At 61.8% G+C, this 42114-nt stretch carries 36 protein-coding genes, 1 tRNA gene and 1 pseudogene; 22 read left to right on the top strand and 16 right to left on the bottom strand.

Annotated features, from left to right (window positions below):
• Positions 1–307: 307 nt before the first annotated feature.
• Positions 308–1360 carry a CBASS cGAMP-activated phospholipase gene (locus BMI87_RS19695; protein WP_078523212.1) on the top strand — a complete coding sequence of 351 codons (1053 nt, stop codon included), beginning with the start codon at positions 308–310 and terminating at the stop codon, positions 1358–1360.
• A gap of 280 nt (positions 1361–1640) precedes the next feature.
• Here the strand turns inward: BMI87_RS19695 and BMI87_RS19690 are convergent, their stop codons facing one another.
• The 4 genes from BMI87_RS19690 to BMI87_RS19675 all read right to left on the bottom strand — a co-directional run bounded on the left by BMI87_RS19690 (position 1641) and on the right by BMI87_RS19675 (position 7328).
• Positions 1641–3317 (bottom strand): hypothetical protein, encoded by a 1677-nt coding sequence (locus tag BMI87_RS19690; RefSeq protein ID WP_078523211.1) that lies wholly within the window; start codon positions 3315–3317, stop codon positions 1641–1643.
• A gap of 585 nt (positions 3318–3902) precedes the next feature.
• Positions 3903–4373: a Mov34/MPN/PAD-1 family protein gene (locus BMI87_RS19685; protein ID WP_078523210.1), complete on the bottom strand. Its 471-nt coding sequence runs from the start codon at positions 4371–4373 to the stop codon at positions 3903–3905.
• The gene (locus BMI87_RS19680; RefSeq protein ID WP_246832750.1) at positions 4351–6060 is read right to left on the bottom strand and encodes a ThiF family adenylyltransferase; all 1710 of its coding nucleotides are present in this window, start codon (positions 6058–6060) and stop codon (positions 4351–4353) included. Before BMI87_RS19680 ends, BMI87_RS19685 begins: the two co-directional genes overlap by 23 nt.
• 32 nt (positions 6061–6092) lie before the next feature.
• On the bottom strand, positions 6093–7328 hold the full coding sequence (locus BMI87_RS19675) for a nucleotidyltransferase (protein WP_078523208.1): 1236 nt from the start codon (positions 7326–7328) through the stop codon (positions 6093–6095).
• A 303-nt stretch (positions 7329–7631) separates the two neighbouring features.
• Here BMI87_RS19675 and BMI87_RS22300 point away from each other — a divergent pair.
• The 3 genes and pseudogenes from BMI87_RS22300 to BMI87_RS19660 form a co-directional block, all read left to right on the top strand.
• Positions 7632–7802 (top strand): annotated as a pseudogene (locus BMI87_RS22300) (IS3 family transposase); the annotation flags it as partial.
• Positions 7803–8566: 764 nt separating this feature from the next.
• Entirely contained in the window at positions 8567–8944 is a 378-nt protein-coding gene (locus BMI87_RS22295; protein WP_146681689.1) for a hypothetical protein, read from the top strand.
• Between the two features lie 320 nt (positions 8945–9264).
• Positions 9265–9786, top strand: coding sequence for an RNA 2'-phosphotransferase (locus tag BMI87_RS19660; RefSeq protein WP_078523206.1), 522 nt, complete (start codon positions 9265–9267; stop codon positions 9784–9786).
• Positions 9787–10012: 226 nt separating this feature from the next.
• Here the strand turns inward: BMI87_RS19660 and guaB are convergent, their stop codons facing one another.
• Positions 10013–11461, bottom strand: coding sequence for an IMP dehydrogenase (gene guaB / locus BMI87_RS19655; RefSeq protein ID WP_078523205.1), 1449 nt, complete (start codon positions 11459–11461; stop codon positions 10013–10015).
• Positions 11462–11761: 300 nt separating this feature from the next.
• The gene (locus BMI87_RS19650; RefSeq protein ID WP_078523204.1) at positions 11762–12742 is read right to left on the bottom strand and encodes a hypothetical protein; all 981 of its coding nucleotides are present in this window, start codon (positions 12740–12742) and stop codon (positions 11762–11764) included.
• 89 nt (positions 12743–12831) lie between these two features.
• Between BMI87_RS19650 and speB the strand changes: the two genes are divergently transcribed.
• Positions 12832–13821 (top strand): agmatinase, encoded by a 990-nt coding sequence (gene speB / locus BMI87_RS19645; protein ID WP_078523203.1) that lies wholly within the window; start codon positions 12832–12834, stop codon positions 13819–13821.
• 39 nt (positions 13822–13860) lie between these two features.
• Here speB and BMI87_RS19640 read toward each other — a convergent pair whose 3' ends face one another.
• Complete coding sequence (locus BMI87_RS19640) at positions 13861–14763, bottom strand: GNAT family N-acetyltransferase (protein ID WP_078523202.1); 903 nt, start codon at positions 14761–14763, stop codon at positions 13861–13863.
• A gap of 469 nt (positions 14764–15232) precedes the next feature.
• Between BMI87_RS19640 and BMI87_RS19635 the strand changes: the two genes are divergently transcribed.
• From BMI87_RS19635 to BMI87_RS19605, 7 genes are all read left to right on the top strand, one after another.
• On the top strand, positions 15233–16351 hold the full coding sequence (locus BMI87_RS19635; RefSeq protein ID WP_078523201.1) for an outer membrane protein transport protein: 1119 nt from the start codon (positions 15233–15235) through the stop codon (positions 16349–16351).
• A gap of 118 nt (positions 16352–16469) precedes the next feature.
• Positions 16470–17375 carry a DMT family transporter gene (locus BMI87_RS19630; protein WP_078523200.1) on the top strand — a complete coding sequence of 302 codons (906 nt, stop codon included), beginning with the start codon at positions 16470–16472 and terminating at the stop codon, positions 17373–17375.
• Positions 17376–17425: 50 nt separating this feature from the next.
• Positions 17426–18280 (top strand): ATPase, encoded by an 855-nt coding sequence (locus BMI87_RS19625; RefSeq protein ID WP_078523199.1) that lies wholly within the window; start codon positions 17426–17428, stop codon positions 18278–18280.
• A 54-nt stretch (positions 18281–18334) separates the two neighbouring features.
• Entirely contained in the window at positions 18335–19255 is a 921-nt protein-coding gene (gene metA, locus BMI87_RS19620; RefSeq protein ID WP_078523198.1) for a homoserine O-succinyltransferase, read from the top strand.
• Positions 19230–20213, top strand: a complete 984-nt coding sequence (locus tag BMI87_RS19615; RefSeq protein ID WP_078523197.1) for an alpha/beta fold hydrolase — start codon at positions 19230–19232, stop codon at positions 20211–20213. The genes metA and BMI87_RS19615 overlap by 26 nt, the downstream gene beginning before the upstream one ends.
• Before the next feature lie 136 nt (positions 20214–20349).
• Entirely contained in the window at positions 20350–21246 is an 897-nt protein-coding gene (gene ppk2, locus BMI87_RS19610; RefSeq protein ID WP_078523196.1) for a polyphosphate kinase 2, read from the top strand.
• Positions 21239–21847: a TetR/AcrR family transcriptional regulator gene (locus BMI87_RS19605; RefSeq protein ID WP_078523195.1), complete on the top strand. Its 609-nt coding sequence runs from the start codon at positions 21239–21241 to the stop codon at positions 21845–21847. Before ppk2 ends, BMI87_RS19605 begins: the two co-directional genes overlap by 8 nt.
• A gap of 100 nt (positions 21848–21947) precedes the next feature.
• Here the strand turns inward: BMI87_RS19605 and BMI87_RS19600 are convergent, their stop codons facing one another.
• Positions 21948–22541 (bottom strand): outer membrane protein, encoded by a 594-nt coding sequence (locus BMI87_RS19600; RefSeq protein WP_158522152.1) that lies wholly within the window; start codon positions 22539–22541, stop codon positions 21948–21950.
• 251 nt (positions 22542–22792) lie between these two features.
• On the opposite strand from BMI87_RS19600, the gene BMI87_RS19595 reads away from it, so the two are divergent.
• Together BMI87_RS19595 and BMI87_RS19590 are read left to right on the top strand one after the other, a co-directional pair.
• On the top strand, positions 22793–23539 hold the full coding sequence (locus BMI87_RS19595) for an SDR family oxidoreductase (RefSeq protein ID WP_078523193.1): 747 nt from the start codon (positions 22793–22795) through the stop codon (positions 23537–23539).
• Positions 23540–23648: 109 nt separating this feature from the next.
• Positions 23649–23738 (top strand) — tRNA-Ser (locus BMI87_RS19590).
• 160 nt (positions 23739–23898) lie between these two features.
• Here the strand turns inward: BMI87_RS19590 and BMI87_RS19585 are convergent.
• The 8 genes from BMI87_RS19585 to dctP form a co-directional block, all read right to left on the bottom strand.
• The gene (locus BMI87_RS19585) at positions 23899–25035 is read right to left on the bottom strand and encodes an ATP-binding protein (RefSeq protein WP_078523192.1); all 1137 of its coding nucleotides are present in this window, start codon (positions 25033–25035) and stop codon (positions 23899–23901) included.
• The gene (locus BMI87_RS19580; RefSeq protein ID WP_078523191.1) at positions 25032–26042 is read right to left on the bottom strand and encodes an ATP-binding SpoIIE family protein phosphatase; all 1011 of its coding nucleotides are present in this window, start codon (positions 26040–26042) and stop codon (positions 25032–25034) included. The genes BMI87_RS19585 and BMI87_RS19580 overlap by 4 nt, the downstream gene beginning before the upstream one ends.
• Entirely contained in the window at positions 26039–26458 is a 420-nt protein-coding gene (locus BMI87_RS19575; protein ID WP_246832749.1) for an ATP-binding protein, read from the bottom strand. The genes BMI87_RS19580 and BMI87_RS19575 overlap by 4 nt, the downstream gene beginning before the upstream one ends.
• Positions 26451–26795, bottom strand: coding sequence for an STAS domain-containing protein (locus BMI87_RS19570; RefSeq protein ID WP_232621759.1), 345 nt, complete (start codon positions 26793–26795; stop codon positions 26451–26453). Before BMI87_RS19570 ends, BMI87_RS19575 begins: the two co-directional genes overlap by 8 nt.
• Positions 26796–26805: 10 nt before the next feature.
• Positions 26806–27681, bottom strand: coding sequence for an STAS domain-containing protein (locus tag BMI87_RS19565; RefSeq protein WP_078523189.1), 876 nt, complete (start codon positions 27679–27681; stop codon positions 26806–26808).
• A 280-nt stretch (positions 27682–27961) separates the two neighbouring features.
• Positions 27962–29317, bottom strand: a complete 1356-nt coding sequence (locus BMI87_RS19560; RefSeq protein WP_078523188.1) for a TRAP transporter large permease subunit — start codon at positions 29315–29317, stop codon at positions 27962–27964.
• Positions 29318–29320: 3 nt separating this feature from the next.
• The gene (locus tag BMI87_RS19555) at positions 29321–30643 is read right to left on the bottom strand and encodes a TRAP transporter small permease subunit (protein ID WP_078523187.1); all 1323 of its coding nucleotides are present in this window, start codon (positions 30641–30643) and stop codon (positions 29321–29323) included.
• A 92-nt stretch (positions 30644–30735) separates the two neighbouring features.
• Complete coding sequence (gene dctP / locus BMI87_RS19550; protein WP_078523186.1) at positions 30736–31833, bottom strand: TRAP transporter substrate-binding protein DctP; 1098 nt, start codon at positions 31831–31833, stop codon at positions 30736–30738.
• A gap of 643 nt (positions 31834–32476) precedes the next feature.
• Here dctP and BMI87_RS19545 point away from each other — a divergent pair.
• From BMI87_RS19545 to BMI87_RS19510, 8 genes are all read left to right on the top strand, one after another.
• The gene (locus tag BMI87_RS19545) at positions 32477–33580 is read left to right on the top strand and encodes a transporter substrate-binding protein (RefSeq protein ID WP_078523185.1); all 1104 of its coding nucleotides are present in this window, start codon (positions 32477–32479) and stop codon (positions 33578–33580) included.
• Entirely contained in the window at positions 33577–34185 is a 609-nt protein-coding gene (locus BMI87_RS19540) for an ANTAR domain-containing response regulator (protein WP_078523184.1), read from the top strand. The genes BMI87_RS19545 and BMI87_RS19540 overlap by 4 nt, the downstream gene beginning before the upstream one ends.
• On the top strand, positions 34163–35050 hold the full coding sequence (locus BMI87_RS19535) for an ABC transporter permease (RefSeq protein ID WP_078523183.1): 888 nt from the start codon (positions 34163–34165) through the stop codon (positions 35048–35050). Before BMI87_RS19540 ends, BMI87_RS19535 begins: the two co-directional genes overlap by 23 nt.
• Complete coding sequence (locus BMI87_RS19530; RefSeq protein ID WP_078523182.1) at positions 35050–35970, top strand: ABC transporter permease; 921 nt, start codon at positions 35050–35052, stop codon at positions 35968–35970. The genes BMI87_RS19535 and BMI87_RS19530 overlap by 1 nt, the downstream gene beginning before the upstream one ends.
• Before the next feature lie 81 nt (positions 35971–36051).
• A complete protein-coding gene (locus BMI87_RS19525) occupies positions 36052–37683 on the top strand; it encodes an ABC transporter substrate-binding protein (protein WP_078523214.1) in 1632 nt (543 codons plus the stop codon).
• A 6-nt stretch (positions 37684–37689) separates the two neighbouring features.
• Positions 37690–38649 carry an acetamidase/formamidase family protein gene (locus BMI87_RS19520; protein WP_078523181.1) on the top strand — a complete coding sequence of 320 codons (960 nt, stop codon included), beginning with the start codon at positions 37690–37692 and terminating at the stop codon, positions 38647–38649.
• Positions 38650–38654: 5 nt separating this feature from the next.
• Positions 38655–40469 (top strand): ABC transporter ATP-binding protein, encoded by a 1815-nt coding sequence (locus BMI87_RS19515; protein ID WP_078523213.1) that lies wholly within the window; start codon positions 38655–38657, stop codon positions 40467–40469.
• A 356-nt stretch (positions 40470–40825) separates the two neighbouring features.
• A partial coding sequence (locus BMI87_RS19510; protein WP_146681687.1) for a choice-of-anchor F family protein occupies positions 40826–42114 on the top strand: 1289 nt, incomplete at its 3' end.

Here is a 42114-nt window from a genome sequence, read left to right as displayed (position 1 = left end):
TTCGGAATTGGCACTGACGCTCACGTCTGGGGAAAATTCAAACGGCGGTTTCGGGGAGATTACGTCCGGCGGTTACAGTCACATCCGCGAACAGAGCGTACGGGGCCTTTCCTCTGCCTCTTCGACGACGAAGCGGATTAGTGGTCGCCAGATGACCTTGTCAGCAATACAACCATTCCCTGGGCGTCCAACTGGCTGAGCTGCTACGAAAGCTGGCTCGCTTCGGGAAAATGGTTTGGGACCGGCAAACACATCAGAAGTCAGTCAGGCGGGCGATCCAGGTTGGCGGTACTTATGGAGAGATTTCATGGCACAACCTCAATCCCGTCGCTCACAGGGCACCATCTTTCACCGTCGAGATCAACTCGAATGGCCCGCAGATGACCTTCGCATAATGTCCATTGATGGCGGCGGCATAAAAGGCATTCTGCCTGCGGCGGTCCTGGCGGAATGCGAGCGTCGTTTCTTGAAGGGCGGTTCGGCAGCCAGCTACTTCGACATGATCGCAGGCACTTCAACCGGAGGAATAATCGCGCTCGGCATGGCAGCAGGGATGCGCGCCGAGGAAGTTCTGGAAATCTATATGCGCCACGGGTCGGAAATATTTCCCCGGCCTTGGACTCCCCCAACTCGATTTGGTCGCGCGATGCGATCCACTTACCAGTTTGCCCGCGATCTTGCCGTTTATCGATACAACCGCGACCCCTTGGAACGAGCGCTTCGAGATCGCTTTGGCAACAGGACACTGGGCTCGGTCAATGTGCGTTTGAACATTCCCGCCTTCGATGGGTTCAACGAGGTCAACGTCCTCAAGACCCCACACCACCCTGACTTCCGCCTCGACTGGCAGGAAGAACTGGTCACGGTAGCATTGGCGACGTCAGCCGCGCCGACATTCTTCTCGACCTACCGGAGCGGCACCCGGCACTTTGCCGATGGCGGTGTTTGGGCGAACAACCCCGTCATGGTGGCGCTGGTAGATGCCATGAGTTGTTTTAACATCGACAGACACAAAATCGAAATCCTGAGCCTTGGCTGTGGCGATCAAGACCTTCGTATGACTGACGGTCAGATTAGGCGCGGCGGCATGTTCCACTGGCGAACAATCATCGAGAGCGCGATGCACCTGCAAAGCCAGAACGCCCTCGGACAGGCCGGACTTTTGATCGGGCGAGACCGCATGCTTCGTCTGACATCCGCTCCAACTCTCGAACCAATCGGCTTAGATGATTTTGTGCGGGCGAGTAGTGAGCTGCCAGCGCAAGCGAAGAGGTTAGTTGAAGAAAACGCTGAACGCCTTGAAGCGTTTTTCGATGCTAAGCGGCTTCAAGCGACTTTCTATCATGGCGAGCGGAAATAGTAGTACTCGCGGCGTAGATTTTGGCATCATTTTACTGCCTATAGCTGCGTGAGGCGAAGGGGAGCCGGTGCCACCCCCCTCGCGGTCTACCAATTGCTACTTTTGGCCTGGAAGCCAGGCCATTCATCGCTATCACAGAGAAACCACCTTTCCGCCCTTCCGGCAAGACATCTCACACCTGGGGCACAGATCGAGCAGCCGCAGCGAACAGCAGGAAGGTCCGCTTAGCGGATCAACACGATTTGCGCCCAACGCCGAATTTCTCCCTACATGATTTCATTCAGCGTTGTCGCACTGGGCTGTGAGGCGCATTAACGCGCACTCTTTTCGTTGCCTTGCGACTGTCTTCGAGAGAATATCCGAGCTGGTCAATTGACGGATCGAACGGCATGTCTTCGAACGCTTCGAACATGAGACCAAGCCCTGTCGCGATTCCGCGCAGTGTTTCTGTCTCCTGCTTCGTCGCTTCATCAAGAAAGCCACGCTTTGTAGCGAACCTCCTGATCGCCTTCCAGAGATCATTCATGTCGCGTTCGCGCTTGTCGATACGAGCTTTCGCACGGCGGAATTCGGCGCGCTCTGCTTCGAATTCTTCGCGCTCGATGTCGAGATCGTCACGCTCCTTCTTGACTGCCTGACGCTCTCCAGCAAGCTTCTCTGCATGCTCTTTCTCAGCGCGCATGAAGAACTCGCGCGTGCGCTCTTTCTTCTTAGACAGAGCAGCATTAAAGTTCTCTTTCTCAGAGCGAATTTTGTCTCGTGTCGCCCGCTCTTGCTCGCTCGCCGCACGTGCCTTCCCGACGGCCGACTCGATGTATTTCTCAGCGTTCTGGAGGATGTCATGAACAGTTCCATGCTGCTCTTCAAACGTATTGAGAAGTACAGCCCTGGCGCGCCGCGTTGTCGCTTCATGACGCTTGCCTGGCTCGAGCAAACCTGCATGCTCGAGCAGCTCGAGCGCAAGCAACTGCGCCGGGTCGAGGCGTATCCGATTGATGCCACCTTTCTCATCTGCAGCGGCTGCGATACGACGCTTCAACTCACGCATAGCCAGTCCGATTTTCGAGCCAGAAATGCCGTCATCGCGTCCGTCTTCTGATACTTCTTTGAAGACTTCGTCGAGCTCTTTCGCATACTCGCGACGCTTCGCTGCACGACGCTCGCCGCGAACGATGTTCAGCTCAGCGAACCGCTCTTGCTCGAACCATTCTCCTACAGCGTCTTGCGCGAGTTCGTAACCCTTTGCCTTTCCGTCGCCGCCGATGAACGTGTGATGCGATGTGCGCAAAAGTGTCCGTCCATCAGCGAAGCGGACGGAGGGTTTCTCGTCCACATAGTCGAGAAGCAAGAAGTGAAAATGCACGCTCTGTTCGTCGAGGTCGACGCGCATGTATTGCATCATGTCGCCGAAATTTTTCTCGAGAAACTCGCGGCCAGCCGCAATGAATTTGTCTGCTTTCCGCATATCCCATATCATGACTTCTCCGGCGTCATCGATGAACTCGAGGCGGCGCTCTGACGGACAATCTTCATCAGCTCTGAAAGCGTCGCGATGCACAGTGAGGATTCCTTCGCGAAGCGGCCCGCGACTTTTTTTCTGAGCTGACCACGGCTCCTGCTCGCCGGCCAATTTCGCTGTGCGATAGTCTTTCGGACGCGACTTTTTGAGACCCGCGAGATTCGACGCGAGGTTCTTCTTTCTTGCCGCTCGATAGAACGACATGACTTCTTCTGCGATTGTTCTCGGATTGCCGCGGAGCTTGCGATTGAGATGTGATCTGGCTTTGTCGACATGCTCTTCTTCCCCAGCTTCGCGCTCTGCATGTGCGATCATTTTGGATACGTCGCTGGGATGCATGCTCGCGAAGCGAAGAACAACCGGGTACTTCCCGTCCGCCCGCAGTTTCTCTGCGTGCGTGAGTGTCTTGAGACGCGCTTTGTAGTCGAAATCCGACATGCTGAAATTCCTTCTTTTGGTAAGAGGGAAGTCCGGTTCGCTCGTGAGTCTCGCTACACTTTTTCTGACTGTTTCTGACAGTCACATACTTACTATGTCTCTGTCAGAGCTCTACGCGCCCGCGCTCCGCTCTTCTGACAGTCTCATGCAAGCAAGGGGAGTTATGTGCTGCACACCTTCCCCCTTGACCCCCAACACCGAAAAATCTGGCTAAAAAACTGAGCGAAGCAAGGCTCTGGGACCCGTTTCCAGGTCAGACGCTTACAAGGAATTCTTCAAATGACCTAACGCGGGTCTTTCATCCAGTCACGACCGACGTCCCACACGGTGCTCCCCGGTGACCTCGGTGCAGCATCCGCGTCAGTGTAAATGGGGGCATTTTTGGATGCCGATTACCCCGCAACAGGGTCAAATTTTCATGCCTGTTCACAGATCAGAGGCAAGCCGCCAAAGATCGCGATCTACAAACCTACGCCTGTTCCGATCAGATACCGTTCGATCCTTGCGACCCGGAGCCACCAGTCGATGAGCTTTGTGAGAAAGTTGTCGAAGTGTCGTTTTAGCATTCTCGAGCGGGTCTTTCGTCTAAGAGACGCTTTCCACACGTGTGACGCTGACCATGTGAGGAGGATGGCCGCGAACGAAGAGATGGGCGCTGCACTCGAAGCGCCAAATCCATCTCAGCCGGCTGATGAAAAGTACGGCAAAGTCCACCCCTCCAGAGCCGTCCACGAGGTCCTGCATGGCGTGCACGTCTTGAAGACTGGGGCTCACACTGAAGCTCGGGTGGCTGTGCCATTCGCCCAGATAGTTAAAACGACCGTATTCGGCACCCGTTCTTTCAAAGAAAGCCGAAAGGGCCTCATCGTGATGATCGGCGTCGCGCAAAAACTGCGCGCGCGTTCCGCGGGATGTGTCTACGCTGAAGTCGACGATCTGAAACATTTGGTCGCCGATCTCTTCGCCCATCAAGATACCGCCGATCTCACGTGACCCTGACCTGAACAGATGGCGACGCATGCGCCGCAGAACATCAGTCGGCAACTGCAACTGCATCCGCGTCCTCCTTTGGAGGCAAATGGGCCTTGAGGATCTCAACCAAGGCGTCCGCGTCAAGCGGTTCAACTGTTTCACCCCATTCCCCAGCAGGGATCAAATCGATTGGCCGCGTATCAAAGGGTTGGTCAAAAAGCCATTCCGATGAAAGGCCGATCAAGTAAGCAGAGAAAGGAAAGATGCTGCCGTCCGGGCGGGCCAGGAGATCGATCACGAAGCGGCTGACATGCGAGGCAATGACACCGACATCTGCATCGTCTGCAAGCATTGGTGTCCCATCAGCGCTCTGACCGGCATAGCGCTGCGGATCGTCCGGCTTGATCCATTCGACGCCTTGATCCTCACACCAAGTGTCGATTTGCACCCGTGCCATGAGAGGGATTGGATCAATATTGGGCCGCGCTCTGGCTATAAGGCCACCAATTCCTCCGGCAAACACTTGGGCCCAGACCATTGGCTTACTCTTGCGCGTTGCCATTGACGCGATCATGTTGAAAGCGGTCGGATCCCCTGTGGCGTCGATCAGCACATCGCACTCGCCAAGCGCCTCAAGCGCGCCAGCCATAGAGGCCGCGCTTTCTTGGCCGCCAAGCGTCATGCGCAACGCACTGACACTCACACCAGGATTTAGATTTTCCAGCCGTTCGCGCAGGCTGAACGCTTTGTGCGCACCCGTGACGCTCAAGTCCAACTCGTTGCGCACTGCATTTCCGGGAAAAAAAATGTCGTCATCAATTAAGAGAAACTTGCCCACGCCCGTCCTGCAAAGACTGGCTGCAACCTTCGATCCAACGGAGCCACACCCGACGATCCCGATAGCTTTGTCAGCCAACACTTTGAATTCATCCGGCACACGCTTTTGCCCGGCCGGAACGATGACTGTAGTGTAAGGGAAGACCTTCCGCTCGTCTTGCTTACCAAAGATCGAAAAAAGCTCCCATTTTTCTCCGTAGCCCAATAGAAGATGTGTGAATGCATCGGTTTCGAACACCCGGCCGCGCAGTTCACGAAGGCCTACGCGGTCAAGAAAAGCACCCAGTGCTTCGGCGGTAACAAAGCCAAAGCTCCCTGCCCCCGGCACGCGAACAACCGTTCCCGTTTCTTTCCCAAACCCATCGGGCAAGACCAGATCGCTCACCCAAGACGGATCATCCTTTGGCCCTATGCGTGTTAGTGAAGCAAGATAGGTGGTTGCCGCCTTCCGCTCTGACAGAGCGAACTCTCTGTCCTCAAGCTCCGGCAGCCCGTTGACTGCTGCAAGATCATTCTCGCTCAATAAGAAACGATAAGACTCTGATCGAAGGTCTCGTCCGAGCGATGCAGTGTGCGCGGATCGCGCATGTACGTTTTCACCAGTCTCGGGCTGCTCTTCGGCGATTAGACGCTGGCAGCTCGCCACCATATCCGCGCCTGTGATCGCGGGACTCCAGTTATCTGGTCGGTGTTCGAGGCAGAGTTCCCCGCTGGCCCCATATTGATGGTTTGAAATCCGCGAGCCGTCTTCGGTGAAAATCATTGGCGGCGCATCCGGAAAAACACTTGGATAACGCATTCGAAACACAAAACGTTTTTCGCCATGCGTGATGGTGAAGGCGACGCACATCTCAAGTTCGCTGTTGGCCTGCCATTTTTCGACAGAGAGCCAATCCACGCTGCCCTCAAGTTCCGCAAGGGCTGCCTTTTCCATGCCCAGTCTTGAATTCTGCAGGAGCCACCAAGTCATGCGAAACCGTCAGGTTTTTTTGGCGTACGAGGTGCGTCTCCGAAGGAAACACTGGGGACTGAGGTCGCCGAGGCTACCCCTGCAGCTTTCACGAGACTGGACGAGCTTGGCCGCGATGCATGCAATACTCCATCGTCAACCCGATCGGTAAGATCACGCCCCATACGGTTCGCCAGAATAGTTGCTATGCGCCGGTGTTCGACCAGACGGCCGGCGGCGGAAAAATCCTCTCGCGCTTGCTTCAGCCATTCAAAAAACGCATCGGCACGCTCCGGATTGTCCTCCCATTTATCAGCGAAGTTCTCGAGCGCGTCAGTCGGGTTCTTGATGATGTACTTTGTACCGTCATGCTCGATTGCGTCCTCCATCCGGCTCAGAATCGACAGCAGTGCATAGCCAATCGTTTCCTCGCCCTGATAAGCGTGCGCAGCAAGCGAGGAAATTATGATCGAAATCGGTTTGTCCGTGGGGTCATCCGCGAACATTGAGTCACGGTGCCGTTTCAAAATCATGATGGCGGACTGCAGCGGTGTGCGCACCCGATATGTCGGGATGTCTTCGACACTCGCGGTCACACCCTCCGCGCGCATTTCGTTCAAGATCTGCTGACGTCTTCGGACGAAGACATCGCCCATGCGCGATTTGAACCACTCAGCGTATCCCCGCGGATTGGAGCGTGGCCAATCGTCCGTGATGGCGTCGTAGGCCAGTTCCTCATTGTCCGTGATGGCGATGGCCGTGTCGGCAAACTGTGCATCGAGTTCGCGCGCCTCAAGCAGCAGACGCTGATCTTCGGCGTTTGGAATACAGGGTACGATGTCCATATGGAACTGGGCGCCATCGGCGTATTCAAGGCGCCAACACCGTCGGCCTTCGTGTACCGGTTTCTTGATGCCCTTGCTTTCACGGTAGAGCTTGATCTCTTGACCCAGCATGTTCTTCAGATCGTGCTGCGACAGATCCGACTTGCTCAGACGTGTGAGCGAGCAGGCACAGTCCACATCATACTCTTCATCGTCAGACATCGGCCTGATGACCGTGCCGAGCCGGAAGGAACCCTGCACAAAGATGTCCGGATCATGATCCCGCACAATGGACGCATCTCGCTGCAGCCATTCGCCGAGTGATTTATAGCTCTTTTCAGCCTGTTCGTAGCGCGACGACGGAATCTCGAGCCCCGCTGCCAAAGCCTCAAGATACGCTTCGGCCTGCTTTGTGATCGTGACAGCCATGCTCAACTTTCCCCCTTCGATCTCCCGCAATATGAATGGCTGGTAGGCAGATTACAACGCTCTGGACGTCCGTTGCTGCTAATCCGACGATGTTCCATCGCATTCGCAGAGAACGACCACTTGCCGGTCGGCATGCCAATTCTCTCGCGCCTGCGGCGAACTTCCGGCAACCGTCTTTCCTGCTATGGCGCAGTGAACGGCCCAGTGTCGTTCTTGGGCCTCAGCCAGGAGGCCGCATCGCCCCATCACCGTAGCCGCCATTCCAGCAGACCATAGAATTATCGAAGATCAGAGGTAGGTAAAGTACTGAAACGTGAGCGGATCAGTCGACGAACCTACCGAACACGCGAAGAAGCCGGGGAGGATGTGTTCGACTACATCGAGATTTTCTACAACCCTAAGCACAAGTACGCCCGACACGGAATACTGTCGCCCGTCGACTTCAAGCGGCGGCAGCAAATGAGACACGAAGGCGCCAAAGAAGCGCGGGGCTATTTAGAGCCGCCGCGAACCCCGTCGCCCTCTACGATGTGGACACCGCGCCGGTCCGGATCCTGGAAACAGATCGCTATCTATACATCCAGACATTGACCCGGCTCTACGTACTCGAGGGCGACCGCCTTGTGGGGTCGCAGGACTGCACGACCAAATGCTACCTGATGGTCGACGAGGACTTGGTATTGTTGGTCGAGAACAAGGGCGTGCGGCTTCTCACGGAGGCGGGTCGACCACTGGGCGTCGCCCTGACCAAGGCGCCGATCCGTCGAGCCGGAATCGAGGACGGCGTCCTCGTCGTCGAAACGCGAACTCATCGCGGACTATTCAGTGGCCTTAGGACGTAGCACGCTCCCTCCCTGGCCCAGAGAGAGTAGCCGCAAACTCCGACCTCAAACGGCCCAGTTTTTCAGAGAACAGAGCAGTCCCTTTTTGGTAGGATGCAGAGGTGTTTTCTCACATACTCCGCAGGATCGCAGCCCAATGCATGGACCCAGGTACAAAATTCGATAATGTCGAGACGACGTTCACAGATTTCGACTTTTGCAACGTAAGAGCGGTTACGTTCCAGTAGATTTGCCAAGTCTGTCTGCGACAATCCTCGCTCAGCGCGTAACTCAACTAAAGCTTTCACGACCGCCCGATACTCTTTTGTGTGCAGTGTGCCCGCCATGTTGTTCCTCTGGCTATAGACACACCCGCGTACCCCATGCTAACGCCTGCTCCCAAAATAGGAGCAGATCATGCATGATGGAGATTTCGTTTATCTTGATGTTCGCTGGGCTGAGCCCGGCTGGCACGAAGCCATGAGGTTTCGTTTGGCAGGCCGGCTACCAGAACAGCTCGTAGCCACAGGCGTCGAAAAAGGCGTCCTTGAGGCGCATCAACAAACTAACGGACAGCTCGTTGCTTTGACCACTCAAGGTATTTCTCTGACTGAGCCCGGGCCACATAGCCTCACCCAAGAGAACTGCCAGCAGCTGGCTGAAGTACTACGGATGGAAAGCGGCAATGACGAATGGTTTCAGGATCTTAGCGAAGAATCTACTTCATTCCCTGATGGTTTGGGCACCAACTACAGAAGGCTTCTGATCGAAACTCTCCATCGCAAGAAAACATAGGCAAATGTCATACGATACGCGTCGTACGGCAGCCGTAGCGTACGCGCCCGATTGATGCCGCCTCGCTGATGGAGGCGGAGCGAGATGAGGCACGTGAATAACGACGTTGTTGCCGACGTGTCGTATCGGGAAGCGCCATGTTGGGAGAAGTTCCGGATGTCGAACGGCGCCGTCGGTGGAGCGACGAGGAGAAACTCAAAGTCTTCCTGGAGGTGGGTATTGGCGGCGCTTTGGTTACGCGAGTTATCCAGCGACACGAGCTCACGCGGCGGTCAGTCTTAGTTCATTGAGAGATACATCGCTCGCAGGACACTTGGGGCATGAGCAAGCAGAGCAAATTCTTGTCGAAGGTACTGCGACACGATCCCGCACTGATCGGGGTCGAGCTCGATCGCGAAGGCTGGGTTCGCGTTGATATTCTCCTGCGCTCTATGATGCGGCACGGGCGCAGGATGACGCACGACGAACTGACGTCGATCGCGGGCTCAGATGACAAGAAGCGCTTCACTCTGAGAAACGGCCGGATTCGAGCTGCGTATGGTCACTCTGTAGAAGTTGACCTCGGTCTGCCGCCTGTTGCACCGCCGGCACTGTTATTTCACGGAACCGCATCGCAGCATCTCGATCAGATTTTCGATCACGGAATTTTGCCTGGGCGCCGCCGCTTCGTCCATCTCACCGAAGATATGGAAACTGCAGCTCGCGTCGGCAGGCGACACGGAAAACCGGTCGTGCTTCATGTCGACGCCGCCGGCCTGCATGCATACGGGCATGACTTCTTTCAGTCTGACAACGGAGTATGGCTCGTCGATGAAGTGCAGACGGGGTACTTCTCTCTGTAACTGTCACCTTGGCCCGCGCTTTCATGCACGCGGGCCCAGGCGCCAGCTTTCGAGAGAAGCTCTGGATGGGCTTTTGTCGTGAGTTGGTGGCTACATCTATCGCCCCTGCACTGCATCTATTTTGCATCTACACTGAGCGATACTTGCCGAAAATCAGCGATAATTCACGACACTTTCATGATATTGAACGCAGCCCTCAATCCTTTAAGTCATTGTTTTTACTTTATTATCCGATCCGGTAATTCGGGCTCTCGCGGGTGATCGCGACGTCGTGGACGTGGCTTTCCTTGAGGCCCGCGCCGGTGATGCGGACGAAATTGCAGTTCGTGCGCATCTCAGCGACCGTGGCGGAGCCGGTATAGCCCATCGCCGCGCGCAGACCGCCCACGAGCTGGTGGATCACCGCGCCTGCGGGACCTTTGTAGGGCACCTGCCCCTCGATGCCTTCCGGCACGAGCTTGTCGTTCGCCGCATCCTTCTGGAAGTAGCGATCGGCCGAGCCGCGCGCCATGGCGCCGAGCGAGCCCATGCCGCGATAGGATTTGAACGAGCGGCCCTGATAGAGGATCACTTCGCCGGGGCTTTCATCGGTGCCCGCGATCATCGAGCCGACCATGGCGCAGCTTGCGCCTGCCGCGATGGCTTTCGCGAAATCGCCCGAGAACTTGATGCCGCCATCGGCGATGATCGGCACGTCGCCCGCCGCGCTTACGCAATCCATGATCGCGGTCAGCTGCGGCACGCCCACGCCCGCGACCATCCGCGTCGTGCAGATCGAGCCCGGGCCGATGCCGCATTTCACCGCGTCGGCGCCCACGTCGATCAGCGCTTTGGTGGCGTCGGCCGTGGCCACGTTGCCCGCGATCACCTGTACGTGGCTCGACAGTTGCTTGATGCGTTTCACCGCGTCGATCACGCCTTGGCTGTGACCGTGTGCCGTGTCGACCACCACGATATCGCAGCCCGCGTCGATCAGCGCCTCGGAACGCTCGAAGCCCGCGTCGCCCACGGAGGTCGCGGCGGCCACGCGCAGGCGGCCCAGATCGTCCTTGCAGGCGGTCGGGTTGAGGACGGCCTGCTCGGTGTCGCGCAGCGTCAGGAGGCCCGTCAACTTGCCTTCGTCATCGGTCACCAGCAGCTTCTCGATCCGGCGCTCGCGCATCATCGCGATGGCTTGGGCGCGGTCGGCAGGCTCTTGCAGGATCGCGAGACGGTCGGTGGTCATCATCACCGAGACCGGGGTCTCGTCCTTCTGGGCAAACCGCATGTCGCGGTTGGTCACGATGCCAACGACGCGGCGGTTTTCATCGACGACCGGGAAGCCGGAGAAACCGTAGCGCTCGGTCAGCGCCTTCGCGTCTGCGAGCGTCTGATCGGGGCGCAGCGTGATCGGGTTGTAGACGATGCCGCTCTCGAAGCGCTTCACGCGGCGGACCTCGTCGGCCTGCTGCTCGACGGTGAGGTTCTTGTGGATCACGCCCACGCCGCCCGCCTGCGCCATCGCGATCGCCATGCGCGCCTCGGTGACGGTGTCCATTGCGGAGGACAGAAGCGGGATGTTGAGCCGGATTTTCTTCGTCACCTGGGTCGAGACATCTGCGGTTGCAGGAAGCACCGAAGAGGCTGCGGGAAGAAGAAGAACGTCGTCGAAGGTGAGCGCCTCGCGAATCTGCATGGGGGGTCTCCAGTGTCCAGATGCGTTTGGCAGTTTGCTGTTTCACGCAATGGACGCGAAGGCAACCCCTCACGGACGCGGTGCGCAGCGGGTGTGCGGAAGCGAGGGATATAGCGCCATCGTCTCAGCCTCCTACGGTGGCGCGGGGCGACCAGCCCCGGGCCGCGCCCGACCCTCCCCACGGGAGGGCGCATTGGCGATGTCAGCGCAGGCACATCCGACATGCGGGCTAGAAAGATAAAGCGCCCGGCCCCCTTGCCTGAAAGCGCCCACCCGAAGCTCGGGCGCCGCCCTCCGCGCTCAGGCAATCGCGGCGTTGGTCTTCATCGCAAGCTGGCCCTTCGCCCAAAGCTGCAGCACCTTCAGCGCAATCGGCACCACGATCAGCGTCGCCGCCGTCAGCATCAGCGCGCCGGGCAACTCCCAGACTCCGCCAAGCGCGAGCCAGCACCCCGCCGTCGCCGCTGCCGGGAATGTGAACGCCCCCCAGAGCGGCGAGAAGCCTCCTGCGAGCAGCCAGCGTATCGACACGACCAGCGCCAGAAGGAAGGCCGCCGCCAGGATCGCCATCGCCTGCGCGATCCCCATCGCGCCGAACGCGCTCGCCACCGTGCCGATCAGCGCGGCCGGCGCGAGGTGAATGGCCAAGAGCGGGCGCAGCGGTGCAGGCACGCGCTCGCGGGAGAATTGCTGCAGCGAGATCATCCAGATCACGACCGCCGACAGCATCGCGACCCAGAACATCACCAGCGCCACCGTATCGAGCCCGAGGATCACCCCTGCCACCGCGCCGACGATCCAGCCCGAGAAGGTCAGCTGCCATGTCGGATTGACGCGGCGCTGCTCGGCCGGGCCGGTGGCGAGCGTGTAGATAACCGCCGCGATCAGCCCCAGATGCACCGCGACGCCCAGCCAGAAGATGACGGTGGCGAGCCCCCCATAGGGCGCAAGCGAGGCCGCGATCAGATAGATCGTCAGCGTTCCCGCGGCGAGCCCCGCACGCCCCGGCAGCACGCGCAGATCCTCGAACACCACGCCCGGGCGCCGCACGACCTTCGCGCCGTATGCCACCAGCGTGAACAGCGCGAGCAGCGTCACCGCGCCCAGAAACAGCTCCGCCAGATCGGGCGGCAGCGCGAATTGCCCGACACCGCGCCGCCATGCGATCCCGAGGCCCATCAACCCCAGCACGGGCGGGAACATCGCGGGCGGGGTGCGGCGAAACAGGCCCTTGGGCGTCATCTTGGGCGGGGCGAAGGACATGTTCTTACCTCGGGCCATCGGCAAATCATTTCGGTCGCGCGGAAGCTTGCAATATTTCGCGCGCGGCGAAAAGCTGTCCGAGGTGCGACAGGGTGTCAGGAGGCAAGATGGCGGGACATGGGTATGAATCGGGGCGGCTGAACCTGCCCTTCGTGGGGATTTCCACTTTCGGCAAGCGCGCATACGTAGCCGATTGGGACGCGATCGAGGCGGATGTGGCCGTGATGGGCGCGCCCTTCGATTTCGGCACGCAATTCCGCCCCGGCGCACGGTTCGGGCCGCGGGCGGTGCGCGAGGCCTCGACCCTGTTCTCCTTCGGTCATGCCGGGGCTTACGATCACGAGGACGACGCGACCTATCTCGGACCGGAGGTCACCATCGTGGATATCGGCGATGCCGACATCGTCCATACCGACACGGTGAAGAGCCATGCCAATATCGAGACCGGCGTGCGCGCGATGCTGAAGGCGGGCGCGCTGCCGGTGGTGATCGGCGGCGATCACTCGATCAATATCCCCTGCATTCGCGCCTTCGAGGCCGATTGCGCCGAGAAGGGCCCGATCCATATCCTGCAAATCGACGCCCATCTCGATTTCGTGGACGAACGGCACGGCGTGACCGAGGGCCACGGCAACCCGATGCGCCGCGCCGCCGAGAAGGGGTACGTCTCGGGGATCACCGCGCTCGGCATTCGCAACGTGTCCTCGACCTCGAAAGAGGGCTATGACGCCGCCCGTGCGATGGGCGACGATTTCCTGAGTGTGCGGCAGGTGCGCAAGCTGGGGGCCGAGGGCGTGCTGGCCCGCATCCCGGAGGGCGCGCGGATCTATGTCACGATCGATATCGACGGGTTCGACCCCTCGATCGCGCCCGGCACCGGGACGCCGAGCCATGGCGGGTTTCTCTATTACGAGGTGCTGGAGATCCTGCAGGGCGTGGCGAAGCGGCACGAGGTGGTGGGCATCGATCTGGTCGAGGTCGCCCCCGATTACGACCCCACCGGCTCCACCCCGATCCTCGCCGCGCAAGTGCTTCTGAATTTCCTCGGCTTCATCTTTCATGCGCGACAGTCCGGCGGTGCGCCTGCGGCAGGTTGAGGGAGCCTCCGGCGGGGATATTTTCCTCAAGGAGAAGGGTTAACCGGGCAGCACCCAAAGGGTCGCTCCGAGGCTATGCGGCTGCGCGCCGGTGCCCAGCTTGAAGCGCATCCGCCCTGCCCCGTCCTCGCTATCCACCGCGCCGAGATCGAGCTGCCGGATCCCACGCGCCTTCAGCCGCAGCGCCGCGTGCCAGAGCATCAGGTTGTGCGCGCCCGACCCGCGCCCCTCCGGCCCGGTCCAGCCGACATGATAGCTCGCCCCCTCGCCATGGAGTAGGAAGATGCCGCCCGCGAGGCGCTGTCCCTTGGAATCCTCGATGCGCAGCGCGAGAAGACCCGCCGGGTTGTGATCCGCCCAGGCGCGCGTGAAGCCGGGCGGCAATGCGCGGTAGCCACGCGCCCGTTGCTGCGCGGCATCGGCGGCGAGAAGCCAGTCGATCTCGGGCTCCAACCTCACCCGCAGCCCCACGCGCTCCGCCGCCGCCAAGCGATTGCGCCATTTTCCGGCCAGCCCGGCGCGCAGCGCCTCGGTCTCGGGCTGCAAGGACCAAAGCGCATGGTGGCGGGGCGTGATCAGCGGGACCAACCCAACCCCGGCCATCGGCGCGTCCGGCGTCGCGAGGATGATCCCCCATCGGCGCGCGATCCGGCGCAGCACCGCGATTTGGAGAGAGCGATCAAGGCCCGGAGCGAAGACCGGCCCGCGCGACAGAAGCCACAGCCCGCCGCGCCCGATCATCTGGGCCAGTGCGATCCGCCTGCCCTCATGTGTGATCTCGAGCCGCAGGACGCGCCGCCCCCGCGCGGCAGCAAGCGTCCCATAGAGCGCCGCTTGCTGAAAGGCTGGCGGGCGCCCCGGCGCAAGCGCGCGCAACGCCCGATCCCAGCCCGCATCGGGGCCTGACAATTGCGTGAGACGGACAGGTTTCATCGCCGCCATTAAGGCTTGCTTTACCTAAGCTGGGGTTAATGACGGCGTGAAACATGACAACCCTGAGGCGAAATGGCCCGCGCTCCTGAAAATCAATCGCGCGCAAAGCGCAGACAGCCCCCGCCTGCCGGAACGTCGTTGCAGGCGCGCAAGACCGACGGGCCGCCACATCTGCCAGCTCCACGTGCCACGCTTTGGAGTGCGGTTTTGGTCGCGCTCTTCGGCGCGGCTCTCTGGCTCGGCCTTCTTGCGATTCTCAAGTTTTCCAACGGCTTCTAAACGCTTCAGTTCAGAACTTGACGTGAACGTCACCTTCGAGTGGCCGCAAAGACACATTTTTCCGTGCATGCGGGCAACAGAACGTGACGTCATCGTGAAGCGCAGATTGATTTACACCTTCCGGCTGGTAGCGTCACCGAAAGGAATTCCTTCGAGACGTTAGGATCTCCTTCGGGACACGTTAGGGAAGAGGAACATTATGAAACGTGTGATGACTTCGATGGCCGCACTCGCGATTGGCGCAGGCGCGGCCCATGCGGGCGGGGTGGAGCGCTCGACGCAATCGGTCGGCATCCTGTTCGAACAGGGCAATTACGGCGAAGTGAGCTTCGGCGCGTTCAATCCGGACGTGTCGGGTTCGGTGAGCTACGGACCCTTTGGCAACCCCTCTTCGGGCGACATGGCGCCCGGCTATGGCACGGTGAGCCTTGGTTACAAGCAGCATCTGAGCGATCAATGGGACCTCGCGGTTATCTTCGATCAGCCGATCGGTGCAAAAGTGAACTATCCCGCTCAGCCCGCTCCGCCGGCAGGCTATCCGCTCGGTGGTTCTCAGGCATCGATCAAGTCCGCGGCTATTACGGCACTGCTGCGCTACAAGATGCCGAACAACGTATCGTTCTACGGCGGTGTTCGTAGCGAGAGCGCGTCGGGCAAGGTTTCGCTTCCGTTCCTGAACTACAAGATGAAGACTTCGGACGAGACCGATTTCGGTTATGTCGTCGGGGTGGCTTGGGAAAAGCCGGAAATCGCGGCCCGCGTGGCTCTGACCTACAACTCCAAGATCACGCATGATTTCAGCGCAACCGAAGAAACCGTCGCCGGTACCTTCAATTCGAACTTCGAAACCACCGTACCGGAATCGGTCAACCTCGAATTCCAGACCGGGATCATGAAGGATACTCTGCTGATGGGCTCGGTTCGCTGGGTGCACTGGACCCAGTTCGATATCTCGCCCAACGCATACACGCAGAGCCCTCTGAATGGCGGCGTCTATGGTCAAGGTGCGCTCGTCGAATACACGGACAACACGATCACCTACAATCTCGGCGTTGGCCGTCGCTTCAACGACCAGTGGTCGGGTGCGATCATGTTCGGCTATGAGAAGCACACCGGCAAACCGACCGGGAACCTCGGTCCGACCGATGGCTTCAAGTCGGTCTCGCTGGCGGCAAGCTATCAGGCGACCCAGAACATCAAGGTGACCGGCGGCGTTCGCTATGTCGATATCGGCGACGCGACCACCAATGGCATCAACGGCGACTTCACCGGCAATGACGGTTGGGGCGCGGGTCTGCGCGTCGGGATCAACTTCTGATCGCAAGTCACTGAAAAATTAGGAATAGCCCCGCCTCGTGCGGGGCTTTTTCTTTGGACATCGGCAATGCCGCAAGTTCCGGGTGGTGCGTGTCGCTGCCGCCCGCTAGATCGAAGCGATGAAACACGCACCCGCCCCTTTATCCCTCACCCCGCTCGCCTGGGCGCTGCTCGCGGCGCTGGCGCTGATCTGGGGCTCGTCCTTCCTGTCGAACCGCGCGGCCCTAGAGGGTGCGGGCGTCTTTACCGTGGTCTTCCTGCGCGTGGCCTCGGGCGCGGTGCTGATCTGGGCCTATGTCGCGCTGCGCCGCCTGCCGGTACCGCGCCACCCGATCTATCTCGGGCATTTCCTGATCATGGGGCTGCTGAACAACGCCATTCCCTTCTCGCTCATCGTCTGGGGGCAGAAGCATATCGATAGCGGGCTGGCCTCGATCCTGAACGCCTCGACCGCGATCTTCGGGGCGCTGATTGCGGCCGTTGTCTTCACCGACGAGCGGCTGAGCGCGCGCAAGGCCACCGGCATCGCGGTCGGCTTCGCGGGCGTCGTGGTGGCGATCGGACCGGATGCCCTGAAAGGGTTCGATCTGACCTCTGCGGGCCAAGTTGCCGTGCTCGGCGCGGCGCTGAGCTACGGCTTCGCCGGAGCCTATGCGCGCTTTGCAATCAGGGGGTTACGACCCGAAGTTGCAGCGGCTGGGATGCTCACAGGTGGCGCGATCTGGACGCTGCCGATCCTGCTTGTCACCGAAGGCGTGCCGAGCTTCGACTACGCGCCCTCGGTCTGGATCGCGATGCTCTGGCTCGGCTTCGGCTGTTCGGCGCTGGCCTACCTTCTCTATTACCGCATTCTCGCAATCGCAGGCGCTGCCAACCTCGCCCTCGTCACCCTCCTGATCCCGCCCGTCGCGATCCTCGCGGGTTGGGCGGTCTATGACGAACGTCTGGGTTGGGCGGAGGCCTTGGGCTTCGCGATCCTCGCCCTTGGCCTGCTGATCCTGAACCGCCGTCCCAAAACCCCGTGACGCGCGCGCCTTGCCGGGCTACACCGGGGCGAAAGACCAATGGGGACGACATGATCTATTCCAATCGCGCCGAATGGCTGGCCGCCAAATCGAGGAAGGTTGCTCTGTTCGGCATGTCCGGCCTCGGCAAGACCTGGGCTGCGAGCCTGCTGCGCGACGAGGGCTGGTTTCACTACTCCGTCGATTACCGGATCGGCACGCGCTACATGGGCGAATATATCGCCGACAACTTCAAGCGCGAGGCGATGAAGAACCCGTTTCTGGCGGAGCTTCTGCTGTCGGACTCGGTCTATATCGCGTCGAACATCACCTTCGAGAACCTTGCGCCGCTCTCGACCTACCTCGGCAAGCCTGGCGATCCTGCCAAGGGCGGGCTGCCCTTCGAGGAATATCTGGAACGGCAGAGCCAGCACCGCACGGCGGAGATGGCGGCGCTTCTGGATACGGCGCATTTCATCGACCGCGCGAAGCAGATCTACGGGATCGAGAATTTCCTGTGCGATTCCGGCGGCTCGATCTGCGAGGTCGTGGACCCCGACGATCCCGAGGATCCGATCCTGACCTCGCTGTCGCAGAACCTGCTGATGGTCTGGATCGAAGGCTCCGAGGCCCATACCGAAGAGCTGATCAAACGCTTCTCGCGTGCGCCGAAGCCGATGTATTACCAGCCCGAGTTTCTGGCCGCGAAATGGGCCGAATATCGCGCGCTGAAAGGCGTGGCGGAGACGGAGGTCGACCCCGACGATTTCGTCCGCTGGACCTATGCGCAGGCGCTGGCGCATCGTCAGCCGCGCTATGCGGCGATGGCGAAAAACTGGGGCGTGACGATCCGCGCCGAAGATCTCTACCTTGTCCGCGATGCAAAAGATTTTACATCGCTGATCGCTGATGCTTTGCCCGCGTGAGCCAAGACGCTTCACGCATTACTTTAACTTCACCCTGTAAGAGACTGAAAACCAATGCCGATCAAGTTGCCTGAAAACCTCCCCGCCTTCGACATCCTGTCGCGGGAAGGCGTGATGGTGATGTCGCCCGAACGGGCATCCCGGCAGGAAATCCGCCCCATTCGGATTGGCCTTCTCAATCTCATGCCGAAGAAAATCCAGACCGAGAACCAGTTCGCCCGGCTGATCGGTGCGACGCCGCTGCAGATCGACTTCCAGCTGATCCGCATGAGCGAGCACCAGACGAAGAACACCGCCGCCGCGCATATGGAGGAGTTCTACCGTCCGTTCGAGGAGGTAGAAGCCACCGGCGAGAAGTTCGACGGGCTGATCATCACCGGCGCCCCGATCGAACATTTGCCTTTCGAGGAAGTGACTTACTGGGAAGAGCTCAAGCGGATCTTCGACTGGACCCAGACCCATGTCTTCTCGACCTTCGGCGTGTGCTGGGGCGGCATGGCGATGGCCTATTACTTCCACGGCGTGAACAAGCATATGCTCGATCACAAAGCGTTCGGCTGCTTCCGGCATCGCAATTGCGCGCCCGCCTCGCCCTATCTGCGGGGCTTCTCGGACGATCTGCTGATCCCGGTCAGCCGCTGGACCGAGATGCGGCGCGACGAGCTGGAAGCGGCGGGTATGACCACGCTGATCCATTCCGATGAAACCGGGCCCTGTCTGGTCGAAGATCGCGCCCATCGCGCGCTCTATATCTTCAATCATCTCGAATATGACAGCGGCACGTTGAAGGAAGAATACGATCGTGACGTCGCGTCGGGGAAACCAATCAACGTCCCCGCGAATTATTATCCTGAGGACGACCCGAGCCGGGTGCCGACCAACAGGTGGAAAAGCCACGCCCACCTGCTTTACGGCAACTGGATAAACGAGATTTATCAGGAAACGCCGTATGATCTGGCCGAGATTGGTAACTAGCCTTGTCGTGCTGCTGCTCATCCTGAGCGGCGCGACATGGGGGCTGGAGAGTTGGCGGGCCCGCATGGCGGAGCAGCGCTACCCGCCCAACGGCACATTCGTCGATGTCGGCGATCAGCGCGTTCATATGGTCATCAAGGGTGATCACGGCCCGGCGGTGGTGTTGATCCATGGCGCGTCGGGTTCGGCCCGCGATCTGACCTTCGATCTCGCCCCGGAACTGGCGAAACGCTATCGCGTCTTCGTGCCCGACCGTCCGGGCTTCGGCTATTCCGACCCGTTGCCCGCGGATCAGGACACGATCGAGAACCAGGCCAAGCTGCTGCAGAAAGCGACCAAGATGGCGGGCGCGGAAGATCCTATCGTGCTCGGCCATTCCTATGGGGGGGCGGTGGCGATTGCCTGGGCGGTATATCAGCCCGGCACGCTCTCGGGTCTGGTGCCGGTCTCCGCGCCTTCGCATAGCTGGGATACCGGGCTGCCGCTGCTCTATGAGATCACCTCGCCGCCGCTGGGTCAGGCGGTTGTCGTGCCGCTGATCTCGGCCTGGACCCCGCCTGCGATCATCCGCTCCGAGGTGGAGAGCGTTTTCACGCCGCAGGAAATGCCCATTGGCTATCTGCACTGGTTCGGCCCCGGCATGACGCTGCGGGTACAGACGATGCGGGTGAATGCCCGCCAGCGCGCCAGCCTGAAGTCGCAGATTCAGCAGATGATCCCGCATTACCCCGATCTCGACCTGCCTGTGGTCTCGGTCCATGGCACGGCCGACACCATCGTGGGCGAGCAGATTCACGCGGTGCCGTTCACGAACGAGGTGCCGGGAGCGGAACTGATCTCGCTCGACGGGATCGGCCATATGGTTCCACATGTCGCGTTGCAGCAGACGGTCGCCGCGGTGGATCGTGTGGCCGAGCGCGCGGGCTATTCGATCCCGATGCGCCCGGCGGCGGAATGAGGGCCGCCTGAGCGCCCGCCCCTCCGGCTTTGCACCCAGATCACAGACGCGCTGTCGCCACCCCTTGCGGATGCGGCGCCGCTTGCACCGCCCCGGCCCGCGCAGCATACTGCCGTGAAACGACAAAAGGCAGATCATGGCCAAGGACAAGAGCGACCCGCCGTTCGACATCCCCTTCGTGGGCGACATCACCAGCTACCTCGAGGACGAAGCGCCCGATGCCGTGCGCGAGGCGATCGAGGAGGCGGGCAAGGATGACATGCTCTCGCCCTCCTACCCCTATAACGAAGAGATGAAGCGCAAGAAATACGACCGCCAGATGGATGCGCTTCAGGTCGAGCTGGTCAAGATGTTCTGGGACGCCAAGGAAACCGGCAAACGCATCGCGGTGATCTTCGAGGGGCGCGACGCGGCGGGCAAAGGCGGCACGATCGGGCGGATGCGGCAGAACCTGAACCCGCGCTCGGCCTATGTCGTGGCGCTGCCCAAACCCACAGAGACCGAAGCCACGCAATGGTATTTCCAGCGCTATATCGACTGGTTGCCCGCGGCGGGCCAGATCGCGATGTTCGACCGGAGCTGGTACAACCGGGGCGTGGTCGAGCATGTCTTCGATTTCTGCACGCCCCAGCAGCGCGAGCACTTCTTCTACCAGCTTCCCGATTTCGAGAAGATGCTGGTCGATGACGGGGTCATCCTCGTGAAGCTCTGGCTGAACGTGGACCGTGCAGAGCAGCTGCGCCGCTTCCTCAAGCGCGAGAAGGATCCGCTCAAGCAGTGGAAGCTGAGCTGGATCGACGTCGAGGGGCTCAAGCGCTGGGACGCCTATTCCGAGGCGATTCAGGAGACGCTCGAGCGTTCCGACACCGATCATGCGCCCTGGACCGTGATCCGCTCGGACGACAAGAAACGCGCCCGGATCGCCGCGATCCAGACGGTGCTGAACGCGGTCGATTACGCGCATAAGGACCCTGAGGCGATTGGCGAAATCGACGGTAAAATCTGCGGCGGCATCGACGTTCTGAATGTCTAAGCAAGGCTATCATCACGGCAATCTGCGTCAGGCGCTCGTCGCCTCCGCGCTGGAGCTGATCGAGGAGAAGGGCCCGACCGGGTTCACGCTCTCGGAGGCGGCGAAACGCGCGGGCGTGACCCCGGCTGCGGTCTATCGCCATTTCGAGGGGCGCGAGGACCTGATCGCGGAATGCGCGCGTCAGGGCTATATGATTTTCGGCGATCTTCTGGATCATGCGTGGAACGGTGGGAAGCCTTCGGCGCTGGCGGCGTTTTCTGCCGTGGGCCGCGCCTATCTGGCTTTCGCCCGGAAATATCCGGGTCACTACATGGCGATGTTCGAAAGCGGCATCTCGCCCAACCGCTCGCCTGATCTTGCAGCGGTGGCGAGCAAATCCAGCACCGCGATGGAACGCGCGACGCGCGCCTTGATGGAACATGTGCCAGTGGAAAAACGCCCGCCCGTCGCGATGGTCTCAGCCCATGTCTGGGCGATGAGCCACGGTGTGGTGGAGCTTTACGCGCGTGAGGGAAATCGCTCGCCCTACGCCCCCGAGGATCTGCTGGAAAGCGGCATCGGCGTCTATCTGCGCGGCCTCGGCCTGATCGCCCCGGATTGAGCCGCCCTGCCCCAATTTTGCCGCGCCGCGGCATTGCCCGCACATAGAAAACGGGCGGAGGTTTCCCCCCGCCCGCGTAGATCAGACGGTCCGCCTGAGATCAGAACTTGTAGGACGCGGTGAGGTTCAGCGTCGTGGTGTTCAGATCGTTGGTGGTGCCGTCGAAGTTGTTGCCGTCGCGGTAGTCGAGCTCGGTCCCGACGGTCCACTTCGGGTTGATGGCATATTTCATGCCGATACCAACCAGCGGAACGGTGTCGGAATAGCCGTTGCCCGCACCGTCTTCGGCGTCGACATAGGACGCACCGAGCGTGCCGTAGAACAGCATGTTGTTGTAAGGCGCACCGGCGATCATCTTGAGATCGGTCATCGACTTGACCTTCGCACCGGAGTTGCTGTCGTCGATGTTCGCAGCGTTGTAGGCCAGTTCGCCACCGAGGACATAGTTGCCGAAGTCATAGAGGTAGCCAGCGTGGGCACCGCCGACGACGCCGTCGCCGTCGATCGACTCGTTGGCTTTGCCGTAGCCGAGTTGAACACCGGCGTAGAAGCCGTCCCAGCTGAACTGTGCGGGCGCCACTGCGACCGGAGCCGGGGTGACCTCGGGGGCCGGTGCCGGAGTGGTGTAACCGCCCGCCATTGCGGCGGAGCCAGCGAGTGCCAGAATGCTCGACGTAACGATGATACGTTTCATGTTTCTCTCTCTCCTGTCTTGGGGGTTCATCCCCCGTTGAGACGTTTTGGATCAGATCCGTTGCCCGGACCTATGCCCCCTGAATGCGAAATCAATCCGGTTGGTTCCAAGCATAAGCGGCGCTTTGCCGAACGTGTCACAAGACGTGATCGAAGCGACGAATGCTGCAGGCGCAAAATGCATTGGCAAGACTGGACAAAGCGGGGGTTCCTTTGGTTAATGAACACACGTTCATTTCCAGGGAGGATCACATGGAGTTGAGTGAAATTCGTGCCGTCATCACCGGCGGCGCCTCGGGTCTGGGGGCTGCGACCGCCCGGCACTTCGTTGAGTCGGGGGCGCAGGTGACGCTCTTCGACCGCGACCGCGCCGGCGGCGAGGCCTATGCCGCCGAGATCGGCGCGACCTTCGCCGAGGTCGACGTGACCTCCGAAGACAGTGTCGCCGCCGGGATCGCCGCCGCGGTGAGCGCAATGGGCGGCATCGACGTCGCCGTCAATTGCGCGGGCATCGCCACCGGAGAGCGCGTCGTGGGCCGCGAGGGTCCGCACCGGCTCGAGAGCTTCGCGCGCACGATCGACATCAACCTCGTGGGCAGCTTCAACGTCGCCCGCCTCGCCGCAGCCGAAATGGCGCGCAACCCCGGCCCCGAGCGCGGCGTGATCGTCAACACCGCCTCCATCGCCGCCTTCGACGGGCAAAAGGGCCAGGCAGCCTATGCGGCCTCAAAGGGCGGTATCGTCGCGATGACTCTGCCGCTGGCCCGCGATCTCGCGAGTCAGGGCATCCGCTGCTGCGCCATCGCGCCGGGCATTTTCGCGACGCCGATGATGAAGGGCCTGCCGCAGGAGGTGCAAGACAGCCTCGCCGCGGAAGTGACCTTCCCGAAACGGCTCGGCGATCCGTCGGAATACGCGAAACTCGCCGGTTTCATCGTCCAGAGCGGCTATCTGAACGGCGAAGTCATCCGCCTCGACGGGGCGCTGCGGATGCGTTGACGCAGCGATTATGACGGGTTTGCGAAAGATCTGAAAATTTCGTCGAAAAACGGGTTGCAAGGGCGCGCGAGGGCGGCTAAATCCCGCCCTACAAGACGACCCCTGATGCGGAGAGGTGGCAGAGTGGTCGAATGCGGCGGTCTCGAAAACCGTTGTCGGTGAGAGCCGACCCAGGGTTCGAATCCCTGTCTCTCCGCCACTTTCCTTTGTTGATCGACACATCAACACTCTGAAAGTGCGCAATCCCTGAAAATGCGACTGCAATCAGACCCTCGGGTCGCCCTGCGCGGCTTACGCTCCTGCGTGCTTCGCCGTGCACCCTTCTGCACCGCGCGCGTCCCTGCGCCATGCCGCGACTGTCAGGCCTGCGCGGGGAACTCGATGCACACGCGCAGCCCATCCGTGCCATCCACGGTCAGGGTCGCGTCGTGCTGGAAGGTCAGCGTCCGGATCAATCGCCAACCGAGAGAATTCGAGCGCTCCGGCCGTTCGGCATCCGAGGGCAAGCCGATGCCGTTGTCGGACACCACCAAGGCGATACCGCTCTGCACATCGCCGGAGACTTCGACGCGGATGGTCCCGCTATCCCTGCCGACGAAGGCATATTTGAACGCGTTGGTGATGAGCTCGCCGATGATGAGCCCGATGTCGATGGCAAGCTTACTGTCGAGTTGCAGCTCTGCGCAGCTCACCTCGATATTGGCGTCGAGGCTTCCGCCGCTGAAGGCGCGCTCCGACGTCCTTGCGACTTCAGCTGCCATCTCGGCCAGATCGACCTTACCGGTGTCGGTTCCGCGTTGCATCAGCTCGTGGGCCTTGGAGAGCGCCCCGACGCGGACTTCGAGCTCGGTCAGAACCTGATGGGTTTCGTCCTGTTTGGCCCGCGACTTGCTCATGCGAATGAGCGCGGCGATGAGCGCCAGATTGTTGCCCGTGCGGTGGTGAAGCTCCTGCATCAGCAGGTCGCGTTCCGTGATCTCCTCGCTCAGCTCGCGGTTCTGCTCGTTAAGGGCCGCCGTCGGATCCTTGGCGCTGAGGGCGTCGAGCGCCTCGGTCGCCTGCTCGACGAGTTGGGCGCCCGCCGGCAGAACGGCTGAGGACAGGAAAACCGCATCGATGCGCGTGCCCTCATGGCCGGTCTGGACATCGAAACGCGTGGCGATCCGCTGCACGCCGCGAAGGCCGAGGCCCATCCCCGTCGCCGAGGACGGTGCGCCATCGGGCTGAAGGTTCTCCTTCGGGATGCCCCGCCCCTGATCGGTCACGAGAAGCCCAAGCGCCGGTTTGCCGCTCGCCTCGGTGAGCGAGAAGGTCGCGCGGCCCTTTTGGCCATGCTCGATCGCGTTGCGGCCGAGTTCGACGACGGCTGTGACGGTCCTTGTGCGCTCGAAGGAGCTGAACTGCAGCACGCTGGTCAAAGTCATTGCGACATCGCGCAACCGGGCGACGTCGGTGCTTTTCTCGAGGGTCACGGTGGTGAGCTTCGTCGTCTTCACTGCTCGCGCTCCCGGTTGCTACGCAAGACGACGATGCTGGCATCATCGCGTCCGCGGAAGGCCCGATCCAGCAGAAATCCGGCAATCAAGAGCGGGCTCTTCTTCAGCAGTCCGGGCGGGAAATGCGCCTCCCGCAGGGTTTTCAAACCGTCGCTATGCAGGATCACCATGTCCCCCGCCTCCAGTTGCACGACTTCCTCGTAGCCATGGGTGGCCGCGCCACCGATGCGACCGTCCCGCACCGCCATCCGGCGAATGCCATTCGCGCCGACCAGCAAGGAGGAGATATTGCCAAGCGCGGCGTAGCGCAGCTCCATCTGCGGCTGCGCGATATGCATCAGCGCTGCCACCGCGCCGCGCCGCCCGACCAGCCGCTCGGTGATCTGGCGCATCAGCTTGCCCGGTTCGGACGAGAGCCCGCCCGCAGCGCCAGCGGCCTCGATGACTTCGCTGGCGGCTTCGGCGGCGGCAGGACCATGCCCGAGACCATCGCAAAGCAACACATCGGTCGCCCGCGGTGTCTGCCGGATCTGAAAGTCGTCGCCGCAGGTGTCTTCGTTCGGGTGGCAGACGCGCAGCCCCACCGCGTCAACGCCGCAATCAGCCCCGGCGCTTTTCCCGCCGAAGGTACATACGATCGTCGTTCCGGTGTCGGGCGAACTGAAGATATCGAACGTATCCGACAGGCGCACGATCGCCCCGAGCCCGAGCCCTGCGGAATCGGTGGAGCTTTCGCCGTCTTGGAACATCCGGTCGATATCCGCGATCCCCGGCCCGCGATCGGTGAAGATCATGTTGATGACATCGGCGCCGGGCTGGCGCACGAGTTCGATCAGGGCCCGCCCGCGCTCTGCGTAGCGCAGGATGTTCGTCGCGGCCTCCGTGGCCACGATCGCGAGCTCGCCGACGCGGGTCTCGGGCAGACCGATCTCGACGCCATGGCGCCGCGCAAGCCGCCGCACGACGGCCACGGCGCTACGATCATCAATTTCGACCCACTGGTTCATAGCTTCACGCTCATGGAAACGGTTGTTCCTTTCCCGGGCGCTGAGTGGACCTCGAACCCATGTGAGAGGCGTTTGGCCCCGCCAAGACCTTTGCCGAGCCCGCCCGCGGTCGTATAGCCCTCGGACATGGCCAGCATCACATTTTCGATCCCCGGCCCCTCGTCCCGGCATTCGACGCGCAGATACTCGTTACGACCGTCGAGATAAATTGAAATCTTGCCGCCGCCACCGTGGACGATGGCGTTGCGGGTGATTTCGCTCACAGCCGTCGCGAACCGGGTGATCCGCACCGCCGACAGCCCGCGTTCCTTGAGAATTCGGGCGACCGCCTGGCGCGCAGCGACGACATCGCGACTGGTCGCGAGCGTTATCTCCGCAACCGCGGGTCTGCTGGATGTTTCGTTTGGATCAGGCACGCCGCAACTGAGTGAGTGCATGGGTCAGGCTGAGCGCCGTACGGGTCTCGGGCAGGTACATCCCCAGCTCCACCAAGGTCACCGCAACCGCGGGCCGCATCCCCACAACGTAGGTTTCAGCGGCCAGCAGCTTGGAAATGCCAGCGAGCTGGGCAATGACACGCCCGACGAAGGTATCGACGATCTCCAGCGAACTGATATCGAGGATCACGCCTTTGACGTTTTCCTTGGCGATCCGGTTCGACAACGTGTCCTGCAGCTCCACGATTTCCGTATCGGTGACGTCGTCCTGAATGGAGACGAGAAGCGCGTTCTCGACCAGGTTTATGGACGTCACACCCGACACGTCAGGAAACCTCACTGGTTTTGATGACGTAGCCGACCTTCTGCAATGCATCGGCCAGAGCCGTGCGGATGCTGGACCGGGTGGACACCGTGCCCACGTCGATGCCGAGCTGCACCATGGTCTGCGCGATCATCGGGCTGATGCCGCTGATGATGCATTCCGCGCCCATCAGGCGCACGGCGGCCGCGGCGCGCAAAAGGTGCTGCGCCACCTGCGTGTCAACCGTGCCGACACCGGTGATGTCCATGATCACCACCTCGGCCTGCCGCTCGAGGATGGTCTCCAGCAGGTTCTCCATGACCTCCTGCGCGCGGGCGGAATCCAGCGTGCCGATCAGCGGTAGCGTGAGGACGCGGTCCCAAAGCTCGACGACCGGCGTCGAGAGTTCAAGCATTTCCTGGCGCTGGCGCTCTATGATCTGGTCGCGCTCGCCGATGAAGATCTCGTTGGTGTAGATCGCGAAGGCATCGACGAGACGCGTCACCATCAGCACGTCGCTGATGAGCTTGCCGCTTTCGATATCCGTCATCGCCTCGAGCCGTGTGAACAGCGGGGCTTTGAGGGCCAGAACGAAAGTCGCCATTTCGGTCGGCGTCACACCACGCCCGACGCGTTCCTTGCTCACATCTGCAAGGACGGCGCGCAGGTCTTCCCATTCGTCGTCGTCCAGGCTGAACTCTTCATTCACGACGCCCGCGCGGACACCCTTGGTGAAGGCTTTCAGAAGTTCCTGGTTCTGCGCACGGCTCTCGGAGTCGGAGAACAGGTCAGAGCGTTTCACGCCCTCTTTCACCTGAGTGCCAAGCCACTCCTCCACGACGCCGGAGAAATCGGATTCGAGGATGTTCAGGATATTTGCCGTCGCTGTTTGCGGCATGTGCGGGCACTCCAGTTCTTTTCAATACTGCAGGTAAGCCAATTAGCCGCGGTAAAGTCAACGGCTTGGACGGGTCGGTTGCCGCAACGGAGATTGATCCGGAGAAGTATCGCTCAAGATCCGAAAGTTGCCGGCAGACTTTCGCAGACGGTGATTTTCCTGCGTGAGGATACCCCGGGGCGCCCTACCGAGGCTGACGGCAGGAACCTGAACCGACAGACAAAAAAAGCCCCGCGCACTGCGCGGGGCTTCTCATTTCTTCCGGTCCGGGTGCGAGCGATCAACCGTAGACCAGTTTCGGCAGCCAGATGATGATCTCCGGGAAGAACATGCATAGCAACAAGCCCACCACCTGAAGCGCCAGGAACGGCAGCGCCGAGCGGAAGATATCGCCCATCGGGATTTCCGGCGGCGCCACTCCGCGCAGATAGAACAGCGCATAGCCGAAAGGCGGCGACAGGAAGCTCATCTGCATGTTCACGAGGTAGAGCACCCCGAACCACAGCACCAGATCGTCGGGATCGCTCAACCCGAAGGCCTCGGCGCCGAGCGCCTTCACGATCGGCACGAAGATCGGCACGCAGAGCAGCAGAATGCCGACCCAGTCGAGAAACATCCCGAGAATGATCAGCACGAGCTGCATGATGATCAGGATGCCCCACGGCCCGAGCCCGGTCGCCTGCAACGCGTTCTGCACGAATTGCTGACCGCCTTCGAGCACGTAGAGCCCGACAAAGATCGTCGCGCCGAACATGATCCAGATGACCATCGCCGAGGCCTTGAGCGTCGTGACTGCGGCCTCACGGATCGTCTGCCAGTCGAGCTTGCGGTGGATCGCCGCCACGATGATCGCGCCGAACGTGCCGATGCCAGCCGCTTCCACCGGGGTCGCAACACCGGTGAAGATCACGCCCAGCACGATCACGATCAGCGAGATCGGTGCTGACATATTGCTCATCAGGCGGATCTTCTCGCGTCCCGAGATGCGCTCTTCCGGCGGGATCGGCGGGCCCATCTCGGGGTTGATCGCGCAGCGGATCAGCACATAGGCCACATACATGCCCGACAGAAGCAGGCCGGGAATGACCGCGCCGATGAACAGCTCGCCCACCGATTGCTCGGCCACGACCGCATAGATGATCGCGAGGATCGACGGCGGGATCAGGATGCCGAGCGTGCCGCCCGCCATGATGGACCCCATCGCGATCTTCGCGTTATATCCGCGATCGAGCATCGCCGGCAGCGCGATGATCCCCATCGTCACCACCGCAGCCCCGATCACGCCCACCATTGCAGCCAGCACGGTCGAAGCGATGATCGTGGCCGCGGCCAGACCGCCGCGCACCCCGCCCAACACCTTGTAGATGACGTCGAACATCTCGTTGATGATCCCTGCCCTCTCCAGCATTGACGCCATGAAGATGAACAGGGGGATCGCCGAGAGCTGGTAGTTCGTCATCAGCGGGAAGATGCGGCTCGGCACGATGTTGAGCGCGCGTTCGTCGCCCAGCACGAACAGGAAGACACAGGCCAGACCGCCCGTGACGAAGGCCAGTGGAAGCCCTGCCATCAGCAGGACGACCAGCGAGCCGAACATGATGAGTGTCAGCCACTCAATTCCAATTTCAAGTCCCATGTATCAGCCCCTGCCCATTACGATCCGCAGATCTTGTGCGAATTTCGAAATGCCCTGCAAAACAAGCAGCAGAGCGCCGATCACCATGACCCATTTCATCGGCCACAGAGGCACCTCCCATTCGTTGAAGCTGATCTCGCCCCAGCGGACATTCGCATCGGTCCATTGTCCGAGATTCCAGTTCGCCAGCATCTCGCCGGTCGGAATTTCGCCGCGCGCCCATTGCGAGATGAGCCCGTTGCCCGTGGGCACGGCGATCGCGTCCATCGCGAAGATCCACGACGTCACCAGCAATGTGCCCGCGAAGATGAAGAAGAAGACCGAGGTCAGCAGATCGACCCACGCCTTGCGCGGTTTCGACAGCGGCGCGTAGAAGATGTCGACGCGCACATGGCTCTCGGTCAGCATCGCATAGGCGCCCGAGATCAGGTATTGCATCCCGAACATCAGATACATCGCCTCATGCGCCCAGTTGGTCGGGCTGTTGAAGACGTAGCGGCTGATCACCTCGAAATAATAGACGAAGACCGCGATGATCGCCCAGTAGCTGACGAATTCGCCCGCCTTGAGGGAGAGCCGGTCGATCCAGCCGGTCCAGCCCGACGAGATATGGCGGGAGTCGTCTTTCATCTCCTCGTCTTCGAGCGCCTCAAGACGCCGCTCGACCTCGCTTTCCTCCTCATGCTCGGGCAGCGCGGCATTCGCGCGCCGCACCAGCATCGGAAGCAGGAGCGCGTCGATGACGATCCCTGCGAGCAGCACCCAGAAGGCATATTTCGAGATGCTGCGCCATTTCGCGAGGACGGCTGCGGCCGCGTCCCTCTTCGGGCGCGCCTCGACGAGATCGGCCTGCGCCTGTTCGATCACCGCCTCGCCATCCGTGACCCGCTTCTCGGCGCGATCGACGTTACGCTGCGCGCGCTTCTGCGCGAAGCTGCCTTCCTCGGCGGCGGCGAGTTCCTCGCGCAGCTTGGGCAGATCGGCCTTCGCCGTGTCGACGCGTTCCTGTTCGCGCTCCAGCGAGCGCTCGGCCATGCGCACCACGTTCGACATGTCCGAGACCGTGCCGCGCGCGTCGTGACCTTGCGCATTCGCATAGAGAATGGCGATGAAGACCGGGATGAAGAGAAAGCCCAGCAGGCTTTTCACGTAGAAGCGATGCAGTCCCAGCATCCCCCCGGTTACGAGAATGAAATAGCCCAAGGAGAGCGAATAACGCCGCTCCGTCTTGCGTGGCCGGTTGGCCAGCGTTGCCGCAATGATCGGGAAGAGGATCAACCCCGCCCAATAGGCCCAATGCGGTAGAGTAAAGTCGATACTGGGCATTGCCCACCCCCTGTTGCCGGGTCATGCCCGGCCATCAGTTGAACCGGGCCCGCGCCAAAGGGCGGGCCCGTCACACTGTCTGTCGGATCAAATCAGAGCTTCAGTTCCAGCCCGTCGACCAGATCGGGCGTCACATAGCCCAGCGAGCCGGACATCATGTAGTCGAGCTGGGTCTTGAAGATCCGCGCGCTGTCCTTGTCGCGATTGGCGTATTTGAACCAGATCGGAACGGCGACTTCGGTCATCAGCTCCACATCGTCCTGGCTGAGGCGCGTAACCTCGGTGCCGTCGGCCTCGAACTTGGCCCAGGCCTCCTGGTCGGCCTTCTGGATCGCGGCGTGATGCATGTCGGAATAGACGTGGGTCTCCATCTCGACGAACTGCTTCATCTCGGGGCTGAGCTTGTTCCACGCATCCATGCCGACGGTGATGTCCATGATGTCCACCGGCTGGTAGAGCGACATCATGCCGGGCGGGCCCATCGAGATGTAGCTGGTCACCTGGCTGAAGCCGAGCGCGTAGTTCACCGCCGGGCCCACATAGTCGGCCACGTCGATCGTGCCCTTCTCCAGCGCCGGGAAGATCTCCGAGCCGGGAAGCACGGTGGTCTCCGCGCCGATCTCGCCGAAGACATCGGCGACCATGCCGCCCGGAAGGCGCATCTTGCGGCCGCGGAAGTCGTCGATCGAGCGGATCGGCACTTTCGAGTGGATGATGTTCGGGCCGTGATGAATGGGGCCCACGAAATACATACCCTGCGCCGCATAAAGCTCGCGCGCCATCTCCAGCCCGCCGAGGCCGTAATAGAACACGTCGAATTCATGCGGGTTGCGCAGCCCGAGCGGATAGGACGTCAGGAACACCCCCGCCGGGATGATGCCCTGCACATAGATGGTGAACGGGTTGACCGCGTCGAGCACGCCGTTCTTCACCGCGTCGTAAAGCTGGAAGTCGCCCACGACGTCATTCGCGCCGAACGGCTGGAAGGCGAGTTCGCCGCCGGTCTTTTCCTGAATCGTGGCGCACCAGTCCTTGAAGGTCTGGAGACCGACGCCGCCCGGCCACGAGGTCTGGATCTTCCAGGTCGTGCCATTGGCTTGGGCCGAGGCGATATGCGGCGCAGCAAGGCTGGCAGCCCCCGCCGCGGCAAGAGTGCGTAACGCATGTCTGCGAGTGGTCAGATTTTTCATGGTTCCTCCCCGTTTGGTTGCGACCCCGACAGATGCGGGACCGAAGTGAGAGAGAGGTCGAAAACACGCGACAGCACTCCTCCAAGCGAATCGCGGTTTCGTGAGTCGGCGTGAACGCCAAGCTTCCGACTTCTCCTCAAAAGCGGAAACTCTCTTTCCTCCCCCTGTGTGTGCGAGGTTTGCACGGGTTATGTCATTTCGCAAGTATTCACGAATTTGCGTGCGTCCGTGATATCCGGCTGGCGAACGTCCTGTCTCGACCCGGAGCTTCTGCGATGGAGCGGGGAGCGATTTGAAACTGCGGTCGCCATCAGGACACTGGTGACCCTCAATTCGAACCAGCCACTTCAGACGATCCATGAGGTTCCGAGGCGCGCGATTCTCACTGCAGCGTGAGACCAATCCGCGTTCACATGACGCTTTTGTGCGCAAATTTTATGCAACTCACCCCGAAAATCCCGCTCAGCCTCCCGATCCCAGCGCGGTTTCGCAATTTGCGCTTGTCGGCTGACGGGCGCGCTGCAAACCTTAACGCACATCGGAATAACCCGAACGGCATTCGCGCCTCGCTTTGACACCGCACATCCGCGGCAAGTCAGCGGGGCGTTTTGCGTTTTGGCTCAAAGGGTCTGCAAGAGTGGAAATGAAGAAACGGATTGAACTTGGCCTGCTGTATTCCCGCTCGGGAAGCTATTCGCTGATCTCCGAAGCCTGCCGGACCGGGGCGCTCAGCGCGATTGCCGAGATCAATTCGATGCCCGATCTCCCGATCACGTTCGCCCCGATCGAGCGCGACCCGCAGGGCAATATCGACGCCTACGGCCCGCTCTGCGAGGAGATCCTGCGCGACAGCGATGCGCGCCATGTCGTCGGCTGCGTCACCTCGTGGAGCCGCAAGGAGGTGATCCCGACGCTGGAGAAGGCGGGCGGGACGCTTTGGTATGCGGTGCCCTATGAGGGGTTCGAGGCCTCCGATCATGTCGTCTACACCCATGCCTGCCCGAACCAGCATCTGCTGCCGCTGCTTGGCTGGGCCTTTGCGCGGCTGGGGCGGAGGGGCTTCCTGACTGGCTCGAATTACATCTGGGGCTGGGAGATGAACCGGCTTGCGCGGGACGTGATCCTCAGCGCCAGCGGCGAGGTTCTGGGCGAACGTTACCTGCCGCTCGGTTCGCTGGATGTCGAGCGGATGATCAATGAGATCCGCGCGACCCGGCCCGATTTCATCCTCAACAACCTGATCGGCCCGTCGCAATACGCCTTCCTCGAAGCCTATCACAAGCTCGGGCAGGAAGACGCGCATTTCCGCCCCGAGACCTGCCCGATCCTGTCGTGCAATCTGACCGAATGCGAACTGCCCGCGATCCACCCCGCCGCGATCGAGGGGCTGGTCGCCGCAGGGCCCTATTTCCGGGGCGCGACCGGCTGGCCGCAGGCGCAGCGCAATTTCGGCTCCTCGCACGAAGCGGCCGCATGGTCGTCGGTCTATCGCCTCGCGATTTTGCTCTCGGGGCATGAGGACGCTGCCGAGCAGAGCCTCGCACAGCTGTTGCATGATGCGCCGCAGGGCTCGGAAGGGATCGACCTGTCGACCCATCACACCGCCCTGCCCGTCCTGATCGCGCAGGTCGAGAACGGCGCCTTCGCGGTCCGCGAGCGGTTCGAGGCCGTCGCGGGCGATCCCTATCTCGCACGCGGCCGCAATCCGATCGCGCCCGGAGCCCCCCGGCTGAAGGTGGTCTCATGAAGCGCAAGATCCGCATCCCCGATCTCGGCGGCGCGCGCGCCTATATCCTGCATCGCCCCCACGCGACCGTGCAGGCGCTCGAGCGGCAATTGCGCGCGATCGGCCTGACAGTCGTGCATTGCTGGCCCGAACTGCCCGCCGAGGCCCTGTCGGGGGATTTCGTCTTCTTCGATGCCGATCAGGGCTATGACGAGCAATTTCCGTGGAAGACGGGCGAAAGCCCGATGCCGATGATCGCCTTGATCGGCACCGAAGCGCCCGGCCGGATCGAATGGTCGCTGGAGGCCGGCGCGCATGCGCAGATCCTCAAACCCGTCGGCGATGGCGGGGTCTATTCGGCGCTGCTGATCGCGCAGCTCGCCTTCGAGGCGCGAGCGCAGCTCTCCGGCGAGATCGCGGATCTGCGTCGCAGGCTCGATGAACGCCAGACGGTGGTGCGGGCGGTTACGCTGCTGGCCGCGCGCGGCAAGAGCGAGGCCGAGGCCTACGACCAGCTGCGCCAGATGGCGATGGCTTGGCGCGTGACGTTCGAAGATGCCGCGCGCCGCATCGTCGCCAACCATGACGAACAAAGGAAGAGTGATGACCGACGCGACCTTGGCTGAGGGACCGGCCCGACCGCAAAGCGCCCTGCGCCGCCTGATGCGCCGCAAGCTCGCGCTTCTGGGCTTTGCGATCATCGCGATCGTGACGCTCGGGGCGATCTTCGCGCCGTGGATCGCGCCATTCGAGCCGCAGGAGCAGATGTTCGACGGGCTGACGCTGGAAGGCTCGCCCATGCCGCCGGGCGAGAAGTTCTGGCTGGGCACCGACCTGCTGGGCCGCGACCTGTTCTCGCGCATCCTGTACGGCGCGCGGACCTCGTTGATCATCGGTGTGGTCGCGAACGGTCTGGCGCTGATCATCGGCACGCTGATCGGTGTCACCGCGGGCTATTTCCGCGGCTGGATCGGTGCGGTACTGATGCGCTTCACCGATCTGATGATGGCGTTTCCGGCGCTTCTGCTGGCGATCTGTCTGGCCGCGATCTTCACGCCGTCGCTGTGGATCGTCGCGATGGTGATCGCGCTGGTGAACTGGGTGCAGACCGCCCGCGTGGTCTTCACCGAGACCTCGGCGCTGGCCGAGCGCGAATTCGTCGCGGCCGAGCGCACGCTTGGCGCAGGTACGCTGCGCATCCTGTTCCGCCACATCCTGCCGCATCTTGTGCCGATGATCATCGTCTGGGGCACGCTGGGGATTTCGACCACGGTGCTGCTGGAGGCGACGCTGTCCTACCTCGGCGTGGGCGTTCAGCCGCCGACGCCAAGCTGGGGCAACATCATCTTCGAGAACCAGACCTATTTCCAGGCGGCCCCGTGGCTCGTCTTCATCCCGGGCGCCGCGATCTTGCTGCTGGCGCTGTCCTTCAACCTCGTGGGCGACGCGCTGCGCGACGTGCTCGACCCGACGCAGAGAGGGCGTGAGTGATGCTGGCCTATCTGATCCGCCGCCTGATCCAGGCCGCCCTGATCCTGCTGGGCGTGTCCTTCATCACCTTCTTCCTGCTCTTCGTGCTGCCCGCCGACCCGGTGCGCCAGATTGCGGGCCGCTCGGCCACGCCCGAGACGGTTGCCAATATCCGTCACCAGCTGGGCCTCGATCAGCCCTTCATCGTGCAATACTGGCACTATCTGACCGGGCTGGTCCAAGGCGATATGGGCCGCAGCTACCTGCAGAAGACCGAAGTCGCGACCCTGATTGCCGCGCGTCTTCCCGCGACGCTTCTTCTGATGCTGGGCGCGATCGTGGCCGAGCTGATCATGGGGCTCACGCTGGGGATCGTGGCCGCGATCCGGCGCGGAGGCGCGCTCGATCAGTCGCTGATGATCACCTCTTTCGTCGCGGTTTCTGCCCCGCAATTCGTGGTCGGTCTGCTCCTGCTCTATGTCTTCGCGGTCAAGCTGAGCTGGTTCCCGATTGGCGGCTACGGCAGCTTCTCGAACCTCGTGCTGCCTGCGCTGACGCTCGGGATCATGGGCTCGGGCTGGTATAGCCGGATGATGCGCTCGAGCATGATCGACGTGCTGCGCTCGGATTATATCCGCACCGCGCGCGCCAAGGGGCTGCGCCGCTTCCGGGTGCTGGCGCTGCACGCGATGCCCAACGCCATCCTGCCGATCATCGCGATGATCGGGATCGATATCGGCATCTTCATGTCCGGCATCGTCGTGGTGGAAAGCGTCTTCGGCTGGCCGGGCATCGGGCAACTCGCCTGGCAGGCGATCCAGCGCGTCGACATTCCGATCATCATGGGCGTCACGCTGGTATCCGCCTGCGCCATCGTGCTGGGCAACCTGCTGGCCGACCTGATCACACCTTTCATCGATCCGCGCATCAAGCTGCGCTGATCGCAATCAGATACCCCGGGCCAACCGGGGAGCGAACCAAAAGAAAAGTCCAACTGACGGAGAACACCTCAAATGAGCCTGATGAAAAACATCCTTGCCACCAGCGCGCTGTCGCTCTCGCTGGGCCTTGCCAGCTTCGCCTCGGCGCAGGACTACCAGCCCGATCCGAACGCCAAGCCCGGCGGCAATATCATCGTGACCTACAAGGACGATGTGGCCACGCTCGACCCGGCGATCGGCTATGACTGGCAGAACTGGTCGATGATCAAATCCGTCTTCGACGGTCTGATGGATTACGTCCCCGGCACCACCGAGCTGCGCCCCGGTCTTGCCGAGAGCTACGAGATTTCCGACGACGGCACGACCTTCACCTTCAAGCTGCGCGAGGGCGTGAAATTCCACAACGGTCGTGAGATGACGGCCGAGGACGTGAAATACTCGCTCGACCGCGTCACCACCCCCGCGACCCAATCGCCGGGCGCTGGCTTCTTCGGCTCGATCAAGGGCTATGACGCGATGGCGGATGGCTCTGCCACCAGCCTCGAAGGCGTGACCGTTGTCGATCCCTACACCGTCAAGATCGAGCTCTCGCGCCCCGACGCGACCTTCCTGCACGTGATGGCGCTGAACTTCGCCTCGGTCGTGCCGAAGGAAGCGGTCGACGAATACGGCACCGATTTCGGCAAGCACCCGGTCGGCACCGGCGCGTTCAAGCTGTCTGACTGGACCATCGGTCAGCAGCTCGTGTTCGAGAAGAACGCCGATTACTGGCGCTCGGGCGTGCCTTATCTCGATAGCATTACTTTTGAGGTCGGTCAGGAGCCGATCGTGGCGCTGCTGCGGCTGCAGCAGGGTGAGGTGGACGTGCCCGGCGACGGCATCCCTCCGGCGAAGTTCAACGAGGTGATGGACAATCCCGACGAGGCCAAGCGGGTCGTCGTGGGTGGCCAGCTGCATACCGGCTACATCACGCTCAACGTCCAGATGGAGCCCTTCGACAAGGTCGAGGTGCGGCAGGCGATGAACATGGCGATCAACAAGGACCGCATCGTTCAGATGATCAACGGCCGCGCCACGCCCGCGAACCAGCCGCTGCCGCCGTCGATGCCGGGCTATACCAAGGATTACGAAGGCTATCCCTTCGATCAGGAAAAGGCCAAGCAGATGCTCGCGGATGCGGGCTATCCCGACGGGTTCGAGACCGAGCTCTACGTGATGAACACCGACCCGAACCCGCGCATCGCTCAGGCGATCCAGCAGGACCTGTCGCAGATCGGCGTGAAGGTCGACATCAAGGCGCTGGCGCAGGCCAATGTCATCGAGGCGGGCGGCACGCCGAAGACCGCGCCGATGATCTGGTCGGGCGGCATGGCGTGGATCGCCGACTTCCCCGATCCGTCCAACTTCTACGGTCCGATCCTCGGTTGTGCCGGAGCGGTTGAAGGCGGCTGGAACTGGTCGTGGTATTGCAACGAGGAACTCGACGCGATGGCGACCGAAGCGGACTCGATCACCGATCCGGCCAAGCAGGACGAGCGCCTGCAGAAATGGTCCGACGTCTACATGAAGGTCATGGAAGACGCGCCCTGGGTCCCGGTGTTCAACGAGAACCGCTACACCATGAAGTCGGGCCGTATGGGTGGCGCGGATGCGCTCTATGTCGACCCGGTCTCGATCCCGGTCAACTACGACTACGTGTACGTGACGGAGTAAGCGCGCATGTGCAAAGCCTGTGACTATACGATCCATGGCGCACAGCACCATTTCGGCTGGGACAACTCGTTTGTCCCGGCCGAGACGGTGGCCCCGGGATCGACCATCGAATTCCACTGCCACGACAGCTCGGCCGGACAGCTCGGGCCGTCCTCGACGGTGGAAGACGTGAAGACCCTCGATTTCGGCAAGATCAACCCGGTCTCCGGCCCGATCTATGTCGAAGGGGCGAAACCCGGTGACGTGCTCAAGGTCACCATCGACAGCTTCACACCGCGCGAGCAGGAAGGCTCCGCCTGGGGCTGGACTGCGAATATCCCGGGCTTCGGCCTGCTGGCGGATCAGTTCGAAGATCCGGCACTGACGATCTGGAAATACGACGCGGCCTCGCCCGACAAGGCGCTTTGGGGCAGCGAGGGCAAGGTCGGCCTCAAGCCGTTCTGCGGCACTATCGGCGTCGCCCCGGCCGAAAAAGGCCTGCATTCCATCGTGCCCCCGCGCCGCGTGGGCGGCAATCTCGACATTCGCGATCTGGCGGCGGGCACCACGCTCTATCTGCCGGTCGAGGTCGACGGCGCGCTGTTCTCCGTGGGCGACACCCATGCCGCCCAAGGCGATGGCGAGGTCTGCGGCACCGCGATCGAGAGCCCGATGAACTGCGTGCTCAGCTTCGATCTGATCAAGAACGAGACGCTGAAATTCCCGCGCTTCACCACGCCGGGGCCGGTCACGCGCCACCTCGACACGGCGGGCTACGAGGTCACGACGGGCATCGGCCCGGACCTGATGTCGGGCGCGCGCGATGCGGTCTCGGGCATGATCGACCTGCTGTGCGCGCAGCGCGGCATGTCGGCGGTCGACGCCTATATGCTTGTCTCGACCTGTGGCGATCTGCGCATTTCCGAGATCGTCGATATGCCCAACTGGGTCGTCAGCTTCTATTTCCCGAGAAACGTGTTCGAATGATCGAAATGCAACAAACGCAAGCCGGGGCCGTCATGGCCCCGGAGCCCGCCCAGCCGGTGCTGTCCGTCGAAGGTCTCACGATCTCGGTGCGCTCCGAAGGGCGCGAGCGGGCGCTGGTGAGCGATCTGAGCTTCACGCTTGCGCGCGGCGAGACCATCGCCATCGCGGGCGAGAGCGGCTCGGGCAAATCGCTGACCTCTCTGGCGATCATGGGGCTGTTGCCGCCCCCTGCCCTGCGGGTCAGCTCCGGCGCGATCCGCTTCCATGACGAAGACCTCACGCGCCTGCCCGAAAGCCGGATGCGCGCCATGCGCGGCAACCGCATCGCGATGATCTTTCAGGAGCCGATGACGTCGCTCAACCCGGTGCTGAGCATCGGCCTGCAACTCTCCGAGGCGATCCGCGCGCATGAGCCGGTCTCGAAACGCGAGGCCCGCGCCCGCGCGCTCGAGGCGCTGCGCCGCGTGCGTATCTCCGAACCCGAGCGTCGGATGACCCAATATCCGCACGAGCTGTCCGGCGGTATGCGGCAGCGCGTGATGATCGCGATGGCGCTGGCGCTGCGCCCCGACGTGCTGATCGCCGACGAGCCGACCACCGCGCTTGATGTGACGGTCCAACGCGAGGTGCTCGACCTGCTGCGCGATCTACAAAGCGAGATGGGCACCGCAATCATCCTGATCACCCATGACATGGGCGTGGTGGCCGAGATGGCTGAGCGGGTCATCGTCATGAAACAGGGTCAGGCGGTCGAGACGGGCGCTGTCTCGCAGATTTTCACCGCCCCGCGCGAGGCCTATACGCAGGATCTTCTGGCTGCCGTTCCGCGCATGGGCGACGGCAGCGGCGCTGCGGGCGCGTCCCCGGATGCGAAACCCGTGGCGCGGCTGCGCGATGTGAAGGTGCATTTCGACATTCGCGGCGGGATCCTGTCGCAGGTCACCCATCGCGTCCACGCGGTCGAGGGTGTCAGCTTCGACATCATGGAGGGCGAGACTTTCTCGCTCGTCGGCGAAAGCGGCTGCGGCAAATCCACCATCGCGAAGGCGCTGACCGGGCTCGTGCCGCATCAGGGCCGCATTGAGGTCGCAGGCCACACGATGGGCGGGCTGAGCGGCGCGAAGATGAAAGAGATGCGCCGCGACGTCCAGATCGTGTTCCAGGACCCGATGGCCGCGCTCGATCCGCGGATGCGCGTGGGCGATCTGGTGGCCGAGCCGCTGGTGATCCACGGCATCGGCACGCCCGAGGAGCAACGCGAGAAAGTCGCGGGCCTGTTCGAGCGCGTCGGCCTCACCCGCGATCAGCTCGACCGCTATCCGCATGAGTTCTCGGGCGGTCAGCGTCAGCGGATCTGCATCGCCCGCGCGCTGGCGCTGCAACCCAAGCTGATCATCGCGGATGAGAGCGTCTCGGCGCTGGATGTGTCGGTGCAGGCGCGGGTGCTGGACCTGCTCGAGGCGCTGAAACGCGAGTTCGGCATCGCCTATCTGTTCATCAGCCACGACATGGCGGTCGTCGAGAATATCTCGGACCGGATCGCGGTGATGTATATGGGCCAGATCGTGGAGATGGGCACGCGCGCGCAGATTTTCGGCGCGCCGCAGCATCCCTACACGAAACGCCTGATGGCCGCCGTGCCGATCCCCGACCCCGACAAGGTCCGCGAACCCACCCCGCGCCTGTCCGGCGAGGTGCCGAGCCCGGTCTACAAGCTGGGCACGGGTCCGCAGCGCCTTCTGTTGCGCAATGTTGGAGACGGGCATCTCGTGGCGGATAGCGACCTGCCCGCGATGCCGACCGAGACGGCGGCGGAATAACACGAAACCGCGCACAGGGCGGGCGAAATTCTCCGCGCCGCCCTGTGCTTTCAAGGCCGTTTTCGGGCTGCAAACCGCAGCCCCTTCTCAAGGCCATTCATAGGCGGCAAGACAAAAGCGACATCCACCCCGTCTCTTTTCCGCAACACCCCGAACAGCCCACCAAATCATTGATACAAATCAAAGAAAGCTTCCGGGCGGAAGCTTAGCGCGGTGACTGAAGTCCGTGCGAGGGAACTTCTGAAACGCGCCGAGGCAAACGCACGGACAGGTTGTCAGTTCAATTGTGTAAAGAGTGGCTTGATTGACGTACGATTTCTTGTCGTAGCGTTTGCCTTGGGGAATGGGGACAAAGAATGTCGAATACACTACTTACCAATTTGAAACGCACCGTAGCGCCCGCCGCTTTGCTGCTGTGCCTCGGGAATCCGGCCTGGTCGGGCACATTCGATGACGCGCCCGTCATCAGCGTGACCGGCGACGGGCTTATCTTCTCCGATCCGGCGGAAGGCGTTGAACCGCCCGGCCTCAAGGCCGTGACGGGGGAGGTCAACGCCGACTTTGGCAACACGAACAACCCGCAAGGTATCACCAACTGTCTGATGGCGAATACGCCGGACTTTACCTGCACGGCCCCTCCCGGCTCGGGCAAACGGGTGAAGACGCAACTGACCGGCCCGACGCCGATGGATATCATGCTCTCGACGCAATCGAGCAGCGGCATCACCGAATACTACACCTACGGCAAGACCTCGAACCTCACCGGCGCCCGCATTATCGCCTTCAAGGTGCAGCTCGGCACCGGCTCGGGTGAAAGCTTCACCCCTTTCGATACGGCCGATCCCCAGTACGCGGCACTCTTCGATCCCGATTACAACTCGAAGTTCAACCTGCCCGACGGGCTCTTCGGGGATGGCGGTCAGGAAGAGGCAGGCATCGGCTTCTTCGACAGCACCTCCGCCGAGATGACCATTGCGAACAACGCCAACACGCTCGACGCGACGAACCTGTCGAATAGCGTTTTGGCCACCTATTTCGGCAACTCGCTGATCGACAACAGCATGCTGCCGAAAGCGATCTTCTGGGACGCGACCGGTACGCCCGTCGCCTCGGACGAGGCCCAGCTCATCGCGTGGTACAACCTGAGCGCCGGCCAGTGGCAATACGGCAATCTGGGCGTCGACAGCTCGACCTATCTGAATGACAAGCTGCAGGCGATGGCCGACTCGCTGGGCGTGACGGTCGCGGATCTCGGCTATACTGGCGGCGGCGCGGTGCCTGCCGATATCGTCGCGGCGATGCAGGCCAATGGCCTCTACACGCAGGACGTGGTCGAGGATCTTCGCAACCTGAACCTGAACTACATCATCGATCTCGGCGATGTCGCAGGCAGCAACGTCACGATGCGCATCGCGCCGATCTTCGCGCCGATCGTCGAGCAGACCGCGACCCGCTACCAGTTCGCAACCGCCGGTCGCCTCGATGCGGCAGCCAACATCCCCTATCTCGATATCGGGAACGCGGGGACCTATCAGACCGCGATCAGCGACATCATGGCGATCACGGATCCGGTCGCGCGCAACGACATGCTCGAGACAACGGGCTACAGCTTCCTGCCCGCCTTCGGCGCTGTCGGCTTCGAGTT

The organism is Thioclava sp. F28-4 (genome assembly GCF_002020045.1).
GTDB lineage: Bacteria > Pseudomonadota > Alphaproteobacteria > Rhodobacterales > Rhodobacteraceae > Thioclava > Thioclava sediminum.
The sequence above is the reverse complement of the archived record's forward strand: the minus strand, read 5'-3'. Positions and strand labels throughout refer to the sequence as shown.

What these genes read in the sequence shown, in the direction of transcription:
- BMI87_RS19605 (WP_078523195.1), top strand. Translation starts at nt 21,239, where the DNA reads ATGTCTAAGCAAGGCTATCATCACGGCAATCTGCGTCAGGCGCTCGTC.
- BMI87_RS19680 (WP_246832750.1), bottom strand. Translation starts at nt 6,060, where the DNA reads ATGGAAAAGGCAGCCCTTGCGGAACTTGAGGGCAGCGTGGATTGGCTC.
- BMI87_RS19600 (WP_158522152.1), bottom strand. Translation starts at nt 22,541, where the DNA reads ATGAAACGTATCATCGTTACGTCGAGCATTCTGGCACTCGCTGGCTCC.
- BMI87_RS19630 (WP_078523200.1), top strand. Translation starts at nt 16,470, where the DNA reads ATGAAACACGCACCCGCCCCTTTATCCCTCACCCCGCTCGCCTGGGCG.
- BMI87_RS19530 (WP_078523182.1), top strand. Translation starts at nt 35,050, where the DNA reads ATGCTGGCCTATCTGATCCGCCGCCTGATCCAGGCCGCCCTGATCCTG.
- BMI87_RS19650 (WP_078523204.1), bottom strand. Translation starts at nt 12,742, where the DNA reads ATGGCCCGAGGTAAGAACATGTCCTTCGCCCCGCCCAAGATGACGCCC.
- BMI87_RS19560 (WP_078523188.1), bottom strand. Translation starts at nt 29,317, where the DNA reads ATGGGACTTGAAATTGGAATTGAGTGGCTGACACTCATCATGTTCGGC.
- metA (WP_078523198.1), top strand. Translation starts at nt 18,335, where the DNA reads ATGCCGATCAAGTTGCCTGAAAACCTCCCCGCCTTCGACATCCTGTCG.
- BMI87_RS19515 (WP_078523213.1), top strand. Translation starts at nt 38,655, where the DNA reads ATGCAACAAACGCAAGCCGGGGCCGTCATGGCCCCGGAGCCCGCCCAG.
- BMI87_RS19525 (WP_078523214.1), top strand. Translation starts at nt 36,052, where the DNA reads ATGAAAAACATCCTTGCCACCAGCGCGCTGTCGCTCTCGCTGGGCCTT.
- BMI87_RS19595 (WP_078523193.1), top strand. Translation starts at nt 22,793, where the DNA reads ATGGAGTTGAGTGAAATTCGTGCCGTCATCACCGGCGGCGCCTCGGGT.
- BMI87_RS19675 (WP_078523208.1), bottom strand. Translation starts at nt 7,328, where the DNA reads ATGGCTGTCACGATCACAAAGCAGGCCGAAGCGTATCTTGAGGCTTTG.
- BMI87_RS19625 (WP_078523199.1), top strand. Translation starts at nt 17,426, where the DNA reads ATGATCTATTCCAATCGCGCCGAATGGCTGGCCGCCAAATCGAGGAAG.
- BMI87_RS19565 (WP_078523189.1), bottom strand. Translation starts at nt 27,681, where the DNA reads ATGCCGCAAACAGCGACGGCAAATATCCTGAACATCCTCGAATCCGAT.
- BMI87_RS19635 (WP_078523201.1), top strand. Translation starts at nt 15,233, where the DNA reads ATGAAACGTGTGATGACTTCGATGGCCGCACTCGCGATTGGCGCAGGC.
- BMI87_RS19685 (WP_078523210.1), bottom strand. Translation starts at nt 4,373, where the DNA reads ATGCAGTTGCAGTTGCCGACTGATGTTCTGCGGCGCATGCGTCGCCAT.
- BMI87_RS19555 (WP_078523187.1), bottom strand. Translation starts at nt 30,643, where the DNA reads ATGCCCAGTATCGACTTTACTCTACCGCATTGGGCCTATTGGGCGGGG.
- BMI87_RS22295 (WP_146681689.1), top strand. Translation starts at nt 8,567, where the DNA reads ATGCATGATGGAGATTTCGTTTATCTTGATGTTCGCTGGGCTGAGCCC.
- BMI87_RS19580 (WP_078523191.1), bottom strand. Translation starts at nt 26,042, where the DNA reads ATGAACCAGTGGGTCGAAATTGATGATCGTAGCGCCGTGGCCGTCGTG.
- BMI87_RS19660 (WP_078523206.1), top strand. Translation starts at nt 9,265, where the DNA reads ATGAGCAAGCAGAGCAAATTCTTGTCGAAGGTACTGCGACACGATCCC.
- speB (WP_078523203.1), top strand. Translation starts at nt 12,832, where the DNA reads ATGGCGGGACATGGGTATGAATCGGGGCGGCTGAACCTGCCCTTCGTG.
- guaB (WP_078523205.1), bottom strand. Translation starts at nt 11,461, where the DNA reads ATGCAGATTCGCGAGGCGCTCACCTTCGACGACGTTCTTCTTCTTCCC.
- BMI87_RS19535 (WP_078523183.1), top strand. Translation starts at nt 34,163, where the DNA reads ATGACCGACGCGACCTTGGCTGAGGGACCGGCCCGACCGCAAAGCGCC.
- BMI87_RS19695 (WP_078523212.1), top strand. Translation starts at nt 308, where the DNA reads ATGGCACAACCTCAATCCCGTCGCTCACAGGGCACCATCTTTCACCGT.
- BMI87_RS19540 (WP_078523184.1), top strand. Translation starts at nt 33,577, where the DNA reads ATGAAGCGCAAGATCCGCATCCCCGATCTCGGCGGCGCGCGCGCCTAT.
- BMI87_RS19640 (WP_078523202.1), bottom strand. Translation starts at nt 14,763, where the DNA reads ATGGCGGCGATGAAACCTGTCCGTCTCACGCAATTGTCAGGCCCCGAT.
- ppk2 (WP_078523196.1), top strand. Translation starts at nt 20,350, where the DNA reads ATGGCCAAGGACAAGAGCGACCCGCCGTTCGACATCCCCTTCGTGGGC.
- BMI87_RS19690 (WP_078523211.1), bottom strand. Translation starts at nt 3,317, where the DNA reads ATGTCGGATTTCGACTACAAAGCGCGTCTCAAGACACTCACGCACGCA.
- dctP (WP_078523186.1), bottom strand. Translation starts at nt 31,833, where the DNA reads ATGAAAAATCTGACCACTCGCAGACATGCGTTACGCACTCTTGCCGCG.
- BMI87_RS19520 (WP_078523181.1), top strand. Translation starts at nt 37,690, where the DNA reads ATGTGCAAAGCCTGTGACTATACGATCCATGGCGCACAGCACCATTTC.
- BMI87_RS19545 (WP_078523185.1), top strand. Translation starts at nt 32,477, where the DNA reads ATGAAGAAACGGATTGAACTTGGCCTGCTGTATTCCCGCTCGGGAAGC.
- BMI87_RS19615 (WP_078523197.1), top strand. Translation starts at nt 19,230, where the DNA reads ATGATCTGGCCGAGATTGGTAACTAGCCTTGTCGTGCTGCTGCTCATC.